Source organism: Geomonas limicola (assembly GCF_014193675.1).
Lineage (GTDB): Bacteria > Desulfobacterota > Desulfuromonadia > Geobacterales > Geobacteraceae > Geomonas > Geomonas limicola.
On the sequence record NZ_BLXZ01000002.1, the window covers coordinates 1 to 57,671 of the forward strand.

38 protein-coding genes, 1 tRNA gene and 1 riboswitch (1 of these 40 running past the window's edge) are annotated in these 57,671 nt (G+C 62.2%); of the genes, 19 read left to right on the forward strand and 20 right to left on the reverse strand.

The features are described 5' to 3' along the window. Positions 1-167: 167 nt before the first annotated feature. A complete protein-coding gene (locus H7688_RS03880) occupies positions 168-1,469 on the reverse strand; it encodes an NCS2 family permease (RefSeq protein WP_183359750.1) in 1,302 nt (433 codons plus the stop codon). A 326-nt stretch (positions 1,470-1,795) separates the two neighbouring features. Between H7688_RS03880 and H7688_RS03885 the strand changes: the two genes are divergently transcribed. After that, entirely contained in the window at positions 1,796-2,800 is a 1,005-nt protein-coding gene (locus H7688_RS03885) for a ribonuclease Z (protein ID WP_183359751.1), read from the forward strand. 80 nt (positions 2,801-2,880) lie between these two features. Here H7688_RS03885 and H7688_RS03890 read toward each other — a convergent pair whose 3' ends face one another. The 3 genes from H7688_RS03890 to H7688_RS03900 all read right to left on the reverse strand — a co-directional run bounded on the left by H7688_RS03890 (position 2,881) and on the right by H7688_RS03900 (position 6,024). Then, a complete protein-coding gene (locus H7688_RS03890; RefSeq protein WP_183359752.1) occupies positions 2,881-4,260 on the reverse strand; it encodes a DegQ family serine endoprotease in 1,380 nt (459 codons plus the stop codon). Positions 4,261-4,497: 237 nt separating this feature from the next. Continuing rightward, complete coding sequence (locus tag H7688_RS03895) at positions 4,498-5,172, reverse strand: response regulator transcription factor (protein WP_183353358.1); 675 nt, start codon at positions 5,170-5,172, stop codon at positions 4,498-4,500. Between the two features lie 36 nt (positions 5,173-5,208). Then, positions 5,209-6,024 carry a pyruvate, water dikinase regulatory protein gene (locus H7688_RS03900; RefSeq protein ID WP_183359753.1) on the reverse strand — a complete coding sequence of 272 codons (816 nt, stop codon included), beginning with the start codon at positions 6,022-6,024 and terminating at the stop codon, positions 5,209-5,211. Positions 6,025-6,293: 269 nt separating this feature from the next. On the opposite strand from H7688_RS03900, the gene prmA reads away from it, so the two are divergent. Together prmA and H7688_RS03910 are read left to right on the forward strand one after the other, a co-directional pair. Further along, positions 6,294-7,211, forward strand: a complete 918-nt coding sequence (gene prmA, locus H7688_RS03905; protein WP_183359754.1) for a 50S ribosomal protein L11 methyltransferase — start codon at positions 6,294-6,296, stop codon at positions 7,209-7,211. Between the two features lie 3 nt (positions 7,212-7,214). Then, complete coding sequence (locus H7688_RS03910) at positions 7,215-7,955, forward strand: 16S rRNA (uracil(1498)-N(3))-methyltransferase (RefSeq protein WP_183359755.1); 741 nt, start codon at positions 7,215-7,217, stop codon at positions 7,953-7,955. Positions 7,956-8,046: 91 nt separating this feature from the next. On the opposite strand, the gene H7688_RS03915 is transcribed toward H7688_RS03910, so the two are convergent. The 7 genes from H7688_RS03915 to H7688_RS03945 form a co-directional block, all read right to left on the reverse strand. Then, positions 8,047-9,180 (reverse strand): ribonuclease D, encoded by a 1,134-nt coding sequence (locus tag H7688_RS03915; protein ID WP_183359756.1) that lies wholly within the window; start codon positions 9,178-9,180, stop codon positions 8,047-8,049. 137 nt (positions 9,181-9,317) lie between these two features. After that, a complete protein-coding gene (hisC, locus tag H7688_RS03920; protein WP_183359757.1) occupies positions 9,318-10,361 on the reverse strand; it encodes a histidinol-phosphate transaminase in 1,044 nt (347 codons plus the stop codon). Positions 10,362-10,452: 91 nt separating this feature from the next. Beyond that, complete coding sequence (gene mqnC, locus H7688_RS03925; protein ID WP_183359758.1) at positions 10,453-11,517, reverse strand: cyclic dehypoxanthinyl futalosine synthase; 1,065 nt, start codon at positions 11,515-11,517, stop codon at positions 10,453-10,455. Positions 11,518-11,562: 45 nt separating this feature from the next. Beyond that, positions 11,563-12,639: an aminofutalosine synthase MqnE gene (mqnE, locus tag H7688_RS03930; protein ID WP_183359759.1), complete on the reverse strand. Its 1,077-nt coding sequence runs from the start codon at positions 12,637-12,639 to the stop codon at positions 11,563-11,565. Between the two features lie 61 nt (positions 12,640-12,700). Then, positions 12,701-13,303, reverse strand: a complete 603-nt coding sequence (locus H7688_RS03935; RefSeq protein WP_183359760.1) for a UbiX family flavin prenyltransferase — start codon at positions 13,301-13,303, stop codon at positions 12,701-12,703. Next, positions 13,300-14,166, reverse strand: coding sequence for a 4-hydroxybenzoate octaprenyltransferase (locus H7688_RS03940; protein ID WP_183359761.1), 867 nt, complete (start codon positions 14,164-14,166; stop codon positions 13,300-13,302). Before H7688_RS03940 ends, H7688_RS03935 begins: the two co-directional genes overlap by 4 nt. Before the next feature lie 43 nt (positions 14,167-14,209). Next, positions 14,210-15,556 (reverse strand): UbiD family decarboxylase, encoded by a 1,347-nt coding sequence (locus H7688_RS03945; protein WP_183359762.1) that lies wholly within the window; start codon positions 15,554-15,556, stop codon positions 14,210-14,212. A 417-nt stretch (positions 15,557-15,973) separates the two neighbouring features. Between H7688_RS03945 and H7688_RS03950 the strand changes: the two genes are divergently transcribed. The 6 genes from H7688_RS03950 (at position 15,974) to H7688_RS03975 (ending at position 28,554) form a co-directional block, all read left to right on the forward strand. Next, entirely contained in the window at positions 15,974-16,792 is an 819-nt protein-coding gene (locus H7688_RS03950) for a hypothetical protein (protein ID WP_183359763.1), read from the forward strand. Between the two features lie 585 nt (positions 16,793-17,377). Next, positions 17,378-17,466: riboswitch (cyclic di-GMP riboswitch) on the forward strand. Positions 17,467-17,623: 157 nt separating this feature from the next. Further along, a complete protein-coding gene (locus tag H7688_RS03955) occupies positions 17,624-19,012 on the forward strand; it encodes a hypothetical protein (RefSeq protein ID WP_183359764.1) in 1,389 nt (462 codons plus the stop codon). Positions 19,013-19,086: 74 nt separating this feature from the next. Beyond that, complete coding sequence (locus H7688_RS03960; RefSeq protein ID WP_183359765.1) at positions 19,087-19,581, forward strand: DUF11 domain-containing protein; 495 nt, start codon at positions 19,087-19,089, stop codon at positions 19,579-19,581. A 134-nt stretch (positions 19,582-19,715) separates the two neighbouring features. Beyond that, on the forward strand, positions 19,716-21,038 hold the full coding sequence (locus tag H7688_RS03965; RefSeq protein ID WP_183359766.1) for a DUF11 domain-containing protein: 1,323 nt from the start codon (positions 19,716-19,718) through the stop codon (positions 21,036-21,038). 188 nt (positions 21,039-21,226) lie between these two features. Further along, complete coding sequence (locus H7688_RS03970) at positions 21,227-22,462, forward strand: hypothetical protein (protein WP_183359767.1); 1,236 nt, start codon at positions 21,227-21,229, stop codon at positions 22,460-22,462. A gap of 17 nt (positions 22,463-22,479) precedes the next feature. Next, positions 22,480-28,554 (forward strand): OmpA family protein, encoded by a 6,075-nt coding sequence (locus H7688_RS03975; RefSeq protein WP_183359768.1) that lies wholly within the window; start codon positions 22,480-22,482, stop codon positions 28,552-28,554. 441 nt (positions 28,555-28,995) lie between these two features. On the opposite strand, the gene H7688_RS03980 is transcribed toward H7688_RS03975, so the two are convergent. After that, a complete protein-coding gene (locus tag H7688_RS03980; RefSeq protein WP_183359769.1) occupies positions 28,996-34,905 on the reverse strand; it encodes a DUF7933 domain-containing protein in 5,910 nt (1,969 codons plus the stop codon). 501 nt (positions 34,906-35,406) lie between these two features. Here H7688_RS03980 and H7688_RS03985 point away from each other — a divergent pair. From H7688_RS03985 to H7688_RS03995, 3 genes are all read left to right on the forward strand, one after another. Next, positions 35,407-35,483 (forward strand) — tRNA-Pro (locus H7688_RS03985). 225 nt (positions 35,484-35,708) lie between these two features. Further along, a complete protein-coding gene (locus H7688_RS03990; protein WP_183359770.1) occupies positions 35,709-36,338 on the forward strand; it encodes a nucleotidyltransferase domain-containing protein in 630 nt (209 codons plus the stop codon). Next, positions 36,316-36,759 (forward strand): hypothetical protein, encoded by a 444-nt coding sequence (locus H7688_RS03995; protein ID WP_198424452.1) that lies wholly within the window; start codon positions 36,316-36,318, stop codon positions 36,757-36,759. Before H7688_RS03990 ends, H7688_RS03995 begins: the two co-directional genes overlap by 23 nt. 5 nt (positions 36,760-36,764) lie before the next feature. Here the strand turns inward: H7688_RS03995 and H7688_RS04000 are convergent, their stop codons facing one another. The 3 genes from H7688_RS04000 to mobF all read right to left on the reverse strand — a co-directional run bounded on the left by H7688_RS04000 (position 36,765) and on the right by mobF (position 41,202). Further along, complete coding sequence (locus tag H7688_RS04000) at positions 36,765-37,394, reverse strand: hypothetical protein (protein WP_183359772.1); 630 nt, start codon at positions 37,392-37,394, stop codon at positions 36,765-36,767. 2 nt (positions 37,395-37,396) lie between these two features. Then, positions 37,397-37,735 carry a hypothetical protein gene (locus tag H7688_RS04005; RefSeq protein ID WP_183359773.1) on the reverse strand — a complete coding sequence of 113 codons (339 nt, stop codon included), beginning with the start codon at positions 37,733-37,735 and terminating at the stop codon, positions 37,397-37,399. A gap of 308 nt (positions 37,736-38,043) precedes the next feature. After that, positions 38,044-41,202 (reverse strand): MobF family relaxase, encoded by a 3,159-nt coding sequence (mobF, locus tag H7688_RS04010; RefSeq protein ID WP_183359774.1) that lies wholly within the window; start codon positions 41,200-41,202, stop codon positions 38,044-38,046. Between the two features lie 290 nt (positions 41,203-41,492). Between mobF and H7688_RS04015 the strand changes: the two genes are divergently transcribed. The 6 genes from H7688_RS04015 (at position 41,493) to H7688_RS04040 (ending at position 46,903) form a co-directional block, all read left to right on the forward strand. Next, positions 41,493-41,774: a hypothetical protein gene (locus H7688_RS04015; protein WP_246329706.1), complete on the forward strand. Its 282-nt coding sequence runs from the start codon at positions 41,493-41,495 to the stop codon at positions 41,772-41,774. A gap of 145 nt (positions 41,775-41,919) precedes the next feature. Continuing rightward, a complete protein-coding gene (locus tag H7688_RS04020; RefSeq protein ID WP_183359775.1) occupies positions 41,920-42,414 on the forward strand; it encodes a hypothetical protein in 495 nt (164 codons plus the stop codon). Positions 42,415-42,982: 568 nt separating this feature from the next. Beyond that, a complete protein-coding gene (locus H7688_RS04025) occupies positions 42,983-44,281 on the forward strand; it encodes a hypothetical protein (RefSeq protein ID WP_183359776.1) in 1,299 nt (432 codons plus the stop codon). Positions 44,282-44,440: 159 nt separating this feature from the next. Next, on the forward strand, positions 44,441-45,490 hold the full coding sequence (locus H7688_RS04030) for a restriction endonuclease (protein WP_183359777.1): 1,050 nt from the start codon (positions 44,441-44,443) through the stop codon (positions 45,488-45,490). A gap of 69 nt (positions 45,491-45,559) precedes the next feature. After that, positions 45,560-46,423, forward strand: a complete 864-nt coding sequence (locus H7688_RS04035; protein ID WP_183359778.1) for a hypothetical protein — start codon at positions 45,560-45,562, stop codon at positions 46,421-46,423. Positions 46,424-46,720: 297 nt separating this feature from the next. After that, complete coding sequence (locus tag H7688_RS04040; RefSeq protein ID WP_183359779.1) at positions 46,721-46,903, forward strand: helix-turn-helix transcriptional regulator; 183 nt, start codon at positions 46,721-46,723, stop codon at positions 46,901-46,903. A gap of 2 nt (positions 46,904-46,905) precedes the next feature. Here H7688_RS04040 and H7688_RS04045 read toward each other — a convergent pair whose 3' ends face one another. The 5 genes from H7688_RS04045 to H7688_RS04065 form a co-directional block, all read right to left on the reverse strand. After that, positions 46,906-48,231 carry a tyrosine-type recombinase/integrase gene (locus H7688_RS04045; RefSeq protein ID WP_183359780.1) on the reverse strand — a complete coding sequence of 442 codons (1,326 nt, stop codon included), beginning with the start codon at positions 48,229-48,231 and terminating at the stop codon, positions 46,906-46,908. A gap of 342 nt (positions 48,232-48,573) precedes the next feature. After that, a complete protein-coding gene (locus H7688_RS04050; RefSeq protein ID WP_183359781.1) occupies positions 48,574-51,903 on the reverse strand; it encodes a cellobiose phosphorylase in 3,330 nt (1,109 codons plus the stop codon). Between the two features lie 14 nt (positions 51,904-51,917). Then, a complete protein-coding gene (locus H7688_RS04055) occupies positions 51,918-52,586 on the reverse strand; it encodes a hypothetical protein (RefSeq protein WP_183359782.1) in 669 nt (222 codons plus the stop codon). Between the two features lie 47 nt (positions 52,587-52,633). Next, positions 52,634-55,711 (reverse strand): glycoside hydrolase family 2 TIM barrel-domain containing protein, encoded by a 3,078-nt coding sequence (locus H7688_RS04060; RefSeq protein ID WP_183359783.1) that lies wholly within the window; start codon positions 55,709-55,711, stop codon positions 52,634-52,636. 224 nt (positions 55,712-55,935) lie between these two features. After that, positions 55,936-57,030, reverse strand: a complete 1,095-nt coding sequence (locus H7688_RS04065; RefSeq protein ID WP_183359784.1) for a substrate-binding domain-containing protein — start codon at positions 57,028-57,030, stop codon at positions 55,936-55,938. Positions 57,031-57,371: 341 nt separating this feature from the next. Here H7688_RS04065 and H7688_RS04070 point away from each other — a divergent pair, with 341 nt between their 5' ends. Further along, on the forward strand, positions 57,372-57,671 hold the start of the coding sequence (locus H7688_RS04070; protein ID WP_183359785.1) for a glycoside hydrolase family 16 protein. It continues 1,905 nt past the right edge of the window; the window shows 300 of its 2,205 coding nt (coding positions 1-300); its start codon is at positions 57,372-57,374; the stop codon falls past the right edge of the window.

Consider the following 57,671-nt stretch of genomic DNA (forward strand, 5'->3'; position numbering starts at 1 on the left):
GTTCAAAATCCTTGGGAAGATATTTTCCGAAGAAAAACAAAAACTCCCACCTTCCTTAACATCAGGAATAGTGGGAGTTTTTGTTTCTTTACAGGGTCACCGTTTCAACACTTTAAGCAAGGGCGTTGCCGTGGACTCCGCCCTTTTTTGTCTTACCGCTAGGCCGCTTACTTGTGCGGGTAGAAGATGTAGAGGGTAAGCGACAGGGCCGCCAGCACCCACATGCCGGCCTTGACCTCTTTCCCCTTGCCGGTCGCCACCTTCAAAAGCGGGTAGGTGAGCAGGCCGGAGGTCATCCCCACGCCGATGTTGTAGGTGAAGATCATCAGGGTGACCGTCAGGAAGGCCGGGATCAGTTCGGTGAAGTCGTCGAAGTTGACCCTGGTGATCGGCTGGATCATGAAGGAGCCGATGACGATGAGGGCGATCCCGTAGGCGTGTGCCGGAACGATGGTGAAGAGCGGTGCGAAGAAGAGCGAGAGCAGGAACAGCACGGCGACGACCAGGGCGGTGAAGCCGGTGCGGCCCCCTTCCTCGATCCCCGCAGCCGACTCGATGTAGGCGCCGGTGGTGGTGGTGCCGAGAAGCGGAGCGACGGTGGTGGCCAGCGCGTCGGCCATCATCGGCTTCTCGATCTCCGGCAGGTTGCCGCTCTCGTCCAGGAGGTCGGCACGCATGGAGAGGCCGATCAGGGTACCCACGGTATCGACGAAGGCCATGATGAAGATGATGAGAACGATCGGGAAGAACTTGACGTCAAGCGCCCCCTTGAGGTCGAGCTGCATCAGGATCGGGGTGACGTCCGGCGGCATGGAGACGAAGTGCTCCGGCATCGGGGTGACCTTGAAGAGGATGGAAAGGACGGTCGTGGTCACGATGCCAATCACGATGGCGCCTTTCACCCTCCAGGCCATGAGCACCACGACCATCAGGAAGCCGAAGATACCCAGCAGCACCGACGGCGAGGTGAAGTCGCCCAGCTTGACCGGTGCGCCCGGGACGCCCAGCACGACGAGGCCGACTTCGTTCAGGCCGATGAAGGTGAGGAACAGGCCGATGCCGACCGAGAAGCTGCACTTGAGCGAGAAGGGAATCGCCTCGGCCAGCCAGGAGCGGACCTTGAACACCGTCAGCAGGGTGAAGAGCACGCCGGCGATGAATACCGCGCCCAGCGCGACCTGCCACGTGTAACCCAGCATCTTCACCACGGTGAAGGCGATGAAGGCGTTTTCGCTCATGTAAGGTGCTATGGCGAAGGGACGCTTGGCGTAGAGCGCCATGATGATGGTGCCGAACGCCGCAGCCAGGATGGTCGCGGTGACCGAGGGCTCGCGCGGGATACCCGCCGCCTCCAGGATAGCCGGGTTCACGATGATGATGTAGGCCATCGTGAGGAAGGTGGTGATACCGGCGATGGTCTCCTGCCGGTAGCTCGTCTTGTGACGCGCAAACTCGAAAAAGTTCTGCATGCTGGCTCCGTCTCCTTGTATGTACACCCGGGCTCCGGGCGGTTGTGGCGGCGGCGAATCTAATGAAAAGTCGACTCTCACTTGTACCCCATTCAGGCACTAAAGGCAACCGCAAACACCAAACTAGTGTATACTCAGCCCAAACAAAACCAGCCATCCCGCCCCCGGCGCCGGCCCCTATAATGAATCGGTTCGGGTCCTACAAAACTCCGGGCTGGCCGGCCCGGAATTGGTCAGACAATCTTCGACGCCAGGATCGACCGCGTGGCCTAAAAAACAGGAAGCCTGACCTGGACCGAAACAGCGCAATTTCCCGATGAGGTTTCATGACTCCGCACTTTCTCCCCAACCTGGTAAACCGCGCCTTCGGCGACCCCGGCGTCTACCTCGACTTTCTCTTCGAACGCCGCGCCATCCTCTTCGACCTGGGCGACCTCGCACCGCTTGCCCCGCGCAAGCTGTTACGGATCAGCGATGTCTTAATCTCCCACACCCACATCGACCACTTCATCGGCTTCGACCTCTTGTTGCGGATCCTCTTGGGGCGCGAGAAATCCCTGCGCCTCTTTGGCCCCCCCGGGTTCCTGCACCAGGTGGAGAACCGGCTCGCCTCCTATAGCTGGAACCTTGTCGGGAGCTACCCCTGCGAGTTCCGGGTCGTCGCCCACGAGCTGCACCCCGACGGCCGGATAGTCGCCGCCGAGTTCAGCTCCCGGCGCGCCTTTGCCCGCGAGAATGACCGCGAGGGGCTCGTGCAGGACGGCCTCATCCTGGACGAGCCGAACTTCCAGCTGCGGGTCGCCTTTCTCGAGCACAGCCTCCCCTGCCTTGCCTTCGCATTCCAGGAGAAGCGCCACGTAAACTTCATGAAGAACCGTCTGGAGGAGTTGGGAGCGCCGGCGGGACCCTGGCTTTCCGAGGTGAAGGCCGCGGTCCTGCGCGACGAGCCGGACCAGACCCTGATCCGGGTGGCCCCGGGGGGAAAGGGGCTCCCCGAGGAGATGGTGTTCACCCTGGGGGAACTCAAGGAGCGGGTACTCGAGGTGGTGCCCGGCGAGAAGGTGGTTTACGTCACCGACACCGCCTACACCCCCGACAACTGCCGGCGCATCGTCCAGCTGGCCGCGGGTGCCGATTACCTCTTCATCGAGGCGACCTTCCTGGAGGCCGACCGCGCCCACCTGACCGCTCGCCAGGCAGGCGAACTCGCGCGCCGCGCCGGGGCCGCCCGGGTAATCCCCTTCCACTTCTCCCCCCGCTACCTGGGACGCGAGCACGAGCTGCGCGGCGAGGTGCTGGCGGCGTTCCAGGGAGAGCCGGCGGAGCGGTGATCGGCACAGGCACATAAAAAGGGCGCCGCCGGATCCCTTCCGACGACGCCCCTTGGTCTCGTTCCTGCCAATGAACCTGGTTATTCCACGGGAATCGCCACGTAGAGCAAGGACCTGCCACGCTGCAGCCGCACCTTCAGGTAGCTCCCCTTCTTGACCGCGGCCACGGCCTTGGTGTAATCCGCCAGGGTCAGGATGCGCACCCCGTTGATCTCGCGAATCAGGTCCCCTTGCTGCATCCCGGCGCGCTCGGCGAGGCTGTCGGTTTGCACATCGGTCACCACGACCCCCTTGTCGACCTGCAGCCTCATCTGCTGGGCCTTTTCCGGGGTAAGTTCCATGACCTTGAGGCCGAGCCGGTCGCCGTCCACCGTCCCCTCCTCGACGCTGTCACCTTCCTTGAGTTTCTCCACCACGACCGAGACGGTCTCCTGGCGGTTGTCGCGCTGCACCAGCACCGAGACCTTCTTGCCGACCGGGGTCACCGCCACGGTGCGCGGCAGTTCGGCCATCTCCCTGATGGGGTGCCCGTCGAACTCGAGGATGATGTCCCCTTCCTTGAGGCCGCTCTTCTCGGCAGGGCTGTTGGGGAGCACCTCGGCCACCAGGGCACCGCGCTCACCCTCGAGACCGAAGGACTTGGCGAGTTCCTGGGTCACCGGCTGCACCGAAACACCGAGCCAGGCGCGCACCACCTTGCCGGTCTCCTTGAGCTGCGGCAGGATCGCCTTGGCCATGTTGACCGGGATGGCGAAACCGATCCCCTGCCCGCTGGCCAGGATGGCGGTGTTGATGCCGATCACCTCGCCCTTCGTGTTGAAGAGCGGCCCACCCGAGTTCCCGGGGTTGATGGAGGCGTCGGTCTGGATGTAGTCGTCGTAGGGGCCGGAGCCGATCACCCGCCCCTGGGCACTCACGATCCCCGCGGTCACCGTCTGCCCCAGGCCGAAGGGGTTGCCGATCGCCATCACCCACTCGCCGACCTCGGTCTTGTCGCTGTCCCCCAAGGGAGCCACCGGGAGGTTCCCCTTGGCCTCGATCCGCACCAAGGCGATGTCGAGCTTCTCGTCGCGCCCCTTCACCTCCCCCTTGAACTCGCGGCCGTCCGAGAGCTTCACCTTGATCTCGTCGGCACCACTTACCACGTGGTTGTTGGTGATGAGGTAGCCGTCCTCGCTGATGATGAACCCGGAACCGAGGTTGCGCTGTTTCTGCGCGTGCTGGCGGGGTGCCTCGAAGAACTTCTCGAAGTACTCCTGGAACGGGTCGGTGCCCGGGTGGCGCTTTTGCGGCGCGATGTTCTTAGAGGTGGAGATGTTGACGACGGCGGGTTTCAACTTCTTGGCCAAAAGGGCGAAGTCGGGAAGTACGGCAGCGGCCTGGGCCATGCCGGAAAAGAGTGCACCGAACAGCAGGGTGAGAACCAGTGATTTTGCCAGAACTGCAACGCGCGTCTGCATGGTTACCTCCTGAGGAAAATGGTTCGCTAAACCTAATACTGCGCCTGCGGTTTGTCAAGAGTGGCAGGTGGCAACTACCGGTAACGACAGCCGAAACAGGGGAGCACGCCCCGCAGGCCCCGTACCGGCAGAGATCTGGAAAGAACGAAAAAAGGACGACCTCCCCGGCTGCCAAAAGCAGCGGGAAAAGTCGTCCGTTTTTTCAAGGTCCTTCGCGCAGGGCATGCCGCGTCGGGATTACTCTTCTTCTTTGAGGATGTAGCCCACGCCGCGCACGGTGTGGATCAGCTTCTTGTCGGCGTCGCGGTCGATCTTCTTACGCAGGTAGTTCACGTAGACGTCGATGATGTTGGTGAAGCTGTCGAAGGTGTAGTCCCAGACATGCTCCGCGATCATGGTACGGGTCAGCACCTGGTGCGGGTTACGCATGAAGTACTCGAGCAGGCCATACTCCTTGGCGGTGAGGTCGATCTCCTTGTCCTTGCGCCACACCTTGTGGGTTACCGGGTCGAGCCTCAGGTCGGCGAAGCGGATCTCGGCACCGCGGTCCAGCTCGCTTCTGCGCATCAGGGCCCGGACGCGGGCCAGCAGCTCGGCGAAGGCAAACGGCTTGGTCAGGTAGTCGTCGGAGCCCGAGTCGAGGCCTGCCACGATGTCCTCAACGGAATCCTTGGCGGTCAGCATCAGGATCGGTGTGACGTTTTTGCGCTCCCTCAACTCCTTCAGCACGGACAGGCCGTCCTTTTTCGGGAGCATCCAGTCAAGCACGATCAGGTCGAAGGCCTTCTCAAGCGCGAGCTTCAGTCCCTCCTCGCCGTCCGCCGCGGTGTGGACCTCGTACTGCTCCTCCTCAAGACCGCGCTTGATGAAGCTGGCAACCTTCTTCTCATCTTCAACCACCAGAATTCTCATGTTGTTTACCTCTCTCTCTTTTGAGTATTTCGAACGCTAATCGTGCCGTATCTCGCCATGGAGTCTGCTCAGGATCTCGGCGGCAGACTCCTCTACCGACTTGTTGGTTACGTCGATGACAATCCACTTGGGGTGGGCCCGGTAGTACCTGCGGCAGTGGGCCAGCTCTTCCTCGACCTCGCGGTAGTCCGCGTAGCTGCCGCGCGGGCTCTGCCTTAGGTTGCGCAGCCTGGCGCAGCGGATGTCCACCAGGCGCTGGGTCTCGATGATGAGACCTACCACCCGCTCCGGCTCCACCTCCTCCAGCTCGGGAGGGGGGTCGATCCCCTGTACCAGCGGGACGTTGGCCACCTTGTACCCCTTGTGGGCCAGGTACATGGAAAGCGGGGTCTTCGAGGAGCGGGAAACACCCACCAAGACGATATCGGCCTTGTGCAGGTTGCGCGGCTCCTGGCCGTCGTCCTGCTTCACGGTGAAGTCCACCGCCTCCATGCGCCGGTAGTACTCGGAGTTCATCTCGTACTGCAGACCCGGAAGCTTCTGGGGACGCGTTTCCAGGAACTCGGCCAGCTTGAACAAGAGCGGGGTGATCAGGTCGACCGCCTCCAGCTGCCTGGCCTCGGTCTCGTTGCGCACCAACTGGGCCAGTTCCGAATTCACCAGGGTATAGAAGATGATGCTCGGTTCCCCGGCATTCACCTCGTCCAGGGCGCGAATCACGTCGTCGCGGTTGCGGATCTGACCGGTGCGGTGCAGCCGGACATCCACATCCCTGAATTGGGTGAGCGCGGCGCGGGCGACCCGCTCAACCGTCTCTCCGGTCGCGTCGGATAGGAGATACACGTGATTCATCTATTCGTCCTGTCATTCCCGGCACTTGAGCGAAAAAAAGCGGGCTGCCCAGTCAAGCTCATTAGATATATACCATTTTTTTTCATTTTAGGCAAAACGAAAATTTAATGGGAAAAACCTCGGAATAAAATTCCCGAGCGCTGCCCATGAATTTTTTTCATTATAATTACACCCGCACTTTTTACGCTTGTCAAGGTTTTCATTGCTATGGCTTCTAATTTTCTGATAGGTTAGCCAAGAACGCACTAACAAAGGAGAAATAGCGCATCATGCATACAGATTGGGCTGAAATCGCCTGCGAGGTCCCCGCCGAGATGGTCGACATCCTGGCAGAATTCCTGGTGGAGCTGACCGGCAACGGCGTCGGTATCGAAAACCTGCACCTGGACACCTTCTCCCTCGACTCCCTCGAGGACACCCCGGTGAAGACCGTCAAGGGGTACCTCCCCCTGGACGACTCGCTGGAGGAGCTGCGCAGCCGGGTCGAGCGCTTCCTTGCCGAACGCGGGCCCGACTTCCCCGGCTTCGTCTATACCCCGCCGGTAGTCTCCGTGGTGCGCCACGAGGACTGGGCCAACAACTGGAAGGTGCACTTCAAGCCGGTCCGCCTGGGCGAACGCCTGGTGATCAAGCCTACCTGGGAGGAGTATGAGCCCGCGGCGGGTGACCTGGTGATCCAGATCGACCCCGGCATGGCCTTTGGTACCGGCGCCCACCCAACCACCCGCATGTGCCTGGAATCGCTGGAGCGCATCTGCTTCAACGTCTCGGGGGGCACCCTTTCCGGCGCGGTCCTCGACGTCGGGACCGGCTCGGGGGTCCTGAGCATCGCCGCGGCCCTCATGGGCAGCCCGCGCATCGTGGCCATCGACATCGATCCCGAGGCGGTCGAGGTAACCCGGGAGAACCTGGAATTAAACGGCGTGGCCGAGCGGGTCGAGGCCTCCACCACCGACCTCGCGGCGCTCACCGGAGAGTTCCAGGTGGTACTCGCCAACATCCTCGCCGAGGAACTGGTGCGGCTCTCCTCCCAGCTCACCGCGCGGGTCGCACCGGGTGGCTGGCTGATCCTCTCCGGCATCCTCACCGAGAAGGTCCCCATGGTGGTCGCCGGCTTCCCCGGGCTCACCCTGGTGGAATCCCCGGAAGAGGCGGAGTGGAGCTGCCTCACCTTCCGCAAGCCCTAGGCCATGCGCAGCTTCTTTCTGGGTGACAACCCCGTCGAGGGGGACCTGGCGACCATCTCGGGTGAACTCTACCGGCACATGGTGCGGGTGCTGCGCCTCAAGGCCGGCGCCGAGGTGCAGCTCACCGACCAGGCGGGCGCGCGTCTGGCCGGGGTAATCGAGGAGGTGGGGGCAAAGACCCTCAGCGTGCGCATCGACCGGCGCGAGAGCATCGACGAGCCTGAGGCGGGGCTCCAGGTGACCCTCTACCAGGGGCTTCCCAAGGGGGAGAAGTTCGACCTGATCCTGCAGAAGTGCACCGAACTTGGGGCGAGTGAAATCGTGGGGTTTGCCGCGGCACGTTCCGTGGTGAAGCTCACGGCCGAGCGGGGGGCGGGGCGGCTGGAGCGCTGCGAGCGGATCGTCGTCGAGGCAGCGCGCCAGTGCGGCCGGCGCCTGCCCCCCCGGGTGAAGCTGGGCGGGGAGCTCGACCGGGTGCTCAAGGAGAGCGGGCACCAGGTGAAGCTGCTCCTTTGGGAAGACGAGACGACCACGCGGCTCTCCCAGGTCTTTGCCGCGCACCCCGGCGCCCAGAGCGTCGCCGTGGTGGTCGGCCCCGAGGGGGGACTCACCCCCGAGGAGGTTGCCGCTGCCCGCAGGCACGGCTTCGTTCCGGTCTCCCTGGGGCGGCGCATCCTGCGCACCGAGACCGCCGGACTCGCTCTGCTGGCCATTTTACAGTTTCATTGGGGCGACATGGGTTGACGGGCCAAAAAACTAATGAACAAAACGACGAAAGGCGGGACACCTCTTCATGAGGGTCCCGCCTTTCATTATTGTTTTTCGGGTGTAGCGCCTAGACGAGCAGCCCGGCCAGCTCGTCGCCGAAGGCCTCGCGCTGCCAGCGCTTCAAAAGTGCGAGCTGCGGGGAGTCCGGCTCGGCCAGGGCCTCGAGGAGCGCGTTGTTGGCGACCAGGCCGACGCCGAGACCCAGTTGGGCCGCCTTCCCCTCGCGCCAGACCTTGAGCTTTTTCACCCGGTCCTCCTGGGAGCGGTCCAGCATGGGGCGGCGCCCGGGCTGGGACTGGGGGAGCTTGTCGGCCGGCAGCGCGAGGCCGCTGGCCACCGCCTGCAGGATACCGCGCCCCAGGCGCTCGATGAGCTTCGAGGACATGGTGTGGATCCCCACCAGTTCGAAGTTGGAGCGGGGCTGCTTCTCGGCCAGTTCGCGCAGGAGGTCGTTACTAAGGATCCGGAACGGGGGGACGTCGGCGCTCTTCGCCTTCTCGTCCCTGAAGCGCAAGAGCTCCTCGAGGACGGCGAGCTCGCGCGACTTCATCTTGTTGGCCCCCTTGAAGCGCAGGCACATAAGCTCCCCTTCGCGGGAGGCGTAGCGCACCTTGGCAACCAGCTCGGACTCCTCCTCGACCCAGGCCAGACGCCCCTTGGCGACGAGCTCCGCCTCGAGCTGGCGGTAGAGCTCGATCAGGAGCGAGGTGTCCTTCATGGCGTACTCCATCATCTCTGAGGAGAGCGGGCGCTTGCTCCAGTCCGCCTTCTGGTAGCGCTTGTCGAGCTCCACCCCGAAGCGCTTCTTCAGAAGCGCCGCAAGGCCGAACTCGCTCTCGCCCAGGAACTGGCTGGCGATCATGGTGTCGAAGAGGTTCACCACCTCGATGCCGAAATCGCGGTAGAGCGAGCGCATGTCGTAGTCGGCGCCGTGGAACACCTTCTTGATCTCGGGATTGGCGAAGATCGGGGCCAGGACCCTGACGTCCAGGGGCGCCAGCGGGTCGATGAGCCGGGTCTCCGAGGGGGAGGAAACCTGGATCAGGCAGACCTTCTCGGTGTAGTGGTGCAGGGAGTCTGCCTCCAGGTCGAACGCGAGAACGCTCTCCTTGGCGAGACGCTCCACCAGGAGGTTCAGGGTGTGCTGGTCGGTGACGAGATGTGCCGCCGTGGGGCTCTGTCCTTCAGTTTGTTTCAGCAAATGGGGCCGTCCGTTTCCGCATCGTACATGCTTTCGGTGAAGTATGGGGCAGGGGCCGGAAATCTGCGCCCGGCCCGGTTAGAACATTACAACCATTTCGATTCATCTTCAAGAAAAACTAACAAAGAAGGTGCAGTTCAGGCGCCGATCTCGGTGAGCGCCTCGACGGTAGCCGCCATTTCCTCGGGGGTGCCGATGCTGATGCGCAGCCCGTGGGAGAGCACCGGGTCGGTGAAGTGGCGCACCAGAATGCGGCGCTCGTAGAGGGCCTGGTAGACCCGGGTGCCGTCCCGGTCGGGCGGGGTGGCGAAGACGTAGTTCCCGGAGGAGGGGATCACCTGGTAGCCGAGCTTCACGAGCTCCGCCGTGAACCAGGCGCGGGTCTCGCGGATCTTCGCCACGCAGGCGCGGAAGTACTCCTGGTCCCTGAGTGCGGCGGTCGCGGCGGCCTGGGCCAGCCGGTCCAGGTTGTAGTGGTCGCGGATCTTGTTGAGCGCGGCGATCGTCTCGGGACGGGCGATGGCGAGCCCGAGCCGCATCCCGGCAAGCGAGTAGCTCTTCGAGAAGGTGCGGGTCACCACCACGTTGTCCAGGGAGCGCACCAGGTCGAGGGAGTCCTCGTCGGCGAAGTCGGCGTAGGCCTCGTCCACCACCAGCACCCCGGAAAGCCGCTCGGCCAGGTCGGCGATGTAGCGCTGCGAGTAACAAAAGCCGAGCGGGGCGTTCGGGTTGGTGAGGAAGAAGAGCTTTCCCTGGTAGTTCTCCGGGATCCCCTGCGGCTCGAAGTTCTCCGAGAGCCCGAAGGTGCGCACCTTGGCTCCCTGGATCTCGGCGAGCGTGCCGTAGTAGGAGTAGGAGGGGTGCACGTAGGCGATCTCTTCACCCTCGCCGGCGAAGGCGCGGATCAGGTTGTTCAGCACCTCGTCCGAGCCGTTGGCCATGATGATCCAGGAGGGGTCGAAGCCGTAGAGCCGGCCGGCCTCCTCGCGGGCGGCGCGGCTCGCGGCGTCCGGGTAGCGGCGCAGCCCCTCGCCCACCTCGGAGAGGATCGCCTCGATGACCCGCGGAGAGGGGGGGTACGGGTTCTCGTTGGTGTTCAGCTTGATGTAGCTGGCAACGTCGTCGGGCTGGTAGCCCGGCACGTAGCCGGCCATCTTCGCGATGTTGGGGCGCAGGGTCATGGGGTGCTCCTTTTCGTATCGGTTCGACCGGTCCGATCCGGCTGATCGGTCCGATGAAAAAAACTCGGCTGGCGGCTCTTGGCCGCGGCCACTAGTAGCGCTCCAGCACCTGGTACAGGGTGGTGCGCCGGACCGGGGTAAAGCCGGCGCCGCGGATCAGCTCGATCATCTCCTCGCGGGACATGCGGAACCGGCAGCCGGCTGCCGCCACCACGTTCTCCTCGAGCATGGTCCCCCCGAGGTCGTTGGCGCCGAAGAAGAGCGCCACCTGGGCGAGCTTCGCCCCCTGGGTGACCCAGCTCCCCTGGATGTTGGGGACGTTGTCGAGGACGATGCGCGAGAGCGAGAGCACCTTCAGGTACTCGACGCCGGTCGCGCTCTCCCCCCCCAGTTCGGTGTTGCCGGGCTGGTAGGTCCAGGGGATGAAGGCGGTGAAGCTCCCCCCCTCGGCCTGCAGGGCGCGCACCCGCATCAGGTGCTCGATGATGTCCTCGGGGCGCTCCTTTGAGCCGAACATCATGGTCGCCGTGGTGGACATGCCGAGCCGCGCGGCCTCGCGCATCACCTGGGCCCACCCCTGCCAGCCGATCTTCTTGGGCGAGATCTCCTGGCGCACGCTGTCCACCAGGATCTCGGCGCCGCCCCCCGGGACCGAGTCAAGGCCGGCGGCCTTCAGGCGGGCCAGCGCCTCGGGGATGCCCAGGCCGGATACCGCGGCGATGTGGGTCACCTCGGCGGGGGAAAGCGAGTGGTTCTGCACCCCGGGAAAGCGGGTCTTGATCTCCCTGAACAGCCCCTCGAAGTACTCGATGGTGAGCTCGGGGTGCAAGCCACCCTGCATGAGGAGCTGGGTCCCCCCCTGGTCCACCAGTTCCTGGATCTTCGCCAGGATGGTCGGGGTTTCGAGCAGGTACGCGTCGGCGGCGCCGTGGTCGCGGTAAAACGCGCAGAACTTGCACTTCGACTCGCAGACGTTGGTGTAGTTCACGTTGCGGTCGACGACGAAGCTCACCTCGGGCGCCGGGTGCAGCCGGCGCCGGATCGAGTCGGCGAGCCTCCCGACCGCCAGGAGCTCGGCCTCGGTCAGGAGCCAGAGCGCCTCTTTCTGAGAGAGCGCCGCACCTGCCGCAACTTTTTCCGTTATCTGATTCAGCATGCCCTTCCTTATCTCGTTACCGGGTCGTCTCCGCGTGCCCGCGGCCTAGTAGGCCTTCAGTTCGCGGTACAGGGTGTCGCGCTCCACGGGGACCCGGCCGGCCTTTTTGATCAGCGAGACGATCGCGTCGCGGCTCATAGTCTGCGGCGAGTCGGCGCCGGCGTCGTGGCCGATGCGCTCCTCGACCACCGTGCCGTCCAGGTCGTTCACCCCGAAGGCGAGCGCCACCTGGGCGATCTTCTCGCCGAGCATGACCCAGTAGGCCTTCACGTTGGCGAAGTTGTCCAGGTAGATGCGCGCGACGGCCAGGGTGCGCAGGTCGTCTACCCCGCTCGTGCCGCTCCCCACCTTGAGTTCCGAGTGTTCCGGCTGGAAGGCGAGCGGGATGAAGACCTGGAAGCCTCCCGTTCTGTCCTGCAGCTCGCGCAGCTGGCGCATGTGGTCCACGCGGTCGGCCACCGTCTCGAGGTGGCCGTAGAGCATGGTGGCGTTCGATTTCAACCCCGCCTGGTGCACCTCTTCCATGATGGAGAGCCAGTCGGCGCCGCTCAACTTCTCCGGGCAGAGCTGGTTGCGCACCTCCGGGGCGAAGATCTCCGCCCCGCCGCCGGGGAGCGAGCCGAGCCCCGCCTCCTTGAGCCGCTCCAGGGTCTCCGGGATGGAGGCTCCGGCCAGCTTCGCCAGGTAGGCGATCTCCACCGCGGTGAAGGCCTTCACGTGCAGGGTGGGCGACACCGAGCGGATCGTCTCAAGAAGCTCCAGGTAGAACTCGAAGGGGAGGTCCGGGTGCAGCCCCCCCACCACGTGGATCTCGGTGGCCCCCTGCAAGAGCGCCTCTTCGGCCTTGGCGCGCACCTCGTCGAGCGTCATCAGGTAGGCGCCCGGCTGGTCTGCGGTACGGTAGAAGGCGCAGAAACGGCAACGGTTCACACAGATGTTGGTGTGGTTGATGTGCCGGTTGACGTTGAAAAAGACCCGGCGGCCGTTTTTGCGCTCGTTGACCGCCTGGGCCAGCTCGCCCAGGGCGAGCAGGTCGGGGTGCGCGAAGAGTACCAGCGCCTCGGCCTCGTCGATGCGCGCTCCGGCGCGTACCTTGTCGGCTATGGTGGAGAATGTCGTCATCTCTTGCCTTTTGGCATCGGACCGATCGGCCGGATCAGTCACGGGTCGGTCCGATGAAAAATTAGTTGCCCCAGCGCCGGAAGAGCGCGTGTTCCACGCCTGCCGCGTCGAGCACCTTGCCGACCACGAAGTCGACCAGGTCCTCCAGGGTCTTGGGCCCCTGGTAGAACGCCGGCATCGCCGGCACGAGCCGCACCCCCAGGCGCGCCAGCTTCAGCATGTTCTCCAGGTGAATCGCGTTCAAGGGGGTCTCCCGGGGGACCAAAATCAGCGGTCGCCCCTCCTTGAGCATCACGTCCGCGGTGCGCTCCAAAAGGTTCCCCGAGACCCCCTGGGCGATGCGCGCCAGGGTCCCCATCGAGCAGGGGGCCACGATCATCTGGTCCGGCGCCGACGAGCCGCTGGCGATCGGGGCGCAGAAGTCGTTTTCGGCATAGTAGCTGAGCCGCTCCGGGTCCGCCTGGAGGTAGCGGCAGAGCTCGCCCTCGAGGTCGTCACACCCCTGCCAGTCCAGCCCGCACTCGGTTTTCAGCACGGCAAACCCGGCGGAAGTGATCACCAGGCTCACCCGCGCCCCGGAGCGCAAGAGCTCCCGGCAGAGCGTGAGCCCGTAGATCGAACCGGAGGCCCCGGTGATGCCGAGTGCCAGGTGCCGGGTGCTCACGCCGCCACCTTCAGGGTATCGAGCAGGGTCGCCAGGAAGATGGTCACGCTGATGTACCCGTTCATGTTGAAAAACGCCGCGTCGAGTTTCCCCAGGTCACCGCTGCGCAACAGCCAGTGCTCGTAGAGGAGCATCGCGCAGGCCGCCGCAAGCCCCGCCAGGAACCAGGGCCCCAGGCCCAGCACCAGGTAGAGTGCTCCCAGGAAACCGAGCGCCGTCAGGTGGAAAAGCCGCGCGGTCCAGAGCGAACCGGTAACCCCGAGCGCCGCGGGGATCGAGTGCAGCCCCGCCGCCCGGTCGAAGTCGAGGTCCTGCAGGGCGTAGAGGATGTCGAAGCCGGCGACCCAGAAGAGAACCCCGAGTCCCAAAAGCAGCGCCGGAAGTTCCACGGCGCCCCGGATGGCGATCCAGGCCCCGAGGGGCGCGCCGGCGAGACAGATGCCGAGCACCACGTGGGCGAGCGCCGTGAACCGCTTGCAGTAGGAGTAGAGCAGCAGGAAGGCGAGGGCCACCGGGGAGAGGTAGAGGCACAGGGGGTTCAGCATCCCGGCGGCAAGCAGCATGAGCGCCACGGAGAGCACGATGAAGACCCAGACCGCGGCACGGCTCAAGAGTCCCGCGGGGATGGCGCGGGTTGCGGTGCGCGGGTTCCTGGCGTCGATCTCGGCGTCGATCACCCGGTTGAGCCCCATGGCCGCGGTGCGTGCCCCCACCATGGCCAGAAGGATCCACCCCGCCTGGGCGGGACTGGGGAGGCCACGCGCCGCCAAAAGTGCGCCGGTGAAGGCGAAGGGGAGCGCGAAAATGGTGTGGGAAAACTTTATCATCTCCAGGAAGATGCGGATCCTGGCGTACAGTGTCATCTCTGCTCCTGCCTGACAGCTCATGGCTACCTTTCTTGGCGGCTTAGTCGCAAAAGCCGTATTCCTTCCAGCGGCGCGTCACCAGCGCCTCGACCGCGGCGTCCTTTTCCAGCCGCAGCTGCTCCTCGCCCCCCTCGCCGGGCCACTTCACCGTGGCGTCGACTCCGAGAAACTCCCCGTCCACCAGGAGGTCCCGGGAGAGCCGCACCTCGTTGAGCGCCCGCCAGAGCCCGTAGGAGAGAGAGAGCGGGGCCGCTTCGGCGTCGACCACCACCAACAGCCGGCTCGCCTTGAGCCAGCCCGTCTCGTGCAGTCGCTCGAGCACCCGGCGCCCCTGCCCTGCCGCACGCTTTTTTATGGAGACCACCGTGCAGCCGTGGAAGATCCCCTCCAGGGGCTGCCTTACGTCCACGATCTCCGGACAGAGGCGCCGGCTCAGCGGCAGCAAAAGCCGCTGCGCGGCGACTGCGAGCCAGCAGTCCTCCATGGGGGGCTTTCCCACCACGGTTGCCAGGCAGACCGGCTGCGCGCGGTGCGTGACGCAGGTCACCCTCAGGACCGGAACCTCGGCACCGGGGTGGTAGCTCCCGGTATGGTTGCCGAAGGGCCCCTCGCTGAGCAGCTCCCCCGGTTCGATCACCCCTTCGATCACCAGTTCGGCGTCGGCCGGAACCAGCAGATCGGAGCTCTTGCAGCGCACCAGCGGCACCGCCTCCCCCCTGAGATATCCTGCCAGGGAGAGCTCGTCCAGCCCCTGCGGCAGCGGAAGCGCAGCCGCCAGGGTGAGCACCGGGTCGCCGCCGACCGCAATCGCCACCGGCATCGGCCGCCCGGCAGCCTGGTACTTCTGGTAGTGGCCATGCCCGCCGCTCCCCGGCTTCCAGCGGATGCCGGCGCGGCAGGGGTCGAAGAGCCGGACCCGGTACATGCCGAGGTTGTCGGCCCCGGTCTCGGGGTCCCGGGTCACCACCAGGGGGAGCGTGATGAAGCGCCCGCCATCTTCGGGCCAGCTCTTGAGAAAGGGGAAAGAGAACAGGTCGGGCGGTTCTTGCAGCACCTCCTGGCAGGGGGCCTGGTGCACGAGGCACGGCGCCAGGGCCTCGCCGGGGTGATCCAGGAGCCGCTCCATGCGCGCGCTCAACTGGTCCAGGTGGTCCACACCGAGCGCCGCGGCCAGGCGTGCCGGGGCACCGAACAGGTTGGTCACCAGGGGAAACCGGCTCCCCTTGACCCGGCTGAACCAGAGCGCCTTGCCGCCGCCGGGCTCCTTGCTCTGCCGGTCGGCGATCTCCGCCACCTCCAGCTCCGGATCGACCTCCACTTCCACCCGGTGCAACTCCCCGAGGCCCTCCAAACTGGCCAGAAACGCGTGTACATCCCGATACGGCATGGGCACCCCGGAAAGATCCTTAACTGGGCATTTCTATCACTTCCGTCAGGTGAAGACAACGTTTTTCTGGGTGCGCGCCCCGCCGGCCCGCCACTGGCGCCGGGGGGCGCTGCGAGGCGGACTGGACCGACTGGCAGGCCCCCCTGGCGCACGAGAAATTCCCAGCGCCCAAGAAACTTAAAGTTAGCCAACATTACGTGCTATGGGCGGACCCCACGGCGGGGTGCAGGTACCACACAAAGCACAGCTCATGTGCAGGGGCTGAACATTAACCCTCTGAAAGGCGTATTCAAAATACCGCTTGGCAACGTCGTTTTTCGCTTTAAAACCGGTGACTTGCAAGCTTCATTGGCCCGACACTTTTTATGGCACCTTGCGTGTAATGGAAAGGCTATCGAACCTCAAGGGGGGTCACCAATGAAAACCAACCAGCAACAGCACACCCAGGGCCGACTCGGGATCAGCGCAGGAGCAGCAGTACTGCTCGTATCCCTGCTCATCGCCGGCTGCGGCGGCGGTGGCGGCACCCCCGGCGCGGTAAACGGCGTGGTCCCCAGCGTCACCCCCTTTACCGGCAACTCCTATAGCGTGACCACGGACAACTACGGCATGACGAATCCCAACTACCTGGCCGCCAGCACCTCGACCCTCGGCGTGGTCCTGCGCAGCGCGCTCGCCACCAGCATGAGCGACCCCGACTTCAAGACCGTCTCCCGCATCGACATTCCGGCGGGGGTCGCGGCACACGGCAGCTACTCGCTGGGAAGCGGCGGCTCCGGGACTCCGGCCTTCCCCGGCACGGTCTACTTCTTCAACGGCCACCAGTCTACCCTGTTGAGGACCGTTGGCGGCAGCATCAGCTTCAGCTCCTTCGGCGCGAACCCTGGCGACCGGGTCACCGGGTCCTTCAGCGCCGTGGTCGAAGACGGCTCCGACAGTGCGACCCCCAAGGCGACCTACACCATCGCCGCCAGCTTCGACTTCGTCAACGAGACCGCCGGCGCGGTGCTGCCGGCCCCGGCAGCGGCGAGTGCGGCAGCTCCCAGCTACGACGCCAAGTGCGCCGCCTGCCACGCCCTGGGGAGCTACGACTCCACGACCCAGGGTGCTTCTGACCTGGCGCTCAAGGGTGGTAAGCTCACTTCCCAGTTCGGCAGCGACCTTCCCGGACACCAGGGGGTGACCCTCAGCCAAGGCGAGCTGAGCGGGCTCAAGGTACTGTTGAACGCCTACTGATGCTTCCCGGGCGCTAACCTGCGGCACCTCCCCGGGTTAGCGCCCCCTCGCCTCACTCCCTGCCGGCCAGTTTCCCTCGCCAGCGCCAACACCTGCCATTTCCCGCCGTCCTCCCCCCGCAACACCGCTTCCAAAAGGCCGTCGCGCCGCCTGCCAGCCCCGGAAACACGGAACAATTCCTGCACTTTTCACCTCTCATTGGATTTTGGTACCTGCCGCGAATTCGCGGAAACCGCGAAGTCTGGCGTCTGCGGGTGCCGATGGGGGAGCAAATCGAGCGAAGCCACCCCTTTCATTGGAAAAATCCGGCTCGCTTGATCGGTTGATCGGATCGCCAGACAGGGCCTTTCGCTTAGCCTCTCATTGGCGAAATGGCCGCATTTGGTACCAAGAAGTGCCGTAAATTGTCACTCCAGGCTCCAGAGGATGCTCCTTTCATTAAAAGGCGCCGCCATGCAGCTCATGGGTGAAAAATAATTTGGGCCCGAAAACCTTCAAATGCTTGAAATTGTAAGTTTTTACCCCCAACCCGAGAACCGTTTCCCAAGGAGGCGAGCAGAACTCAGGATCCCACATAACGTCTAACTCCGATAAAGGCAAAACCGGAGCGATCCGGTGACGCAAAGCCACGGGTCCACCCCCTCTCACGGGCGGGGGATAGCCGGGTTACCGAAGAGAGGAGTCAGGCCCGAAAAGGGTTCCACTGGAGCCCTATGCACACGCCCGGACTCCGTCTTGCCCGGGCGTTTTTCGTGCCCGGCAGCCACACCAGCACCGTTGCAACCGTCACACTGTTATGGCCATTTTGGCACCCCACAAGGAGGAGACCCGATGCACCACACCAGACCCAGCCTCGGCAGGATCATCCGAGGCACCCCGTTGTGCCTTGCGGCACTGGTGGCCCTCGCAGCCGCCCCGCAGGCAGCCCAAGCGGCGCTCCCCGGCAGCGCCGGCAACACCATCGTCCGCAACACCATCACCGTCAACTACGCCGACGCCAAAGGTAACGCCCAGAGCGCGGTAAGTTCCACCGTGGACATCACCGTCACCACGGTGGCCGCCGCCCCGACCGTGCTCAGCTTCACCCCGTCCCCGGGAAGCACCGACGGCACCGGCGCCACCCAGGCCTACACGGTCCGGGTGCGCAGCAACTCCAACGGCCCCGGCGCCATCAGCTTCGCAAGCGCCGACGGCAGCTTCACCAACCTCGCGGCAGGGACGGCTCCCACGGTACCGGGCAACATCTTCCTGGGCGCCACGGTCATCGACCCCAGCGAGAGCAAGAAGGGGAGCGCCCAGACCGTCGCGGCCGGCGCCACCATCACCTTCGCCGTCCCCAACGACGGCGGCGTGCCGACCGCCAGCGCCACCACCGGCGGGGCCACCGGCGACGGCGTCATCAACGGCCTCGTGCTGAACGACGTCGTCTACGTAAGCGACGCGAACCAGGTCTTCTACGGCCCCTTCACGGTGAGCACGGTCAGCGACCCCGCCGTCGGCACCGGCACGAGCGCCGCACCCGCGAGCCTCACCCTTACCAACAGCTCCGGTGCCTCCATCACCTTCACCCCCGTGTACGGCTCGCAGATCGTCGAGGCGAAGGACGTCACCGTGACGGTGACCCAGGGTCAGATACCCCTCGCCACCGCGCAGAACGCGGCGAGCTGGGTGACCACGCTGAGCGCCACCATGGGAGGGTTGACCGGCACCGGTACCGTGACCACCAACGCCCATGCCGGCAAGATCAGCATCGTGAAGTACGTGCGTAACGCGACCAGCGCGGTCGCCGGTTCCGGCGCCTTCACCCCGCCGGTCTCTCTTAACGGCGCCACCAACACCTTCTACACCTCGGGCGTCTCGGCGAAGCCCGGCGACGTCCTCGAGTACCTGGCGGTCCTCACCGACGCGGGGACCGGCAGTTCCACCGCGGTCTACGCCACCGACGTGACCCCCACCTACTCCACCCTGGTCTCGGGCACCACCTACGGCGGCTCCACCGCAGGGCAGATCTTCGCCCACGCCCGTTTCGGCGCAACCGAGACGGACCTGAAGCGCGACAATACCGGGGGCGCCGCCAACGTCGCCTTCGGCTTGGCCACCGGCACCAGCGCCGGGAGCACCATGACCTTCTACCTGGGGACCGGCGCCAGCACCTCGGCCGGCGGCACCCTGACCACCGGCCAGGTCGCCTACCTGATCTACCAGGTGAAGGTCGACTAGCACCACGCGGGGGCGCACGTCCCGCCCCACAGCACGACCGGGGGCAGCTCGCCCCCCCAAAAAAGGAGATGGACATGAAGAAGACTGTACTCGGCAGCACCCTCTTATTGGCAGCGCTCCTGGTTCCCGTGGCCGCCTTCGCCAAACCGCAGGTCACCATCAGCGTGGCTGCGGAGAAGGAAGTGACCGTGGTGAACCAGGGGAAAAAGAGCGTGAAGCTGGTCCCGGCCACCAAGATCTCCCCCAACGAGGTGATCGTCTACACGGTGCACTACGCCAACAAGGGGGACGAGACCGCTACCAACGCGGTGATCGAGGACCCGATCCCCAAGGGGACCGTCTACCTGGCCGATGCTCACGTCAGCGGGACCCCGGAGCCTGAGTTCTCCATCGACCACGGCAAGAGCTACAACAAGGCCACCCTTCTGAGCTATGAGGTGAAGCTCCCCAGCGGCAAGATCGAGCGTCACCAGGCCACCAGTTCCGACTACACCAACATCCGCTGGATCATCAAGGAGATCCCCGCCGGCTCCAGCGGCAACCTGAAGTTCCGCGTCAAAGTGAAGTAACCGTCACGCAGTACTCCCGCCGGACCGGGGCAGCACCGGCTGGCGGGACTAGTCAGGCAGCGACGTGGTAAAGGCAATACCCGCAGCACTTTGCAATGTACCTTTGGCACTTACGTTCTAAAAAGGAGACAACCGTGAAAAGAATCCTCAACCTGTGTGCCGCCGGCGCACTGGCGCTCGTAGCACTGGCGCCGGGATCGGCCAGCGCGGCAGGCACCCCGGGATCCGCGGCCAACGCCAAGATCCTCAACGTGGTCACCGTAACCTACTACGACGCCACCGGGACCAACGTGCACCAGGCAGCAACCTCCACCAGCGTCCTGGTGGCCCTGAAGCCCGCACCGCTCACCGTCGCCGTGGTGAACCAGTTCCCCAACGCCGACTCCGGCTCCACCACCACCTCGCTCATCGCACTGACCGCCAACGCGAACGGCCAGGACACCTACAAGGCGACCTGGGGGAGCTCGACCCAGTTCCTGGTCACCCCGACCAGCATCACCGGCTCCATCCTAACCGACGTGACCGGCGGCAGCTCCACGAGCTACACCTCCGGCGCGGACCTCGCCCTGGGCGCCACCTCCATCGTCTCGGTGCAGGCCGCCGCAGGCGGCAGCCAGGTGATCAACATCCCTGCCGGCTCCTTGAACGGCATCGTCCCGGGGAGCATCGTGGTGATCAACGACATCTCCTACAAGGTGACCGCCACCAGCACCGGTACCCAGGCGGGCTACACCCAGACCGGGATCTCCACGAGCACCGGCAGCGCGACGGCAGAGGTGCTGGGAACCATCACCATCGCCGCCGACCCCAACGGCTCCAAGACCGCCCCGAACCTCTCGGGCTCCCTGGCCGGCACCATCGTGGGCGAGCGCAAGTACCTGCAGCTTGCCGACACCGCCGTGGTCTCCTCCAACACCAACAACGGCGTGGACACGGTCAGCATCTCGACCGACACCAAGGCCGGCGGCAATGCGACCGGCGCCGTCACCGACGTGGCGACCTTCTTCTTCGTCTCGGTCAGCATCGAGAAGACCGTCAGCAACGTGACCACCCTGGGGGCAACCGGCGGCAAGCCGGGCGACGTGCTGGAGTACACCGTGACCGTGCGCAACGCCTCTTCGGGTAACGCCGGCAAGGTCTCCATCGCCGACGCGGTCCCCGCCTACACCACCCTGGTTTCCGGCACCGGCGCCTACGGCTCCGGCGGCGGTACCGGCAGCGCCACCGAGAAGTTCGCCACCATAAGCGACGGCACCAACACGGTCGACATCACCCTGGCCCCGGGCGACAGCGAGTCCCAGAGCACCGTGGTCGGCTACGGCGGGACCCAGGCTAACGCCATCGTGGCGGGCACCCCGATCACCTTCTACCTCGGGAGCGGCTCGACCAACGCCCAGGGGGGGACGGTGGCAGCCGCCAAGACCTACACCATCAAGTACCAGGTGAAGATCAACTAGTACCCGGATCGCCCGAGACGCCTCCCGCCGGTACCCGCTGCGCCGGTGGGAGGCACCCGGCGATCTCGGCCTTCTGTGCACGCTGCCGTGCCCGGGGCCCACGCTGAAAAAGTACGCAGCACCGCACCACCCGCAGGACCGCAGGACCTTTTATTTATTTATTGCATTGCAGTACCAAAGGAGAGCTTATGAAACCGCTGAGAGCAGGGTTAACCCTGCTTTGCCTGGCGGCCCTTGGCCTGGCCACCCCCTCGGGGCGCGCCTTCGCCAACACGGCAGCCAACACCCAGATCGTCAACTCCGCGAAGCTTACCTACGCGGGGGGCTCCGCCGCGGCGACCGTCGTGGTCTCCGTCGCACTGGTCCCCTCGACCCCCAACGTCAGCATCACCTACGGTAACGCCGCCTACACCGGCCCGAACTCCCCGGCCATCGGCACCTCGGTGACCATCACCGCCACCGCCAACGGCCCGGCGAGCTACACGGTCACTCCGACCGTGGGAGCCACCTCCAACGTCGCCGCCGCAAGCCCCGCCTCGGTGAACGCACCGACCCCCAGCGTCACGGTCGGCGCCACCGTCACCACCGGCACCAGCGGCACCACCTTCGTCACCGTCCCCGCCGGCATCGCCTCGGGAAGCGGCAGCGCGGTGAACGGCATCGGCAGCTCCTCCACCATCATCTTCACGGTGAACGGGACTAGCTACACCCGCCAGGTGACCGGCACCACCGACAACGGCAACGGCACCTTCACCATCAGCTGGAGCACCCCGCTTCCGGCGGCCGACGTGCCGCAGGCCGGCGTCCTGGTCGCCGAGCAGAAGAGCGTCCCGGTGAACGTGTTGCCGGGTACCGTACTCGCCCCGGGAACCAACATCACCGTGATGGTCTCCGCCACCGTGAGCACGTCGGGTGCCGGCGACAAGGTGGTCACTACCGCCACCCCGAACACCTGGACCACCCCCTCCCCCAACGTCTCGCTCGTGAAGTACGTGCGCAACGTCACCACCGGCGTGGCGGGAACCGGGGTCTACAGCGCCACCATCAACACGAGGACCAGCAACTACTACACGGCCGGCGTGACCGGGAAACCGGGTGACGTCCTCGAGTACCTGATCGTCGCGAGCAACACCGGCTCGACCGACCTCAACTCGAGCGCCATCTCCGACCTGATCCCGACCGCCTACGTGAACCTGGTCACGGCCCCGGGCCCCTACGGCGGCAACGAGGTCTTCTACATCGACCCGACCAACACCGGCGTGAGCATCTCCGCCGCGGCGGTGGGCGCCAACCAGGCGAGCTGGGTCCCGGCGAGCAACCCGAACCTGGTGGTCAACGTCGGTACCGGTGCCAGCAACACGGCAACGGGGACGATCCCGGCCAACAAGAGCGTGACCATCGCCTACCAGGTCACCATCAAGTAGCCAGGCCACTCGCGTAGATGACCAACGCCACGTTTCAGCAGCTCTCCCGAAGGGTCCCCGGCTTCCACGCCGGGGAGCCCGAGGGGCGCCCGGTGCGCGTAGCTAACGCGCCGAGTGCCACGGCCCCCGTGCGCCGTGTAGGGAGAGCTGCGTCCGCGGCGGGACGCTTCATCCTGCTCCTCATGCTGGCGCTCGTCCTCTGCTGCGCAGCGGCTCCCCAGGCGGGGGCCGCGCTGCAGGGCGACCTGATCGTGAACCGGGCGAACCTCGAGGTGGAAGGGGTCACCCAGGCCACCAGCTCGGTCACGGTCTCCGTGGTCCTGCGCACCAGCTCCAGCATCGAGTTCCTCAAATACGCAGCGCCGCTTGCCGATGGGAGCCTGATCCCGGGGGCGGCGCTGGTGAACGTCGACACCACCTCCTACCGCACCGGGAGCTCGACTTTCGCGCCGTTTGCGGCACTCCCGGCACCGACCCCGCTGGGTGCCAGCCAGCCCCTGTCGCTGGCGAGCCCGCTGCCGCTCATGACCGCCACCGCCTACCACGCCGGCGAGCCGGTCTTCATCCGGGTCACCGACCTGGACCAGAACCTGGACCACAGCGTCCGCGAGACCATCACCACTACCATCGTCAACACGGCGACCGGCGAGACCGAGGTGCTCCGGCTCACCGAGACCGGCCCGGACACCGGGGTCTTCGTGGGGTATATCCCCTCCCGGGACGGCAGCGGCCTAAGCTCCACCGGCTCCTACAACGGCAGCATCCCGGTCACCCAAGGGAACCCGCTCACCGCGCGCTACGTGGACCAGGTGGACAGCTCCGACTCCTCCACCACCTCGGTCATCGTCGACCCCTTGGGTATCGTCTTCAACAGCTCCACCGGCGCCCCCATCGACGGAGCGACCGTAACCCTGTGGGACGTCGCTCACAACCGGGCCGCCAGCGTCTTCGGCGACAACGGGGTGAGCAGCTTCCCCTCCACCGTGGTCACCGGCTCGATCCCCAAGGACTCCACCGGCCGGGCCTACGCCTTCCCGCCGGGCGGCTTCCGCTTCCCCTTCATCGAGCCGGGTACCTACCAGCTGCGGGTCACCCCGCCCGCCGGTTACAGCGTCCCCTCGGCGGCAAGCGACGCAGCGCTGGTCCAGCTCTCCGGAGGCCCGTTCCTGATCACCACCGGCTCGCGCGGCGAGACCTTCACGGTGAACCCGGGGCCGGCCCTGAGGATCGACATCCCGGCCGACCCGGTCTCCGGGAAGCTCTGGCTGCAGAAGGCGGCCACCAAGTCTCAGGTCTCGGCGGGGGACTTCCTCCCCTACCAGATCAACATCCAGAACAACGACCAGACCCTGGCGGCGAACACCATCCTGGTGACCGACCACCTGCCGCTGGGCTTCCGCTACCGCAAGGGGTCCTCGAAACTGAACGGGCTCGCGCTCGCCGACCCGACCCTTTCCGTCGACGGACGCACCCTCGTGTTCGCGGTGGGCGACCTGGCCCCCAAAGCCACCGCGAGCCTCAGTTATGTGGTGGAGGTCTCCGCCGGCGCCAAGCTGGGGACCGCCGACAACACCGCGGTAGCGGTGAGCGCCGGGGTGAGCTCCAACACCGCGGTGGCCCAGGTCGAGGTCCGCTCCGACTTCCTTACCAGCCGCAGCCTGATCCTCGGCCGGGTCTACGCGGGAAGCTGCTCCGAGGACGCGAAGAGCGTAGACCAGGGGCTCGCCGGGGTACGCATCTTCCTCGAAGACGGCAGCTTCGTGGACACCGACAAGAAGGGGATGTTCCACTTCGAAGGGGTGACCCCGACCGCCCACGTGGTGCAGCTCGACCTCGACTCGCTCCCCGCCGGGTACGTGGCGGTCCCCTGCGAAGCGAACAGCCGCTTCGCAGGACGCGCCTACTCGCAGTTCGTGGAACCGCAGGGGGGGACCCTGTGGCGGGCAGACTTCCACGTCGCCAAAAAGAACGAACGTGCCGTGGCCGGTGAGCACCAGCCCCCCGCAGCGCTGGCTCCCGTCGAGGCAGCCGGTGGAGCCGACGGCGTCCAGGGTGCCGGCAGCGCCACCGAGACCGGTGATCACCCCGGGCCCCAGGGCGCCGCGCACTCTTCGCTCGGGAGCGTGCACCTCGACCTCTCCTCGAGCCTCAAGGACGCTGCCGTCGAGTACCTGGTGCGCATCTGGGGACCGGCTGGGAAGCTTAAAAACCGCCGTCTCACCCTCACCCTCCCGCCGGGAGCCAGCTACCTCGCCGGTTCGAGCGAGCTGGACGGGGTGAAGGGTGACGACCCTGCCGCAAACGGCCATGAACTGAGCTACGCGCTCGGGGACTCGAGCGAGGAGTGGGTGAAGCTCATCCGGCTGCGCGCCGAGCTGAAAGGCGCCGGGGCCGGCGACCTCCTGACCCGCGCCAAGCTCAGTTTCGAGAGCGCGGCGGGGAGCCAGACCACCCCCGATGCGGAGAACCTGCTGCGCCGGGTGAGCGAGGAGGGGCGCCGGGCAATTCCGGACCTGGTCCTGCACCCGCACTTCCCGACCTTCGGCGCCGAGCTGAGCGACGAGGACCGCGCCCGGCTCGACGAACTCGCCCTCTTGTTGTCGGTGCTCGACATCGACAAGATCACCGTCACCGGGCACACCGACAACGTGCGGATCGCGCCGAGGAGCCGGGAGATCTTCCGGGACAACAAGGCACTCTCGCTAGGGCGCGCCTCGAGCGTGGGACGCTACCTGATGCAGAAGCTGCACCTGCCCCCCGCGAAGCTGGAGCTCTTCGGCTTCGGCGAGAACCGCCCGGTCGCCTCGAACCAGAGTTCAGAAGGGCGCGCCGAGAACCGCCGGGTCGAGATCCGGGTCCAGGCGGGGCGCCTGTTCAAGAAGGAGCGCCTGGAACTCGCCAAGGAACACGGTTCCCAGGACCTGCCGCTCGCCAAGCCGCTCACGCCCCCCAAGGCGGAGCCGGCCCCCACCCCGGCACCGGCCCGCGCCGCTGCCGCCGAGGTGGTCCCGGAGAAGGAAGGCGCGGAAAGCGGTCCCAAGATCAAGGAGGAACCAGGGATCCTGAGCCCCGCCGCCGGGAGCGTCCTGATCCACCCGATCAATGGGGTCCGGGTCTGCCTGCCCGCAAGCCTCGCCCCGCGCCTGAAACTGGACGGCAGGGAGATCTCCGCCGAGCGCATCGGCTTCACCATGAAGGACCCGCAGACCGGCAAGGCGATGTACAGCTACATCGGCGTCGATTTCGGTGCGGCAGGCGAGCACACCCTGACCATCGAGGGGGTGGATCCCTTCGGCAACCCGCGTTTCACCCAGAGCGCCAAGCTGACCCGCTCCGGCGAGGTGGTGGGCTTGCGGCTCCTCGACAACCGCGGCAACGTGGCCGACGGCAAGACCCCGGTGCGCCTGAAGCTGGAACTTTTGGACGGCGCCGGGAACCGGATCCCCGCGGCGGCGGAGCTGGAGATCCTGGAAGGTGACCTGAAGCCCTACCGCGCCGAGGGGGAGAAGCTCGAGGCGAAGACCGGCAAGTACGAGAGGGTCCGGGTCGACGCGCAGGGAAATGCCCTGTTCCAGCCCGTCGCCAAGACCGGCCTGTACCGCCTGGTGCTCGGGATCAACGGGGTGAAGCTCGAGGCCGATACCTACCTGAAGCCGGTCATGCGCGACTGGATCCTGGTGGGGATCGCCGACGGGACCGTGGGGTACCACACCATCGCCGGGCACCTGGAGAACGCCAAAGGTGCCGGCATCGACGACAAGCTCTACGATGAGGAGCGCCTGGCCTTCTTCGCCAAGGGGACCGTTAAGGGAGAGTGGCTGATGACCGCCGCCTACGACTCCGCCAAGAGCCGCGGGGCCACCGGCAACGGCCTGTTCCAGACCATCGACCCGAACACCTACTACACCCTCTACGGCGACGCGAGCCAGCAGCAGTACGACGCGGCCAGTGCGAGAAAGCTCTACCTGAAGATCGAGCGTGACCAGTTCTACGCCCTGTTCGGCGACTTCGACACGGGCCTCACCGTGACCGAACTATCGCGCTACAGCCGGCGCTTAAACGGCGTGAAGACCGAATACAACGGCAGGAACTTCGAGCTTAACGCCTTCGGGAGCCAGACCGGGCAGTCCTACGTGAAGGACGAGGTCCAGGGCGACGGCACCTCGGGGCTCTACCACCTCTCCCGCAAAGGGATCGTGATCAACTCCGACAAGGTGCGGCTCGAGGTGCGCGACCGCTTCCGCTCCGAGGTGCTCATCTCGAGCCGGCAGCTCTCCCGCTTCACCGACTACTCGATCGACTACGACTCCGGCACGCTGCTCTTCAAGGAGCCGATCTACAGCCGCGACGACCAGTTCAACCCGATCTTCATCGTGGCCGAGTACGAGACCAACGACGCGAGCTCCAAGGCGATCACCGCGGGTGGGCGCGCCGGGGTGAAGCTCCTGAACGACCGGGTCAAGGCGGGGGTCAGCTTCGTCCACGAGGGACAGGTGAGCGGACGCGGCGACCTGATCGGCTTCGACAGCACCGTGAAGCTCACCCCGCAAACCACCGTGAAGGCTGAAGTGGCGCACACCGAGACCAACTTCGGCACCTCGACGAGCGCCAACGCCTACCTGGCCGAGCTGGCACAGCGCACCGGCAAGCTGGACTCCCGGGTCTACTACCGCGAGATCGAGACCGGCTTTGGCCTGGGGCAGCAGCAGGGGAGCGAGGTGGGGACCCGCAAGCTGGGGGTCGATGCCGGCTATAAGGTCACCGACACCGTCTCGGCGGCCGCCCAGGCGAACCGGCAGTACAACCTCTCCACCGGCGCCGTTGCGGAACTTGCCGAAGGGAAGCTGAACTACCAGGGGGCGAACCTGGGCGCCAGCGTCGGGTTGCGCCACGCCAGCGACCGACTGGGCGACGGCAGCACCCAGTCCTCGGACCAGCTGAGCCTGGGGACCTCCTACCTGGCCCTGGACAAGCGGCTCACCTTGCGGGCGAACCACGACCAGTCCATCGCCGGCAACAACAGCGCAAGCTACCCGACCCGCTCGACGCTCGGGGCCGAGTACAAGCTCACCGACCGGGCGAGCCTCTTCGCCCAGCAGGAGTTCACCGACGGCAACAACCAGCGCAGCAACTCGACCCGCGGCGGCGTGAAGCTTTCCCCCTGGGAGGGGAGCTCTTTGAACAGCTCGCTGGAGCGTAACCTCTCCGAGAGCTCCGACCGTGTCTTCGCCCTCTTCGGCCTGAAGCAGACCGTGAAGCTCAGTGAGCGTTGGAGCGTGGACGGCGGCCTGGACCGCAGCCAGACCCTGAAAAACGCCTACCGCTTCAACGTGAACACCCCGCCGGTCTCCGGCAGCACCGAGGACTTCACCGCGGTCTCCCTGGGGGCCGATTACAAGGAGACCCTCTGGACCTGGAACGGCCGGGTCGAGATGCGCACCGCGACCTCCCAGGACAAGTGGGGGGTGGTGAGCTCCGTCCTAGGCGAGCCGCGCGAGGGATGGGGCGCCTCGGCACGACTGCAGCTCTTCAACACCACCGGCTCCGGGCAGCGCACCCTGAACGGCGACCTGCGCTTCGGCCTGGTCTACCGTCCGCTCGCCACCCGCTGGATCATCCTGGACCGCCTGGACTTCCTGGTGGACCGTCAAAGCGGCGCCAGCAGTTCCACGGACAACCGCCGCGCCGTGAACAACCTGAGCCTCAACTACAAGCCGGGTCGCAAGCTGCAGGCCTCCCTGCAGTACGGCGCCAAGTACGTGCTGGAAAAGATCGACGGTGCCGACTACAGCGGCTTCACCGACCTGATCGGCTTCGAGGGTCGCTACGACCTCACCAGCAAGTGGGACCTGGGGGCCCGGGGCACCCTGTTGCACAGCTGGGGAACCCGCCAGCTGGCCAGCAGCGCCGGGCTTTCCGTTGGCTACAACCTGGTGGAGAACGCCTGGCTGAGCCTTGGCTACAACTTCACCGGGTTCACCGACAAGGACTTCTCCCAGGCCGACTACACCGCCCAGGGACCCTACCTCCGCTTCCGCTTCAAGTTCGACCAGAACTCGGTGAAGGACGCGGTGAAGTGGCTTAACCAGTAACGGGGAGCTCGCGGTAGCTGCATGGCCGGGCGGCTGGGAAGTGCCGCCACCTTATCTGCCTTATCTGCCTTATCGGTCCGACCAGGATCGGTCCCCTAACATAAGACTCTTTCGGAATTCCTGGGGAACAGCCGGGGGGTGAGTGAAGCCGCCATCGGCGATGATGTGGCACCTTCCCCCTCACCCTGTCCCTCTCCCGCAAGGGGAGAGGGGACCCGTTTGGCCTGCTTTCCCTGCTTTCCCTGCTTTCCCTGCTTTCCCTGCTTTCCCTGATTCACCTAATTCACCTAATTCACCTAATTCACTAGAATCACTAAAATCCTATGAAATCTCCGTGGCCCCTGGGATAACTGGATCCCCGCAAGCACCTAACAAAAGAGGGCCACCTTCATCCGAAGGTGGCCCTCTTTTTCGTCATGCAACGGCAGCCGCCAGATCGCCTTAGCGCAGCAGCACCTTGTAGTTGATGGTGAACCGGGCACCGCTTGGGTTCATGGTCCCGGTCATGGGGATCTTCCAGTTGGTCACCAGCCCGTCGTAGCCTGCCGGAGCCCCGCCCGCACCTGAGCTCGGCAGGTAGCTCCAGGTGGCCCCGCCATCCTTCGAGTAGACCGGCGTCCCGAGGGTGAGCCCCGAAGCCGGGGTTCCCTCGCTGAACTGGAAGAGAACCCCGGTGCCGTAGGCGTTGAGACTCCAGTAGGCGTAGGGACTCACGACATCGGTCAACACCACGCTGATCGCATAGCCTGAACTCGGGTTGCTGATCAGATCGCTGTAGGTGACCAACTGGCCTGGTGCCGCGACGCTCGGGGTCACCGTCTTGCTGACACAGAGCACCGGCGCTGGCGTTACGATGAGCGTAGCCGAGGCCGCACTCCCGGCCCCCGCGTTTCCGGTCGAGATCACCCCGGTGCTGTCCAGGTAGCTCCCGGCACTGGCACTGGTCACGTTAACAGTCACCGTGCAGCTGCCGTTGCCGGGGATGGTTGCTCCGGAAAGGGCAAGCAAGCTCCCGCCGTTTGCCGCGCTGACGCTGCCGCTTATGCAGGTGGTGGAGCCGGAAGCGGAGCTCGTGTTGGTCAGACCCGAGGGGTAGCTGTCGCTGAAACCGGCCCCGGTTATCGCGATGCTGTTCGGGTTACTGAGCGTCACCACGAGCTGCGCGGTGTTGCTGAGCAGGATCATCGCGGGGGTGAAGCTTAAGGAGGCGCTGGGTGCCTGCAGCACGTTCAGGGTCGCCGAGGCGGCGCTCCCGGTACCGGCATTGCCGGTCGTGATGGTCCCGGTGCTGTCCAGGTAGCTCCCTGCCGTGGCTGCGGTCACCGTGACGGTTACCGTGCAGCTCCCGTTGGCGGGGATACTGGCACCTGAGAGAGCGAGCGAGCTCCCGTTGTCCGGGGCGACCACCGTTCCGCCGCTGCAGGTGGTGCTTGCCCCGGCACTCGCCGCGTTCAACAGCCCGGCGGGGTAGCTGTCGGTGAAGGCCGCGCCGGTAATGGCCACGGAGTTCGTGTTCGCGAGGGTGACCTTGAGGACCGAGCTGCCGTTCACCCCGATCTGGTTCGGCGTGAAGGTCACCACGGCACTGGGCGAGGTCATGGGGGCCACGGTCAGTACGCCGCTCGCGGTCGCCGAGGTGACCGCGTTTGCGCTGGTAACCGTGCTGGTGGTGTTGGTGTAGGTCCCGATGCTGGGGGCGGAGACCCCGACCGAGATGGTGCAGCTGCCGCTTGCCGGGATGCTGGCAGCGGTAATAGAGAAGGAGAACCTGTTGGCGGCGATCACCGCGGTCCCGCCGCAGCCGTTACTGATGGTCGCCCCGGTGGCTACCACCATCTGCCCCGGGGAGGTGGGGAAGCTATCCGTGAAAGCCACTCCGGTGATTGCCGTGGTGCTCGGGTTGGTCAGCGTAATGCTGAGGGTCGTGGTCCCGTTCACCACCACCTGGTTGGGGGTAAAGCTCTTCTGCACCGTCGGGGCGGGGAGCAGCGTGGTGGTCAGGGTGGCGCTGGCGGCAGCGGCGCTCCCGGCATTGGAGGTCGTCAGCGTGCCGGTAGAGTCGAGGTAGCTTCCCGCCGTGGCGCTGGTGACCTTGACGGTCACAGTGCAGGAGCCGTTGGCGGGGATCGTGGCACCGGAGAGGGTGAGCAGGTCGTCGCCGTCGGCGGCGGTCAGCGTGGCGCCGCTGCAGGTGGTGCTCGCCGCGGCAGGAGTCACGTTCACCAGCCCGGCGGGGTAGTTGTCCGTGAAGGCGGCCCCGGTGATGGCGGTTGCGTTCGGGTTGGTCAGGGTCACCGTCAGGAGCGAGGGAGTATTAACCACCACGGAGCTCGGGGTAAAGCCCAAGGTGACGCTGGGGGCGCTGAGCACCACCAGGGTGGCACTCGCAGCCGCGGCGTTCTCGGCATTGCCGCTTACCAGCGTCCCGGTCGTGTTGAGGTAGCTTCCCGCGCTGGCGCTGGTCACGTTGACGGTGACCGTGCAGCTGCTGCTGGCCGGGATGCTGGCGCCGGAGAGGGTGAGCGAATTGCCGCCGTTGGCCGCCGTCGCCGTGCCCCCCGGGCAACTGGTCGTGGCTCCGGCCGCCGCGGCATTGACCAGCCCCGTGGGGTAGCTGTCGGTGAAGGAGACCCCGGTCACCGTGGTGGCGCTCGTGTTGGTGAGGGTAATGGTTTGCAGTGCGGTGGAGTTGACCGGGATCTGCGCCGGGCTGAAGGCCTTTGTCACCGTAGGGGCGCTAAGCCGCGTGGTAGTCAAGGTGGCACTGGCCGCCGCCGCGTTCCCCGCGTTCGTGGTTGCCACTGCCCCGGTGGAGTTCAGGTAGCTCCCGGCCGTCGAGGAGGTTACGTTGACCGTTACGGTGCAGGAGCCCCCCGCCGGGATGCTGGCCCCGGTGAGGGCGAGCGAGCTGCCGCCGTTGGTCGCGGTCACGGTCCCCCCGGTGCAACTGGTCGACGCGCCGGCACTCGCCGTGTTCACCAGCCCGGCGGGGTAGCTGTCCGTGAAGGAGACCCCGGTGATGGCGGTACTGGTGTTGGGGTTACTGAGCGTGATGCTCAACTGGGCGGTGCTGTTCACCAGCTCCGAGGCAGGCGAAAAGGCCATGGTCACCGTGGGAGGCGCCATGACGAGCAGGGTCCCGCTCGCGGCGGCCGCGCTCCCCGCGTTGCCGGTACTGACGGTCCCGGTGGCATCGGTGTAGTTGCCGGCGGCCGTCGGGGTGACGTTCACGGTAACGGTGCAGCTGCCGTTCGCCGGAATGGTGGCGCCGGCCAGGGCGAGGGAGTTGCCGCCGTTGGCCGCGGTCAACGTGCCGCCGCAGGTGGTGCTCCCCGAGGCGCTCGCCGCGTTAACCAGCCCCGCCGGGTAGCTGTCGGTGAAGGCGACCCCGGTGACCGCGACGGCGTTCGGGTTGGTAAGCGTCACGCTCAGTTGGGAGCTGCCCCCCAGGACGATGCTCGCCGGGGTGAAGGCGAGCGCCACCGTGGGTGGTTGCGGTCCGTTCAGGGAGGCGGTCGCCGCCTGGCCGGTTCCGGCATTGGTGCTGCTGATCGGCCCGGTGCTGTCGGTGAAGGCACCGGTTGCCGTGACCGTCACGTTCACCGTAACGGTGCAGGAACCGCCGGCGGGGATGGTCCCCCCGGAGATGGCGAGCGAGCTGCCGTTGTTGGCGGCGGTCACCGTACTGCCACAGGTGGTGGCAGCCGACGCCGAGGCGGTGTTCACCAAGTTCGCGGGATAGCTGTCCGTGAAGGCGGCCCCGGTAATGGCGACCGTGTTGGGGTTCGAGAGGGTCACCTTGAGCTGCGACACGCCGCCGATACCGATGCTGCTCGGAGTGAAGAGGAGCGCCGCGGTGGGCGGGGCCATGACGGCCAAGGTCGCCGAGGCCGCGGTTCCCGTCCCGGCGTTGCTGGTAGCCACCGGTCCGGTGGAGTTGGCGTAGACGCCGGCCGATGCCGAGGTGGTGGTGACGGTCACCGTGCAGCTGCCGTTCGCCGGGATGGTTGCCCCGGAAAGCGTGAGCGAGTTGCCGCCGCCGGCAGCTGCCACGGTACCGCCGGTACAGGTGGTACTCGCCGCGGCAGTCGCCGCGTTGACGAGCCCTGCCGTGTAGGTGTCCGTAAAGGTTGCGCCGGTGATGGCGCTGCTGTTCGGGTTGGTGAGGGTCACCTGGTAGACCCCCCCCACGCCGGGGAGCACGGTCGTCGGGGTATAGCTGGCGCTCACCGCGGGGGGCTGCAACACCGTGAGGGTGGCCGAGGCAGAGCTCCCGGTCCCGGCGTTGGCAGTAGTGACCGTCCCGGAGGGGTCGATGTAGCTCCCCGCGGCGGCCGAGGTGACGTTGACCGTGACGGTACAACTGCCGTTGGCCGGGATGGTGGCGCCGGAGAGCGCCAGCGAGTTCCCGCCGTCAGCCGCGGTGACCGTCCCGCCGGTACAGGTGGTGCTCTCCGAGGCGTTGGCCGTGTTCAAGAGGCCGGCGACGTAGGTATCGCTGAAGGCGGCGCCGGTGATGGGAGCCGCGTTGGGGTTCGTGATGGTAATGGTGGCGACCGAGGTACCGTTCACCCCGATCTGGCTTGGCGTAAAGGTCTTGGTGATGGTGGGCGGTGCCATGGCCACCAGCGTGCCGGACGCGGCGGCGCCGGTGCCGATGTTGGTCGTGGTGATCGACCCGGTGGAGTTGACGTAGGAGCCCGCCGTGTTGCTCGTGGTGTTGACGGTTACCGTACAACTCCCGTTGGCCGGGATGGTGCCGCCTGTCAGTTTGAGCGAGGTGCCGCTGTTGGCCGCGGTGACCGTGCCGCCGCAGGTGGTCGCCCGGGAGGCGGTGGCGGTATTCACCAAGTTGGTCGGGTAGCTGTCGGTAAAGGCGACCCCGGTCGCGGCGACGTTGTTCGGGTTGGTGAGGGTGACCGTGAGCACCGAGGTGCTGCCGCGCGGTACCGAGGCCGGCGTAAAGGTCTTGGTGGCCACCGGTGGCGCGTAGACCGTAATGGTGGAGCTCGCGCTGTCGTTGTTCGGATAGTAATCGATGACGGCACCGGGCTTCACGAGCGTCGCGGTGTTGGTGAGCTGTCCCCCCGGCGGTGCCGCGTTCACGGTCGCGTTCAGGGTGTAGAGTACCCCGCCGTTTCTGGGGAGGTTCGCGGTGCTGTTCAGGTTGCCGGTCCCCGAGGCGGCGCCGCAGCTGGTTCCGGCGGGCGAGCCGCTGAGGACCGAGCAGGTCCAGCTCCCGGGGGTGAGGTAGGAGGGCATGGTGTCCACCACCCCGACTCCGGTGGCCGTGATGGCATTGGGGCCGTAGTTGCGCACGTTCAGCTGGTACTGGAAGGTGCTCCCCACCAGCGCACTGGTGATCGCGGTGCTGGTGCCGGTAGTGACTGCGGTCTTGGTGACCCCGAGGTCGATGGAGGTGCTCTGGTTCTGGGTGGTGATCAGGAGGTTCCTGATCTCGTGGTAGTTGGTGCTTGCCCCGGTACTGGCGCCGAAGCCGACCTGCAGCTGCTGTGAAGCCGAGATGGCGGGGAGCGCCTGGTTGCTGATCATCTGCACCGGCGTCGTGTTGTAGCCGAACTGGATCCAGGCGCTCAACACCGGATTGGGAGCCGGCGAGATCGAGATGATTACCTTGCGGTAGTTGCTGCTGACCTGGTCCGGCCTCGTGGTGCCGTTGTACCAGAGCGATCCGTTGTTGGGAGAGGTCGCGATCCAGGGGTACGAGGTGCTTCCGCTGGTAGCCCCGGTGGCACCGCCGCCGAAGCCGGAGACCGAGCCGCGCACCGTCATGGTGTTGGGGGTCTGTCCCGGCCCCAGGTAGCGCCCTTCGGAACCCGAGGCGAAGTTGCCGAACTCGTCCACCCCGACGCCGATGTAGCCGCCGCTTATTCCCGGCACCGCAGGGTTCACCGTCGGGGGGAGCTTCTGGGCGTAGCCGAGAGAGCCGCCGAAGGCGCCGATGTTGAAGGCGGGGACTCCGGCGTCGAAGAGGAAGACCGAGTAACCGTCCGCACCGCTCCCGCCCCAGGTGGCGTAGTCGAACTGGACCAGAAGGCCTGCGGAGAGGTCGAAGGTCGTCGCGTTGTAGGCGTAGCCTGTCTGGTTGGTCGAGCTGTTGGTCAGGCGCAGCCAGCCGCTGCCGGCTGCGTCGTCACCGCCGGCAGTATTACCGGTGCCGGTGAGGCGCGCCGTGGTGGGGTTGCCGCCCAAAGTCCATCCTGCGGCATTACTGTCGGTCATCGGTGCGTTGATGATGATGTAGCCGTAGGCAGAGGCGGAGAAGGAGAACCACAGGGCGAGCGTGAGCAGCCAGGCAAAGAGCATCCTGCTGCGGAGTCGGTGCGTCATTTTGGCAAACGGAGCTGGATCCAACGACATTTCAGTACTCATAGAGCTTCGAAGCTTGCTGAAGGTGTGCATGTCGGTCCACACCAGGTAAAACGAGGTAGCCCATCGTTATGAATCAGCGGTGGTTCCGACACTACCTACGGAGTTAGCCCAAAACCTACAGCTTCTGCCTGAGCTGGGAATGAGGAGCCGTAAAGATATCAGGAAACTGACCGTGCTACAATCGAAAATTACTGTGACTCCGATAAGTTCCCCCGATAAAAGACACGAGGCACGAGGTACTGAAGCTGTCGGTTCCCCTTGGTCCCCTACTTCAGAAAAACGGGCAGTGACACTTCCCAAGAAACACCGCGCGCATGGAGGTACGCTTGTGACAGCTTTGCCGTGTTGCCGGAGGTCCCGGGAGGGAAAAAACAGAGGACCTTGCAACTAATGCTTGCAATCCGTTTCGAAACTTGCTATACGTGTCCATCTGGTTGACCCGCCAGATGTAGTATTCGCCGGAATGTAGCGCAGCCTGGTAGCGCACCTGCTTCGGGAGCAGGGGGTCGGAGGTTCGAATCCTCTCATTCCGACCATTTAAATCAAGAGGTTACGGCATATGCCGTAACCTCTTTTTCGTTTGTTTTCAACTGTTCTTCCTCTCGTTCTTCCTCTCTCCTTCGCGTACCCCCTCTTTTTTAGATCTCGAACACCCGCTTCGCTTAAGGCGCCTGCAAAAGCGCTATCCGTAGCCCTTGCCTGACTCTCACCTGTATTTCCTGTTGCAAAGTGTTCTCAAAAAGAGTACATACGTTCTCAAGATGAGAACATCACCTCAGACACAGACCAAAAAAACTGCCGGCCTCGCCGAGAGCCTGTTCGGAGAGTACCGCAGGCGGGTGCTGGCGTTGTTGCTGTTGAGGCCAGACGAGCGTTTCCATGTTCGCGAGATTTCCCGGCTGTCGTCGGTACCAGTAGGCCCGCTGCACCGGGAGCTGAAGATCTTGGCTAACGCTGGGATGGTTACCCGTTATACTTCAGGGAACCAGGTCCAGTACCAGGCCGAACGGGACTGCCCCATCTACCAGGAGTTGGTCGGCATTTTCCGCAAGACAAGCGGCCTGGCGGACGTCCTGCGCGCCGCGCTGGAGCCGCTCTCCAGCACGGTGGCCTCCGCATTCGTTTTCGGGTCGGTGGCCAAGGGAGAAGAGCGCATCGACAGCGATGTCGATGTCTTGGTGGTCGGATCGGCCTCGTTCACTGACGTGGTACTGGCTCTGGCCGAGAAGCAATCTCAGCTGGGCCGGGATATCAATCCGGTCGTCATGACCGAGGGGGAATTCTCCTCCAAGCTCGCCGCCGGCGAACACTTCGTCTCGCGCATCATGAACGAGCCAAAGATCTTTTTGATAGGTACCGAGAATGACCTTGGAAAACCTGAGAAACCTTGAAAAGCTGGGACAGCTGAAGAGCCACACCACCAGCCGGGAAGAGGTCACGCGGATGCTCGATGCTGCCAGGCGCAACATCGCCGATGCCGGGGTCGAGGCGATCAGCAACGAGACTCGATTCGACAGCGCCTACAAGGCGATCATGCAGCTTGCGCTCACCGCAATGATGGCCAACGGCTTTCGTCCGGACACCAAGAGACCGGGACATCACCAGACCGTGATCCAGTCCTTACCCAATACGATCGGGCTTTCCTCGGCGAGAATGGTGGTACTCGACGTGCTGCGCCGCAAGCGAAACAACGCTGACTATTTGGGTGACGACGTCGACGAAGGGGCCATGAAACAGTGCATTTCGGACGCGGCGGACCTGTTGCGAGATGTGACGGCGTGGCTCGCCGAACACCGGCCGGATCTGGTCTAGCCCTATCACCTCCCCGGCCTGCCGGGTTTGCCGACCGTCCGAGCACCTGTTTTTTGACTGGGCTCCGGGACGAGACTTTCCCCCTGAAGCCACTTTTCGAACCTATCTTGGTCCTTGGTCGAGGAGGTCTCCAGCCTCCTGGAGACCTTCCGCCCAAGGACCTCCTTTTCCTGGGCTTCCCTGATATCGTCCCCGAAAAAGCTCAATCGCATCATGCAACCTCCAACCAGCACCGTCCCCATTCCGATCAGCATCGCTATCCAGATGAAGCGCGAGTTCCAGGACATGCCCGCCAGTTCGGCCGTACATTTTCCAACCTGCTGTGCAGCCGCCGTGATCCCCTGATCAAGTGGCTGCAGCTTCGCCTCGATACCCTCTTTCACCACCTGCTCGAAGGCCGCCACCAGGTCATTCGGCAGATCCTTGTTCACGTAGGACTTGAACTGCCGGTAGAGCTTTTCGGTCTGTTCCTGCGCCTGCTGTGCGGAAGCCGAGGCCTGATCCGCCTGGTTGACGAGCGTCTCGAAGTAGTTTTTGCCCTCAGGTTCCTGCGCCGGTTTGCCGGCCGGCCTCGGCATTTCCACCCCACAGGCGCCCAGCAATTTCTCCCTGGGCGAGTCCTTTTCCTTACCCATGATCACCTCCCTCTGAGGCTCCTGATCACGGCGGCGATGCCGTCGGTGAGCGCATCCACCTGCTCGCGGGTCGAGAGCTGCGGGAAAAGCTCCGAGAGTTTTCGCACCAGCGCCTGGAGCTCCAGGGCGAGCTGGGCCTGGTGTTCCCTGAGCAGGAACATCTCTTCTTTAAGCTCCGCGAGCACCGCATCGTGGTCACCATCCGAGCTTTTCCTGGGACGAAAATTCTCCACGATGCAGCCCCGAATCAGGTCGGAAACCGTGACGTTCTCCCCGCTGTTCTGCCCCCTTTTCCGTGCCTCGGCCTGCAACTTTTTGCTCAGCTCTGCTGGCAACCTCACACTTGTTTTCCCCATCCCCCACCTCCCACCATACGGCCGACAACGGAGGACACCCGGTACCACACCGGTCTTACCGACGAATCCTGCAATCGTGCGGCCGAGACTGGCCGGTGCTATACACTTGTGCCACATGCTCCGGAAAACGTCCTCCACTGTAGGACGCGGAATTCTTGACGAACCGGCCCGTCTGACGGCCGGCGTAGCCCGCAGGGCTGCGTCTGGTGTGCAACGAGAAAAAGCTGCTGAGCCCAATGGCTCAGCCCGCTGTTACAGCTTCTAGAAAAAAAATGATCGCACCAGTGGAAAACTCAGCGCCTCAACTCCAACTCCTTCCCCATGTCAGGCAACCGCGGCTCCTTTGGTATGCTCATTTGCGGCTGGAGTACCGGTTTGAAAAGCTCGCGATACGGAACTGGAGTATGTGGTATGCCGATACTCTCCACGCTGAGCCGGGGCATCCCATCACCAGACTTGGCGAGCGACTTCCCCAGCGTGTCGATCTCCTTTCCCAGAACGGTGAGCGGCCGCTCCCTGAATAACTCCGCCCTCCCGAACGGGCCGAGCTCTCGGCTCTCCCGGACGACCTTGTCCAGGGTGCTCCCCTTAGTGTCCACCACTTCCACTTCGCGGGCGAGCCCCTCTTTCGAGGTGGTGAAGATGCGCGTGCCGAACTGGGCCCGGGTCACCGCCACGTTGAGCGCATTGTAGCTCGTGTGCCCATAGGCAATGTCTCCGGTGGCAGGGAGCGGCGTCTCCTTCCCAGGGCGCACCGGCGCGACCATGATGGAGTGCTCCACCGTGGCTCCTTGGCTCTTGTGGATGGTGACCGCGTAGGCGTGGTCCACCTGCCGGTAGCGGGCGAGATCGAGCTTGACCTTGCGTCCACCCAGGTCGAGAACTGCCCCCCCTTCCCCATCCAACTCCCGCAGTGTACCGAGGTCACCGTTATTGAGCTTCAAGCCCCGGTCGTTCTTGAGCGCTACCACCCGGTCCCCCACCGCGAAGTTCCGCTCCTCCTCCCTGAAGAGCGCCGTCTTCCCGACGAGCTCGGCCGCCGGGAACTCTCTCGTCACATGGCGCACGACCTCCCCACCTTTCCTGCCGGCACGGAAGGAATACTTCACTTGGACCGCGTTCCGTTCCCGGTCCAGGGCGACCACCCGGGCCTCCGTCCCGATCCGGGCCCCCCAGTTGGCGAGCTTGCCGTCCTCGCCCTGTGTCCCGGTGAAAACCAGGGTATCTCCCTCCCGGTACCCTTCGACGGTAACGCCCTGGTGCACCGGAGTGAGCACCGCGAAAGTTTTGCCGCGCTCGATCTCCCCGGCGGCTACCCGAGCCTCGCGCACTTCCCGGTTAAGCTCCGTTTTCTCCGCATTGGTGCCCGCCACCATGAGGACCGACTGCCGCTCGCCGGCCGCCGCCCGTTCCGGGTGGCGCGCGGGTTTCCGGCTCTCCTCCAGGTAATGCCTGACCGCTGCGCTCCTCAGCTCCGCGTGGTCCGGGATCTCGACGAGCTCCCCCCGTCCCTTAAGGCGGGACAGCGCCTCCCGCGCGTTCTCCGCGAGCGGCCGGTCCTCGCGGTTGAGTCCCCGCGCTATTTCCTTGAGCTCGGGGTCGCGCTGCCTCAGGATCTCGGTCAAATGGGCGTACTCGACCTTGCCGGCCTCGCCAAGTTCGCGAACCTGGGCCAGGAAGTTCCCCGCCGCAATCGGCTGCATCTGCTTGGTGTCCCCCAGAAGGTGGACCTTTACCTTGAGCCCATGTTCCTGAAACCTCCCCACCACATCCATGAGTTCATGAGCCTGGCGTGCCCCCACGAACCCGGCCTCGTCCAGCCGAAGGACCAGGGGGGCCTCTTTTAAAATGGGAATTTTCTCACCCGCGATGTCTAGTATTGCCCCTGCCGAGTTCGGCCTCTGCAGGTCAAATTTGGAAGCAGCACCAAGGAAACTGTCGAGAGTGAACCCGGGACGGCCGGTGGCGGCGCTCATCTCCCGGGCCGCCTTCCCGGTATAAGCCAGGTTGATGGTACAGGGTGCTCGCCCCGCCGGTTTCAGCACCTCCTCGTAGAAGCGCTCGATATACCCCAGCGTCCCGGTCTTTGCGGTCCCTGGATCCCCAACGGTAAGGGCGAAGGCGCTCTCCCCGGTCACCTCCTGGAGAACCTCCTTCCATTGTCCGGCCGTGAGCCGGACGCCCTCAGAGGCCAGGCGCTCCCGGTAGGCCTCTATCTCATGGGGCGGGACGCCACTCTCGTAGGGGGTGCGGGAAAGCGTTTTAACCCTCTCCAGATTCCCGGCCTCTAGGTCGCGCATCCCGGTGGTGGTGAAGAACTCCCGCCCCCGGCTATCGCTGCCGAGGCTCAATACTCCCGCCCGAGAGCCGATGGCCTCGTCCAGCTCCCTGACCCCGTACGCCGTTCCCGAGATCCGCACAGCCTGGTCCAGGAGGCGTTCCCGCCCGAAGACCGCCTCTTTCTCGGTAAGGTCCCGTGCCGCGAGCTCCACCATCTGCTCGGGGGCGGTTCGGGGTGCTAGTTCCGGGGAGAGGCCAATCTCACGCTCCAGCTCCTCCTTCACTTGAAGCGAACTGGTGCCGCAGGCCTCGAACCCCTTCTCGAAGATACGCTCCACGTCCTCCCTGCTTATGCTCCGCTTGGGATCCCGGGTCTCCAGGGCCGCCATCTCGTAGAGCCTGCCGTGCGGCACTCCGACGAAGCGCCCCTCCTCTCGCCAGTTGGCCACCTGCCCCTCGATCTCCACGCGCCGGCTGGAGAAGTAATCCACCAGCCGAGGATCGATCCCCTTCAGCTCGAAGAACATCTGAGAACGGTCGGTGATCCGGAAGGAGAATCCGCGCGCCTCAAGCTCCCGGGCGAGCTCCACCCGGTAGAGGAACCCCAGGTGCATCTTGTTCTGGTAGATCCCCTTGGGCTCGTTGGCCTTCCAGGCTCCCTCCGGTGTTTGGGTCAGGTTTGCAACAAAAAGGTGCGAATGAAGCTGGGGGTCGATATTACGCGAAGTGGCATGATCGAACTTGGCTGCTACCAGCGTTCCGGGAAAAAGCTCCCCGCGCTCTCGGAATAACGAGTGGTGCCGCTCCAACTGCCCTGCGATTGCGACCACTGCCGCGTCGTGCGCCTCCTTCACCGCGTCGACTCCGACCGCGTAGGCGATCGACACCGACTTGGGGGCCGAGAAGGTGCAATCGTTGCCGGCGCGGTGCCGCCCCCCTTCCACCCCGCCCGAGAGGTTGTAGGCGACGATCCGGTTCCCTTCCCGGTCCTCGCCCCGGCAGATCCTCCTGAAATCCTCCTCGCCGACCGCATCTACGAGCCCAAGCGCCCGGGCCCCCCCACCGCACCACCGGGAGTTCTGCCCGATCTCGGCCTCCCTTAGGTAGTAGTCCTCCCGGGAGAAGTACCCGCCGGCCTGGACGGCGGCCATGGCAGGAGACATAGACAGCATGGCGACCTCCCTGGCATCCTAGTGGATGATTAAAATAATTTGCAAATGCTAACACTTGTTTCACGAAATGCCAATAGGGCCCAAAACGTGCTCCGCCGTTGCACGCGGTCTCCGACATGTGACAATCAGACGAGTAAGCACATTTACATTGAATCCCGCTCACTTGGCGTGCTATGGTGCCGAAAATTAGGGGACTTGGGGGGATAAGCATGAAAACTAGGCTCGTTCTCAAACCGGTGCAGCGCGGTACCTAGCGCCTTGTCAGGCAGTACGGGGAGCGGCTCATATGCGTGCGCTTCCGTTACGACGAAAAACTGAGCCGGCGCCTGAAGACGGTCGAGCTGATAGTCGAAACCTGCCCCTGGGATCTGCCAGCCAAAGACTATTCACCTGACTCCCTGGTGTCCCTGTACATCGAGGCCGGCGAGCTGGAGAGGCGCTCCCAAGTGAAGGCAGCCGGCGGCAGATGGTGCCCGGAAGAAGGGCTTTGGTATGTGCGCTACGGGAACATTGCAGGTACCGCGCTGGAAAGGCATATACAGGTAGGGCTGTTTGGGTCGGAATTAACATGAGAAAAGCATCTGCCAGTAGATACTGATGCCGTATCCACTGTCAAATATCCTATATAGCCATAGATACTTGCATCTATGCATGGACATAATTACTTTGTGGATAATAAGATGTTGGGGAACCAGCAGAAGCACTTGGAGATGAACCATGCCAGACAGCTTAGTAAATGGACTCTTTGCGCTTTTGGGTGCTGCGATTGCTGGGCTAGTGGGATACGTCTCTGCAATAGGCGCTGCTGTAAGAAAAGAAAAAAATCAGGCGGTCATCGAGTTTCAATCCTCTTTTCAACCTACGCTGGCAAAGATTGACCCACATCTTGGACTTGGAATAAATGATTTTTCTTTTCCAGGCCAGACACTAGTAAAAATTCTTGAAGAGGACTTCCCTAGGCACGTAATGGCTTATCAGAAATTCCGGCAGTTTCTGCCTACGGAAAAGCAACTTGCTTTTGATGATGCCTGGAGTGAGTACTGCCACCATAAAAGTGACGACGGCAGGGTTTATGTGCATTTCAAGAAATATTTTAATCCTGCTACCTACGCAGACCATCTAAACGAACGTAATGTTGCCATTAGAAACCTTACTACCCTTTTGTCCTTTGCCGAACTAAATCATAAATCCCCATTTGAGTCCGGACTGTAGATGTTGGTGAGAGCGGGGGGGGGTAAGACAATGAGTCGTCCCAAGAATTAAAGAAAATGGCGTGCACCGTTGCGTGAAGGTTTCATTAGCTGAGGCCGAGCGAATTAGGGGGACGCCCTTGCGGTCCTGCGTAACTCCATAGCCATTTAAAAATTCAGTCTTTTCGGACAGACAAAATCCAGATGGAGAGGTATGGTCGAAATATCGAGATCCGCAGGACGGCAGGGGCGTCCCCCCAACTCCCTACGTCCCCTCGGCACCCGGCCGGAAGGTTGTCCAACTGAAGCCATTTTGAGAGGGCGTTGTGGGAAAAAACGAAAATAGAGACGACTTCACCCAGGCAACAATCAACATCCTAAGACGACGCGTCGCTGACCGTTGCTCAAACCCCGGATGTAGGGCGCCGACAAGCGGACCGTCGTCGGATTTGAAAAAGTCCCAAAATATTGGTATCGCGGCTCACATTTGTGCCGCAGCTCCAGGAGGCCCCCGTTACAGTGCGGTAATGACGGCAGATAAACGGGCAGATATCAACAACGCAATCTGGCTGTGCTCAAACTGCTCGATCATGATCGATCGTGACCCTGAGACGTTCAAAGTCGGAGTCTTGCAGAATTGGAAGACAGAGGCAGAGAAGCAAGCGCGCGAGGAACTCGGTAAACGTTTAGTCAGTTCCGATGTAGCCGCGGTAGAGATGTTGACGACGGCGCTTACTGGCTTCCCAAAGAGCTTTCTTCCTAAGGCCATAGAGAACGCGGCGTTGGCGTCTTCAGCTGCACTAGAAGCGCTTGATCCAAGATTCAAGGTGAAGGCTTCATATGCCGATGGACACACGACGTTTTCTTTAATGGCCCAAGAGAACTTAAATTTTGAACTTCAAGTTAAAGAGGATTACAAACAAGAGTTCGTGGAAAAATACCGACAGCTATTGAATCATGGCACCCCCATGGGGATATCGTCTGATGCAATAGCAATAGCCGGCTCAAAGCTGCTAGAGGAGATATTTTCACAGACAGAAAATGGGATCCTAGAGATTTCCTCACAACCGAAAAAGGCAGCGATTCAAAAGTTCTGGCTGGTGGGGCCGAATGCGGAAGTGCATATAGTCAATGACTTGTGCGGAGAGATAACATTCGGAAGGGAGTCCTTTTCTATTAGTGGTACCGCCTACGACGGTCTTCTCGAGGTAGTTAGTCGCCAAAAGCACAATCCACACGTTCCGGGTGCTAAGCTTACCATCACTGTCAATTTCAGGAATTGGGCCAACCAGCTACTAAGCGAACTCCCCAATTTTGATCAAATATACACACTTTTTACAAACCTAAGGACTGGGTGGACGTTCAACACGAGGGTTGAAATCGACGGAAAAGAAATGTTCGTAGGGAAAGGAGCGAAACTTCAGGACGAGGACAGCATAAGGACCATCTTCTATCTGCTAAGGTACATTTTCCTGGCAAGAGAGGTTATGCGGCACCTCGGTACTGAGATTCGGTTTGACCCTGATTACAACTATGATGAAAAGGTATTCGATTTACTGGCAGAAATTCACCGCATTACTTCCGTTGGTAGCGTGTGCAAGGTCAGTGAAGTGAACGGAAATGCGACCTGTGTATTGATTGCAGGTGAAGATGTTGATGCCCTAAAGGCCGTGCTGGCGGTTGCAAATCCTGAACCCATAAAGTTTACTAAAGGCCCCTTCAATGTTGACCTTTTTAACCAAAGTGTAGCTTTGCCAGGTCTTTCGTACACGTTGACCAAAGTAAGACCCCATGTAAATGAAGATATTAGCGACCTGAAACCCGGTCAAGAAGTGCCTATCGAATGGAAACCTGAAGAAGACTGCGAAATGGTCAGCATTTTACTGTGATTTCAACGTTTGGGAACTAGAGCCGGAGCAAGTGGGCAGTTGATGGAAGCTGGTGAGAGAAGGCGGCCCAACGAGGCCACAACAGCGGACGACACAAACCGCCGCCGCTGTGCTAGGTGTTGGCGCCCCAAATGACCACGATGGAGAGAGATATAACCTGTGAAAAAGAATGATCCGAAAATTTCTCCCTGGCTGAACCATTATTATATGTCCGCTATTGCACGGATTACAGCCCTATTAAGGGCGGTTTGGTATTTAAGTTTAACTGGAGACTTAAAATACTCATCATTTGGCTCTAAATATAAAAAATATTTTAGAACTTTAATAGCCGAGATTGAGCCCACCAATGTCATAAATTTTGGCATACTGTTTGACTCAGTCAATAATGAATTATTGCAGCGAGGTGAAATATCTTATGATGAAGTTTGCAATAATGAAGGCTTGATAAATGATATTTGTAAAAAGCTTGCAACTAAAACACTGGATGACTATCAAATAGATAATATTTTCGGAAGTTCAAATTTTAAAAATCTGAAATTGCTTATTGAAGATGGTATGTCTTATGACGATGTAATATCAATGTTGTATGATATCGAATTAGCTTTAGATATTGACGTAAAGTTTAAATATCACTCAAAGGAGGAATTTAAGGCGGAAAGAATTAAGGCATGCCAAGATGCATTTAGCGCATGGAAAAATAGATCTATATTACACACACCATCGCTGGTGAGTTCAGTCAAGACTATCAACCAAGAATATATAGCATGGCTAAAAAAACATCCTGATCAGCTACCGAATATATCATGGGAAGCATTTGAAAAACTTATTGCCGAAATTTTTAGTAGTTATGGATTCCAAGTTGATATCATAGCTAAACAAAGAGGAATGAGTGGTGATATTATAGCGATAAAAACTGATGAAGTAGGAGTAACGCGTAAGTATCTGATTGAATGTAAATGTTACAATGACACAAGACATATTGGAATAGCAATTGTCAATGAAGTGATAGGGGCGGCAATGCGCGCAAAAACCGACTACGCTATGCTTGTAACAACGAGTTCATTTACCAAAAATGTTTTTGATCGCACAAACGAGATTAAAAGCGTCAGATTAGAACTGAGAGAAGGTAGAGAAATTAAAGATTGGCTACTAAGCTACAAACAGAAGGACGATGGTGAACTCTGGTTACCAGTGGGGTGGGATATTTGATAGAGCTGAGATTGGCGTTGGGGGCCAAAGGGCACGGCATGAATGGGACGTAGGTAACAGGAGATTCAAATGAATTCAAATGTGGTTAGCCGCTTTGATGTTTGGGTGCAAAGAGTTAGTCACTTGTCGCAACTGGGGCTTCTTGTTTTGGCTGCATTTGGTTACATTTATACGGTACGGCCAATCTATACCAAATCATTACTTGAAGAAGAAATTGCAAAAAAGCAAATTGAAATGAAAGAAAAAGACCAAAAAATTGCCGAATCAAATAGGTTAATAGGTCTTAAACAATTGGAGCTGAAAAAAACTAGTGACCAAGCAAATTTGGCGTCACATCAACTTACATTTGCAAAAAACAGTTTAGATAAAGCAAGTCAGGAGCTAGCCGTGATTCAAAGACAGTTATATGATAGAAACAATGACCTCTACACAGCTAAAGTCGACCTAAATAAATCTAAATTGGCATCTGATAAATATTATTACCAGCTTAAAAGCAATGTTGTGAAACATGTATTGTGGAGGAATTCAAATTGCGCCCAGGAACCAATGGATTTTTACAATATTAAATTTTCTTATAACAAACTTGGCAGATGCATCAATGACATCTCCAGCAAAGCAGAGATACTAAACGAGCTTGAGCCTAAAGACAAGAAACGTTTCTTAATGTTAATTTCTGGTATAGATGAAACTACAGGCAGTAAAATAGATCAAATACAATCTGAATATGATAGTTTCTACAAAACTTACAAAAATAAAGAAAAAGAAAAATATAGCAAGTTATCGAGTTGGACACTAAGCGAAGAAGAAAAACGGAATATAATCCGGTCGTCAATAGATGAACATTTCAATATGAATAATAAGTTGAGTGAAAGATATCATGGAATCATTCAAGATGCGTTTAAGGAAATTGAGAGACAATTTTTAGAAAACTAATTCACTCTAACACTCGCAATAAAAAACCGTCGGTCTGGCTTAAGAGACAATAGGACCGGTTGCTGAGAGCTTGATAACTTTTGAGAATGAGACTCCAACCAAAGCGAGGACCCAGTTAAGCCGGGTCACGCTGCCGTTACCGCCTACGCTCATTTGAACACCAGATGTTCCGCTTCTGACCACCTTTCCCCCTCCCCCTACGTGAAAACCCTTAATAACAAACACTTAGTCATGGCACGTTCTCCGCAATAGGTTAGAAATTGCAAATCCAAAACATCTACCCTGCGGAGGTCAGCCATGAGCAAAATTGTGAGAAGGAAAGAAGTTTTGGCACTTATCGGTCTCAGCTATACCACCCAGTGGCGCCTTGAGAGGGCCGGCGACTTTCCGAAGAGGGTCAGGCTGGGTACCGGCTCAGTCGGCTGGCACCTGGATGAGGTCGAGGAGTGGTTGAAAGGCCGCGTGCGCATTTCAGAGTGATCTCATGCCTCACCAGATGGAGGCGTGGGAGACCTCCGGAACGGCAGCACCTTTACCTCCGTTCTGCCAGTGATGAGTGCTAGTAGTTTGCGCTCCCATGCCTCCATAGCCGTCTGTTTTTCGAGGTCGTAGCCGTGCCTGTTGTAAACCTTGATGATTCCCTTCTTCAGGTGGGACAGCACCGCATCGATGATTTCATCTGAAAAGCCCAGACTGGCTATCATGGTTGCCCCGGTCCTGCGCAGGTCGTGAGGAGTGAAGTGCGCGAGCTCCATTTTGCGCTCCTCTGGAACCGGCACCATCTTCGGTACATCCCCTGCCTTTGGGTCCTTTGCGGGTTTCTTGCGCTTGTACCCCTTTATGTTTCGTCGTACGGCATAGCCGACTGCCCGCTCCGTTATCGGCCCATTACCGGTCGGAGATGGGAATATGTACCCCTCATCGTCACCGATCAGTTCAAGTGCCAAATCGGTGAGGTAAATCCGCTGCGGTCTCGGGTGCTCTATCGTCACCCGGGTCCGCTTGGGGGTGAACTCCCACCAGCGGTCCTTGATCTGTGAGCGGTGCATGGTTATGACCTCCCCAGGGCGCTGGCAGGTCACCAATATCAGCTTGAGGGCGCGGACTACCTCCGGGCTGATGCCAGCCTTGTCCACGCTCTCCCAGAATATGCGAATTTCCCGCTCGTCCAGGGTCCGCTCCCGCGACGGGACCACAGGTAGTTCGTCGTACTTCTCGAACCCAACGCAGGGCGAGCTGCTGACGATCTCTCGTTTCATGGCGAACTTATACATGCGGCGGATGATCTTGAAGGTGTTCAGGGTGATCGCCGGGCCCCGCCGCTTCATCCCATCCAGGAGGTGCAACACATCCCGCCGGCTGATCTCCTGGGCCATGCGGTTCTTCCAGTGCGGCAGGACATCCTTTTCCAGTATCCTCTTGTCCTCGCCCCAACATTTTTTCTTTTCCCGGGCATACCCTAGGTACTCCTCGACCAGGGCGCCTACCGTGGGTTGGCGCCTGATCTCTTCCCGCTGGGACTTCTCCGCTTCCCGCTCCTTTTTCCTCTCCTCGAGGGGATCGCGGGGGCGTACCGGGTCATGGAGCATGGCATACGCCTGGACATGGGCTGCATGCGCCTCCGCCAACGTCTTCAGGGGGTAAGTCCCCAGATCCATCTCACGCCTGCGGCCGTCGTAGTCATAAATAAACAGAAACGTCTTGTGTCCGGAAGGAAGAACCCGAAGGGCGAAACCCTTCCCCCCCCGCACGACGTAACGCTTTTCCTGCGGTTTCAGCGAAGCGATGTACCGATCTGTAAACCTCATGTCCCGCGCCTCCTTCGGGAGGAAGAACGGCTTTCGTTCTTCCTCCGGTTCTTCCTCTCGGAGCCGTGCTAGGGTGAGACTTCTTGAAACCCCACAACACAGATGATATCGCTTTTGCCTTGTAGTAGCAAATACTTACATAAAAAAACAGCATCCAACAGAGGAGTATGAAATACCGTGAAAACGCTATAGTGATCGATTCGGGAGCAGGGGGTCGGAGGTTCGAATCCTCTCATTCCGACCATTTAAAGCAAAGGCCCTTGGAGAAATCCAAGGGCCTTTTTCGTTGTCGCTCCGATCCTCCTGTCCGAGGTCCGTCTTGCCACCATCACTTCGGTCCGGTCAGGCGAGGTCTATCCTGATGGATCTGACCATCCGGGAGCGGATGGCTTCGGCTACCTTTGCGGTAACGGTGTCGCCCTGTACCGTGCAAAGCGTCCCGTCCTGGTTTTCTATGGTCCAGGAAACCGGAGCGACGGCCGTAGCACCGAAGGTGTCGCGTCGGGCCGGATTCCGGTACGTCACGAGAATGCTGCCAAGGAACATGAAACTAAAGGTGTGGGCGGGAATCTCGACCTCCTGCCAGGCCCCTTTCCAAAACAGCCGGACCGTCCGTGGCGATTCCGTGAACATCCAGCCCGGGAGAGCCGGCCGGAAACGAAGCTGCAACCCCTCTGCATCATCCATGGCAAATGGCTGGCCGCCGACGGTCATAAGGAGCATCATCTGGATGAACTCGGCAGTTGCCCCACTTAACCGGGCCACAAAGCCGTTGCCGTGCAGCGAACGGTCGGGATTGGCACTGCTGACAATGAAGGATGAGTTCTCCAGTATGCTTCTGCCGTACACCGCTGGGTCGAAAAACGGCACGGCCACCTTTCTGAAGGCGGTGAAAAACTCGTCGTACAGCTCATTGCGCAGCAATTCCAGACAGTATTTGTATTCCATGTGCAGCCAGATAGATTCATTTTCGAACCAGCCGGGGGAAAAGACCCTGGCCCTTCCGATCTCCATCGGCTGACGGTCAAGCGGAGCGTTCACCTTGTACATGCCCAGCTTGCCGTCGTAAAGCGCGCTCTCCCCGATCCGTTGAACGAGGCTTCGAGCGGCTTGGTGCCCAGGCCTCGTCCGCAGGTAGTGCACCGGACCCTCCAGGAACAGGGGAAGGTGCATCTGCCTGAACGCGCGAGCCTTAAAGCAGGGCATCCCTTTGGAATTCCTTTTTGTGCTGCCGTCTTCGTGACACATGACGGAATACTCGGTGACCTCGTTCACGAAGTAGGTTGACAGGATCCCCTCTTCGCGGTTCCAGCCCTTGGCTATCCCCTGTTCCAGCTTTTCAAGACTGGCACCCAGAAAGTCCTGGAGCACGCCAACCGGAATCGCCACCTCCGCTCCCCCTACGCCGAGCCTCGTGGCGGCCCGGTAGGTTTCTTTGGCGGTCGTGGCGCGATCCCAGAAATCAAAGCAGGAAAGCTCCTCTTTGAGAAGTGCGTGGAGGGTACCGAGAAACGCGCCGAGCTCCTCATACACTATCACCTGCACGCCGTTTCGGTCTGAAGGTGCCAAAGCCTCCCTGAGAAAAAGGATGTTCCTCTTGATCTCGAGGGTCTCGTTGATACTCGAACCGAGGATCCCCGGCAGGCCGTTCAAGGCGTCGTACCAGTTCGGCTTGTCCGCCTCCATCTCCACGCCGACCCCTTCGGGGTCCAGGGACGCCATCTTGTTCACCACGAGCGAAAGGATCTTGCAGAGCAGCGTGGTACGGTAGATTTCCCCCTCCCCATGGGCCGCGCGAACCACCTTCGGGTTTTCCGTCCGGCTGGCGATCATCCTTTTTTTCTCGGCATCGGCCACCACGGCGTTGAGCTGCATGGCGTTACCATCCCACAGGACGTACTTGTCGTCCCGGGGCTGAACACGGTGGTCGTTGTCGTAAAAGGTGAAGACCCGTTTGTCGAAAAGCAGCTCCCGCGCCTCTTCCGGGTAGAGCGCAGCGTAGTTTTCCAGCAGATCCAGGTTGTAGGTCCAGTGATCGGTCCAGAACCCCTCTCCATGCTCCGTCTCGCTGATCTGCTCGCAGATGCCGATCAGGCTGCCGAGAAATGCCTCGGAGCTGCCACGAAGCGCAATGTCGTGGTGCTCAAGCCAGGACATCACTTCCCCCGGGGTAAAGGGACCGGCAAAAAACTCCCTGGCCGCGGCTGCCTGCTCCGTCCCGATCCAGGTGCCCAGGAGTGCGTCGAGTTGTACCGGTTTTTTCGACCGGAAGCGGACCTCCTTCAGCACCAGCGGGTTGAAGCCGTCGAGCTGGATCAGGTTGTAGAAACAGATGACGTTGGTGTCCCGGACGTCGGGGTTGAAAAACAGGTCGCTGCGACGGTTCTGGTTCACGTCGCGGTAATTGGCGTTACCCTGCGAGTAGTGGGAGGGTGACTGGCTGAAATGGTTGTAATCACGCTCCAGGTCGCCATGTTTGCGGGAGTACAGGTAGAAGGTGTGGCGCTCCCCCTCCCCTGGCAGGGTAACCGGAAAGCCGCCGCGCAGTCCGTTGTCCAGGTAGTTCTGCCGGGTGTAAAGGTCGAGGGCCGGCGAACTGCTGCAGATGAAGCTTTGCTGGGTGAGTTTCTCTATGAGCTCCCGGTCTGCGCCGGTCTTCGCGGTGGCGTAGGCCGGATCGGTGATGCGCGGCAGCATGGCGTTCAGCGCCTCCACCGATTCCGCGTGCCCCGTGATGGAGGTGTAGGTATAGGTCGCCCCGGGTGCGATAGTCGTGTCAAAGAGCCCCATGGCGCAGGGGAACCGGTTCTCGTAGATCTGCTCTGCCAGGATCTCCGCAGCCGAGTCGCTGAGGAACCGTTCGGGATAGCTGTAGTCGCCCTGGCTGCCGAAGATGCTGACCGGATCCACGACCGGCGTCACGATGCGGCTAAGACCGCCGGCCACCTCGAAACCGACGTAGAAGTTCCCCTGCCTGATCCTGACCACTTCGGGACGGTCGACCGGTTCCACCTTGCCGCGGAAAAGCGGTGCCCCGTTTTCGTGGTTGACCACCTCGACGAAAGCCTCCACGAGGCGGCGGGTCATCTTCAGGCTGTCGTTGTTGACCCCGTACGGGACGATCAGCGAAAGGCCGTCCAGTCCCTCCAGGGCACAGGGGCTCGCTCCGTTATTGGTGATGGTCAGGGTTCTGATGAGACCGGCGTAGCTGTCACCGGGCACGTTGCTGTAGGTGACGGCAAAGGTGAGCCCGAGCGTCTCGTTCACCTCTTCGAGGGTCAGGGACGATGCGGTGATGCTCATCTTCTGGGTGCAGGCGACCGGAGCTTCCCTGAACTGCTTCTGGAACGGCTCGTAATAGCTAAGCGGCGCGTCCTTAAGCTTCAAGAAGGTGCGGAACCCCTGCGTGGAGGCCAGCTGATAGGCACGGTTGGCCGGCAGGAACTCCATGATCGCGTGTTCCTTGTCCTGGATCCCCATGCTGCAGATGCACTGGCCGCGGTTGACGTAGAAGGTCCACATGGGAATGCCGTCGGCACCGGCTACGCCCGGGAAAAAGCTGGAAAACGGCTTGGCGGAATTGTAGTCGGTGATGACGAACTCACCGGTTTCGGTCAACTGATAGCCGACCGAACCCTTGCGCTGGGGACCTGCTTTTTGGGTGCTCGGCATGGCACAGGTCCTCATTATTTCAGCGTCCCCAAATTTGTTATCGCGTCAGGCGTCGGGTCATAGGCGTAGCCCCAGGTTGCCAGGTAGTTCAGGCCGTCGAACCGGGACTGGTTCACCGAGACCGTCGCGTCGGAGATCGTGTTCGGGAACAGGGACAAGAGTCCGTTTTCCCGGGGATCGTACATGCGCATCCCCGCCCAGTCCTTGAGCGGCACGGCGTAGGTCGGCGCTGCGGGGAGCCAGTCCGCCTTCCAGTAGGTAAGCGAAGTCAGGAAATTGTCCAGCAGGGAGCGGTAGGCCTTGATGGCCTGCAACCTGGCGTTCTCGCTTCTCCCTTCCGTGTAGAGCTGATGCAGGGCGGTCGCCACGTAGAACTGGTTCTCCCCGCTGGGGGATTTGGCCAGGGCCGTCGCCCAGAGGTAGTACCTCGCTTTTGCGGAGGGGGCGGCGTCGCTCAGTTCCCATTTCGACATTTCGGTCACCGACACGAGCCGGTAGGGGTTGTCGGGGTCACTTAGCTCGCAGGTCTCGGGATACACGCCGGCATCCTCGCAATAAAGGTTCAACTGGGTGTCGGTGGGAAGGGTGATGCTGTTGCTTATCGTGCCGCTGTCGCCCCCGCATCCGGGGATGCTTGCCAGTATCAGGGCGAAGACCGTACACGCTGCCAGGTTCCGGAACATGTGATAACCTCCGAAGGTAATGGGTCGCCTAGGATGATCAGCCATCATCAAAAGTCGTACGTCAGGTATGTCGAGACCTGATAGGAAAAGTCGTTCTTGCCGTTGTTGTAATCCGATACCGGCGAGTTCTGGTCGAAGGTCCGCAGGATGCCGTTGATCCCTATGCCTGCCGATTTGCCGAGCCGGAAAGGAAGGTAGTTTTCCGGCAGGTGGTAGATCTTGTACATGTAGTCAAGAGAGAACTGCCACGGGAAGGTGACGTTGAACTGCCGGTAGTAATCGTACGGTCCCCACTGGTCTTTCTTCACATAGCCGCTAATGACATGGCTGTCGAAGAGGTTCACATCGAATTCGGTGGAATAGTAGGTGCGGGACGGCCCGGCGGCGCCGGTGGACTGCTGGTGTCCGGCCTCCAGCCTGTTGGCGATCCGCACCCCGGCAGTGGGATTGAAGACCATCCGGCTCATGGCTTTCCAGACCTTGGCCTGCGACAGTCCGTTCGGGAACGCGGCGTTGACGCCCCCCTCCTTGTAGTAGTAGGTGAACGCATCGGTGGGCGTTGAGTAATCGGTGTAGTTGAACCCGAGGTTGTAGGCAAAAGTGGCGTCTTCGCGGTTTTTGAAATCCCAGTGGTAGAAGTCCGTTGCCGGAGTGGGGTCGTAGGTGAAGAAGAATTCCGCCGAGAGGGCCTTGCGGTTGTCGAGCACGGCGAAGGGGTCCGCATCGCGGTTGCGCGGGATCAGCCCGGGATAAAGGACGGTACCGCTGGTCGATGCGGGGATCAACGGGTTCGCGTCCCGCAGGTTGTCGCGCCAGAGCATCCGCGGCGCCAGCGTGTAGCTTTTGCCCAGGACCATCCTGAGGCCACCCTCGGCTTCGATCTTGTTGCCGTACCGCGAATAGGGGAGCAGGGTGTCGTACTCGACGAGGGGGTTCCCCCCGTCCGCGACCAGCCCGGCATAGCCGGCGCCGGCCCAGGCGAGGAACGACTCGGAAAACTTGTGGGTGACCTTCCCCTTCACGCCGAGGGTGTCCGCGAACCTGATCTTGTCGTAGTAGATGTCGCCGTTATCGCGACGACTGTACTGGTCGCCGATCTTTTCCGAACCGGCGGAGATGACACCGAGTTCCACGGTTGTGCTGGGCGATACCGCGGAGTTCACGTAGAAGGTGGTGGCGCGGGTCGCCTTCTCGATGGCGGCGCTGGTCGCCGACGTCGAAGCCGTGGCGATGTCTTCGGAGTGCAGGAACGCGTACCGGAAACGACCGCTGCCGAAGTTGTACTTGACCATGACCTTCGGGTTCGCCCCCCAGTACACCTCCGGACCCACAAGAACCTTAAGCCCTTCCAGTTCCTTTTTGCCGGCGAACTCCACGCCAAAGGGGGCCTTCGAGTCCCAGATGTCGATCCCCTTGATGTCCGTCGTTTCATTGAGCAGGCCGTAGAAGTCCCCCTCGTAGCCCCAGTGGTAGCGCGGGACATGGTAGAAGGCCGTGACGTCTGTGACAGGGGTCTTCAGGACGCTGTTGAAGTTGTACAGCTCGATGCTGTTGTTACTTCGAGTCTTGCCGTAGAATTCCTCCATGTCCCGGTGCGGCACGCTGTTTAGGTAGTTGACCGAGAAATTCCCCGCAAGGTTGCTCGACGGCTGGAATCCGAAATCGAGAAAGCCCATGATTCCGCTGGAATAGTGCTGCGCCTCCTTCCCTTTTTCCCGGAGCTCGTTGCCTTTGGCCCCGCTGACGAATTCGGCCCGAATGTTGCCGCCGGCGAGGAAAAACGCGCGCTCCTGGGCCTGGGCGAGCTTTAACGACCGGACGTCGTTCTCCAGCGCAAGGCGGGACAGGTCGACCCGCTCAAAGCTCTCGGTGAGGGAGGCGAGGTCCTGACGGTACGGGTCGACCTTGAAGATCTCCCGCAGGGCGTAGTAGGCCATCTTGGGGCGCGCTTCGGAGACCCCGTCCTCGTTGGGGCGCTCCAGGGACGTGATCCCGAACCACTCTTCGTTCATGTTGTTTTCGCCGGGCACATAGTCGAAGGCATACCCGCCGTTTGACCACGAGGCATTGGTGTCGTGCACGGTGAGGTTCTCGGTCTGCAGGTACTTCCACCACTCGTCCCGCCACTCGAACACACACCCCCCCACGGCGTTCCCCTCGGCGCCGTGGCCATGGCTTTTGCGGTAAATTTCCTGCCAGTTGGCTTTCAAAAGTTCCGCCTGCGCCGCCTGGTCCTCCCGGCCGGTCTTCGCGTTGAACCCGTCGCTGCCGAACTCGAGCAGCACAATCGGCCGGTCGAGCTTCGCCTTGGTGTCCTGCCAAAGGCCGGTAAAGCTTTTGCCGCGGTAGGAGTTGACGCCCAGCAGGTCTATCTCCTTGCACTGCTCGGCAATAAGGTCGAGGTACTGGATGTCGCCGTTGACGATGGTATAGAGGCGCTCGGGGTCGACTTTCTTGGCGTCGGCGATGATCTCGTTGAGCATGCTGTACAGGAACCGGGCCTTTGCCGCCTGCCGCTCCCCTACCGGGAGTTTCTCGATCTCGAAGCTGGTCGACCATTCAAGCCCGTAGTTGTTTTCATTGCCCAGGGCCATCATGAGCACGCCGGGGGTCCCTTTCAGCCTGGCGACCTGCTCGAGCACCTCCTTCTTTATGGCTGCGCGGGTGCGGGGGTCCGCATAGTCGGTCTGCGAGCGCCAGGTCCCGTCGACCTCGAACCCGTAGCGCCCCGCCAAGTGGTTCACGATGGTCATGATCCCGTGGGTGCGGTAGAGGTACTCGATCCATCGGGGCGGTATGTTGGAAAAGGTGCGGATCGTGTTGATGCCCGCACCCTTCATGAGCGTGCAGTCGTAGTCGAGCACCTTCCTGATCTCGTCGTCGCTCTTGGTCCAGAGGCTGTAGGCGTAGTTCTTGCCGATTGGGGTGTACCCCCAGACAACCCCCTTGACGAAATAGCTCTCGCCATTGACCAGGAGTTTCCAGCCGGCATTGTCCCGGTAGGTCCTGACGGTGGTTTGCTCGGCAGCGCCCTGCTGCGCGGCAAAAGCAGAAGAACACCCCAGCAGGAGCAGCGTCGCGATTAACAGCCACTTGAGACGGCAGATGCACTCCGATCCAAACATGATTCCCCCCTACGTGATAATGAACTGCATAACAGATGACGCGATGCTTCCTGGGTCCGGCGGGCGGTTTTGGGAAGATGAGGCAGGGCCGGCCGGAACCTCTCTGGGTGTCAAGGGCGCGACAAATCCCTCCCGTGTATTCCCGTGACCTGCGCTGCCGTGGTCACCGGTGACGACCTTGCATGGCTTTCGGCTTCAGGCAGCCCTGGCGCCAGTTCGGCAGGTCATGGTTTCGGTGAGGGGGGAGGCTGCTCACCCGCGGGACTTGGGCGCGGGGCGCACGACTCCCGTACGACCAGCCGGGCGGAAAGCGCCAGGTGCCGGTGCTCCGGCGCGCCACCGTCAATGAGGGAAACCAGGATCCTGATGGAATTGGCCGCCAGTTCGTTGATGGGGGCAGCAACCGTGGTCAGGGGGGGGTAGATCTGAGAGGCGACCGTGATGTCGTCGAACCCCACGATGCTGACGTCGCGCGGGACCTCGAGCCCCTTTTCGTGAACGGCCTTGACCGCACCGATGGCCATGGAGTCGTTGGCGCAGACAATGGCCGTGGGGGGGGAGCTGAGCGACAGCATGCTCTCCACTCCCCGCGCCCCGGACTCGTAGGAGTAATCCCCTTCGTAGATCAGGTCCCTGTCTTCGGCGATGCCGTAGTTGTTGAGCGAACTCAGGTACCCCTGCAGACGGTCCTTGCCCACGGCCGAATCGAGCAGCCCGGCGATGAAGCCGATCCTCACGTGCCCCAGGTTCCACAAATAGTTCATGGCATCGACGATGCCGTTGAAGTTGTCGATGATCACCGACGGCATCGACTTGTCCGCGGCACCGTTGCCTATGAGCACGATCGGAAAATGCTTTTTCAGTTCCAGCAGCTTGTATTCGAGGCGGGGGAAGCAGCTGATGACCAGCCCGTCGATCTTGTTGGCGGATTTCGTCGGTTCCAGGTCCCTGAAGTCGGAAAAGTAGATCAGGTTGTATCCCCGGTTCACCGCCTCCTTCTCGAGCGCCCTGAACACCAGGGAGAAGTAGGGGCTCGAGATGGAGTCCTGCACCCGGTCGTCGAGAAAGAAGCCGATGTTCCTGGTAGCCGGCTTCCCGGCGCCACCACCGCTGTTCACAAAGGTCCCTATGGTCGGCACCTTGTAGAGGACTCCGGCACTGACCAGGTTGTCTATTGCCTTACGAACGGTCATGTACGAGATGTCGTACATCCTCGCCAGTTCCCGTTCGCCCGGCAGCTGACCGGTGATCCGGCCGGAGCTGATCCCTTCTTGTATCCTGGTTTGAACCTGCAGGTATTTGGGGGGAGATTTCATCATGGTGTCGCACCTTTTCCCTGGAGGGGCGCCTAGTTCGCGCGCACCCGTCCATGCTATATAGCTTTTATACGCATCACCGGTGAACAGTCAAGACATATTTTAGTGTGGCACCTGTCCTCCTCCTCGCCACAAAGGGCGTAACATGCTGCATCGGCACATCTTTTAGTTCTTGACTTTTGATACTGTTTTGCTATATAGCATCGTCATGCCTGCGCCGAACCGCCGGGGCCGCTGCCGTAAAACGCGCCGGTTCGCGGCGGTGCTGTGGCGGCAGCGCGCCCACGCGCCGTTCCATCGATTTTCGTGTGAGGCAGCATACGAAATTAGGGGAGGTCCCTTCAATGAAAAAAGCCTTCGGAGAGCGGCGTATCGCGGCGAAATTTTTACTTCTTTTGATCCTCCTGGCCATTTTCGGCTGCGGTACCGGCCACGGGCCGACGAGCGTGGTCGACCCGACCACCGGTCGCCAGCTCTCGCTGCTGTGGTCTGACGAGTTTGACGGCGCGGCCCTGGACGCCAGCAAGTGGAATGTCGAGACGGGGTACGGCCCCGACCCCAACAGCCCGGGATGGGGCAACGACGAGTGGCAGCTCTATACCGGTTCCAGCGACAACATCAAGGTGGAGAACGGGCACCTTGCC

Excerpts from the sequence above, each read along its gene's own strand:
- mqnC (WP_183359758.1), bottom strand. The coding sequence starts at position 11,517 with ATGCTGAATCAGATAACGGAAAAAGTTGCGGCAGGTGCGGCGCTCTCT.
- H7688_RS04040 (WP_183359779.1), top strand. The coding sequence starts at position 46,721 with ATGAGCAAAATTGTGAGAAGGAAAGAAGTTTTGGCACTTATCGGTCTC.
- H7688_RS04050 (WP_183359781.1), bottom strand. The coding sequence starts at position 51,903 with ATGCCGAGCACCCAAAAAGCAGGTCCCCAGCGCAAGGGTTCGGTCGGC.
- H7688_RS04035 (WP_183359778.1), top strand. The coding sequence starts at position 45,560 with ATGAATTCAAATGTGGTTAGCCGCTTTGATGTTTGGGTGCAAAGAGTT.
- mobF (WP_183359774.1), bottom strand. The coding sequence starts at position 41,202 with ATGCTGTCTATGTCTCCTGCCATGGCCGCCGTCCAGGCCGGCGGGTAC.
- H7688_RS04000 (WP_183359772.1), bottom strand. The coding sequence starts at position 37,394 with ATGGGTAAGGAAAAGGACTCGCCCAGGGAGAAATTGCTGGGCGCCTGT.
- mqnE (WP_183359759.1), bottom strand. The coding sequence starts at position 12,639 with ATGACGACATTCTCCACCATAGCCGACAAGGTACGCGCCGGAGCGCGC.
- hisC (WP_183359757.1), bottom strand. The coding sequence starts at position 10,361 with ATGACCCTGCGCCCCAACATCGCGAAGATGGCCGGCTACGTGCCGGGC.
- H7688_RS03950 (WP_183359763.1), top strand. The coding sequence starts at position 15,974 with ATGAAAACCAACCAGCAACAGCACACCCAGGGCCGACTCGGGATCAGC.
- H7688_RS03980 (WP_183359769.1), bottom strand. The coding sequence starts at position 34,905 with ATGACGCACCGACTCCGCAGCAGGATGCTCTTTGCCTGGCTGCTCACG.
- H7688_RS04060 (WP_183359783.1), bottom strand. The coding sequence starts at position 55,711 with ATGTTTGGATCGGAGTGCATCTGCCGTCTCAAGTGGCTGTTAATCGCG.
- H7688_RS04045 (WP_183359780.1), bottom strand. The coding sequence starts at position 48,231 with ATGAGGTTTACAGATCGGTACATCGCTTCGCTGAAACCGCAGGAAAAG.
- H7688_RS03960 (WP_183359765.1), top strand. The coding sequence starts at position 19,087 with ATGAAGAAGACTGTACTCGGCAGCACCCTCTTATTGGCAGCGCTCCTG.
- H7688_RS03940 (WP_183359761.1), bottom strand. The coding sequence starts at position 14,166 with ATGACACTGTACGCCAGGATCCGCATCTTCCTGGAGATGATAAAGTTT.
- H7688_RS03885 (WP_183359751.1), top strand. The coding sequence starts at position 1,796 with ATGACTCCGCACTTTCTCCCCAACCTGGTAAACCGCGCCTTCGGCGAC.
- H7688_RS03895 (WP_183353358.1), bottom strand. The coding sequence starts at position 5,172 with ATGAGAATTCTGGTGGTTGAAGATGAGAAGAAGGTTGCCAGCTTCATC.
- H7688_RS03945 (WP_183359762.1), bottom strand. The coding sequence starts at position 15,556 with ATGCCGTATCGGGATGTACACGCGTTTCTGGCCAGTTTGGAGGGCCTC.
- H7688_RS03955 (WP_183359764.1), top strand. The coding sequence starts at position 17,624 with ATGCACCACACCAGACCCAGCCTCGGCAGGATCATCCGAGGCACCCCG.
- H7688_RS04025 (WP_183359776.1), top strand. The coding sequence starts at position 42,983 with ATGATCGATCGTGACCCTGAGACGTTCAAAGTCGGAGTCTTGCAGAAT.
- H7688_RS04065 (WP_183359784.1), bottom strand. The coding sequence starts at position 57,030 with ATGATGAAATCTCCCCCCAAATACCTGCAGGTTCAAACCAGGATACAA.
- H7688_RS03880 (WP_183359750.1), bottom strand. The coding sequence starts at position 1,469 with ATGCAGAACTTTTTCGAGTTTGCGCGTCACAAGACGAGCTACCGGCAG.
- H7688_RS03975 (WP_183359768.1), top strand. The coding sequence starts at position 22,480 with ATGACCAACGCCACGTTTCAGCAGCTCTCCCGAAGGGTCCCCGGCTTC.
- H7688_RS03900 (WP_183359753.1), bottom strand. The coding sequence starts at position 6,024 with ATGAATCACGTGTATCTCCTATCCGACGCGACCGGAGAGACGGTTGAG.
- H7688_RS04020 (WP_183359775.1), top strand. The coding sequence starts at position 41,920 with ATGCCAGACAGCTTAGTAAATGGACTCTTTGCGCTTTTGGGTGCTGCG.
- H7688_RS03970 (WP_183359767.1), top strand. The coding sequence starts at position 21,227 with ATGAAACCGCTGAGAGCAGGGTTAACCCTGCTTTGCCTGGCGGCCCTT.
- H7688_RS03910 (WP_183359755.1), top strand. The coding sequence starts at position 7,215 with ATGCGCAGCTTCTTTCTGGGTGACAACCCCGTCGAGGGGGACCTGGCG.
- H7688_RS03990 (WP_183359770.1), top strand. The coding sequence starts at position 35,709 with ATGAGAACATCACCTCAGACACAGACCAAAAAAACTGCCGGCCTCGCC.
- H7688_RS03890 (WP_183359752.1), bottom strand. The coding sequence starts at position 4,260 with ATGCAGACGCGCGTTGCAGTTCTGGCAAAATCACTGGTTCTCACCCTG.
- prmA (WP_183359754.1), top strand. The coding sequence starts at position 6,294 with ATGCATACAGATTGGGCTGAAATCGCCTGCGAGGTCCCCGCCGAGATG.
- H7688_RS04055 (WP_183359782.1), bottom strand. The coding sequence starts at position 52,586 with ATGTTCCGGAACCTGGCAGCGTGTACGGTCTTCGCCCTGATACTGGCA.